Origin of the sequence: Pantoea sp. EKM103V, from assembly GCF_011800365.1 — a bacterium.
Lineage (GTDB): Bacteria > Pseudomonadota > Gammaproteobacteria > Enterobacterales > Enterobacteriaceae > Pantoea > Pantoea anthophila.
In genome coordinates this window covers 440,120-497,550 of record NZ_JAALFQ010000001.1, presented here as the reverse complement: position 1 = coordinate 497,550, position 57,431 = coordinate 440,120, and the positions used below count along the sequence as shown (strand labels likewise).

Here is a 57,431-nt window from a genome sequence, read left to right as displayed (position 1 = left end):
TGCACCCGCAGCACCAGCATGCGACCAAAGCGGTCAGCCAGACGACCGATGGGCCACTGACCCACAATCCCGGCACTGACCAGTAACGCCATCCAGTAGCCCACATGAGCATCACTCATTCCCTGATGCGACAGGTAAAGCGGCATCAGACCGTAAAGTGAACCTAAAACGATACCGGAGATAATGCAGCCATTAATGCCAAGGCGCGAGCTGCGGCGACGAAGCATAGGCCAGATGCGGGCCGGTACGGGCTCCGCCGCGTCTGCGCTGGCGGAGACGCGGGTGAAGACCAGCGGCAGTACCGCGCAGAATACCAGCGACGTGACCCAGGGGATCACACTCAGCAACTCTGTTGAGAGTCTGCTGACCAGCAACTGACCGGCCACCGTGCCCAGGTAGTAGACGATCATATAGGCTGCCAGAAGCTGGCCGCGGTTACGCACCGTTCCGCTGCAGAGTAACGCACTCTCAACCACCACCCACATCAGCGCACAGCCCACGCCCGCAATAAAGCGCAGCGAACTCCATGCCCAGAAGCCTTCCAGAGTCGCAAGGCAAAGCGTGGCGACAGCAAAGAGTCCGGTTGCCAGGTAATAGCTGCGATTAAACCCGTAGTGTCTGATCAACCAGCCAGCCAGCAGCGTGCCTGCGAGATTACCGGTGTAATAAGAGGAGCTTACGATGCCCACCTGCCAGGTTGTCAGTAAGTCATGGGTCAGCCACAGTGGAACCAGCGTATTCAGTACGGCGATGGCTACGGTCATTAACATCAGGCCGCAAAGCAGCAAAATCACAGGGCGTGACCAGGTTGACATAGGGGATCGAAACCAGAACAGATAAAGGGAAATTGCGCGCAGTTTGCCACTGGCTTTTTTAAAGTCAATGGGTGCCATTTATCAGCAGCACATTTTGCTGCTCAACCATTTAATTTACTAATCTTCAGTGGGTTACAATCCGACAGGGCATCAGGACCTCAAATGCTATCTCTATGAAAATACAGATTTTTAAGCATTACGGCCCATCTGCTTTCGATAACGTTTATTTGTGATGCATTTGACGCTAATCAGGCTGGGTAGTGAAAACTGCGGGCATAAAAAAACCCGGCTGGCGCCGGGTTTAGTCCGTCAGGCTTGCTCAGCCAATGATCTCAGCGCCATTCATATACGGGCGTAAAACCTCAGGCACAATAATGCGGCCATCTTCCTGCTGATAGTTTTCCAGCACCGCAACCAGGGTACGGCCTACAGCCAGCCCCGAGCCGTTCAGGGTATGAACCAGCCGTGGTTTCTTATCCTGTTTATTGCGGCAACGCGCCTGCATACGACGCGCCTGGAAATCGCCCATGTTCGAGCAGGAGGAGATTTCACGATAAGTGTTCTGAGCCGGTAACCACACTTCAAGATCGTAGGTTTTGGTCGATCCAAAGCCCATGTCGCCAGTGCAGAGTAAAACCTTACGATAAGGCAGGTTCAGCAACTGCAACACTTTCTCGGCGTGCCCTGTCAGCTCTTCCAGCGCATCCATTGAGTGCTCCGGGCTGACAATCTGAACCATTTCCACTTTGTCGAACTGGTGCATACGGATCAGACCGCGGGTATCACGGCCGTACGAACCCGCTTCAGAACGGAAGCACGGCGTATGCGCGGTCAGTTTGACTGGCAGGCTCTCCTCCTCGAGGATTTCGTCACGCGCCAGGTTAGTCAGCGGCACTTCTGCAGTCGGAATCAAGGCATAGTGGCTGCTGTCTGATTCTTCTTCCAGCGGGCGGGTGTGGAACAGATCTTCGCCAAATTTCGGCAGCTGTCCGGTACCGTAAAGCGTTTCGTGGTTAACCAGATAAGGCACATAGGTTTCCAGGTAGCCATGCTGCTCAGTGTGCAGGTCAATCATAAACTGACTTAGCGCACGGTGCAGGCGGGCAATCTGTCCCTGCATCACGACAAAGCGCGAACCAGTCAGTTTTACGGCGGCCGCAAAATCCAGGCCTTTGGCTGCTTCACCCAGCTCAACGTGATCTTTAACCTGGAAATCAAACTGACGCGGGGTTCCCCAGCGACTGACTTCCTGGTTTTCGCTGTCATCTTTACCCAGCGGCACTTCGTCTGCCGGAATGTTCGGCAGTGCCAGCGCAAAGTCACGGATTTGATTCTGCAGTTCATCCAGTTCTGCTTTTGCGGCATCCAGGCGTTCGCCCAGCGCGTTCACTTCCTGACGCAGCGGCTCGATATCTTCCCCACGGGCTTTGGCCTGACCGATGGATTTGGATCGGGAGTTACGCTCTGCCTGCAAATTCTCTGTTTCTACCTGCAGGACCTTGCGACGCTCTTCCAGCGAACGCAGCGTTTCCACATCCAGTTTATATCCCCGGCGTGCCAGTTTTTCTGCGACTGCGTCTGGCTCGTTACGCAGCAGATTGGGATCGAGCATGCTTATCCTGTGTTTAAAAAGTTGGTTGAAAGAAGGGACGCACTCCGGTGGAATGCGTTGAAAACATTGCCCACATTACCGTAACGTCTGTTTCAGCGGTAGCGTTTTGTCGGGCTATTTTGATCCTGTTCAGCCAGCCAGCTTAGCTTTTCGCCAATCTTGCCCTCAAGCCCGCGCTGGGTGGGACGGTAATAGCGCGCGTCAGCCAGTTCCGGCGGGAAATAGACTTCACCTGCGGCATAGGCGTTGGTTTCATCATGGGCGTAGCGATACTCTTTGCCGAGCCCCATCTCTTTCATCAGCTTCGTTGGCGCGTTGCGCAGGTGTTCCGGCACATCAAAATCCGGATGGTCACGGGCATCCCGCATGGCGGCCTTGAAGGCGGTATAAACGGCATTACTCTTCGGTGCACAGGCCAGATAAACAATCGCCTGTGCAATGGCGCGCTCCCCTTCTGCCGGGCCTACGCGTGTGAAACAGTCCCACGCGGCAATAGCGACCTGCATCCCGCGCGGATCGGCATTGCCGACATCCTCAGAAGCGATAGCCAGTAACCGGCGCGCCACATAGAGCGGATCGCCCCCGGCGGTGATGATACGTGCATACCAGTAGAGCGCCGCATCAGGCGCAGAGCCACGTACGGATTTGTGCAGCGCCGAAATCAGATCGTAAAAGCGGTCACCTTTGTTGTCGAAACGCGCCGAACGCTCGCCAGACACTTCATTAAGCAACTGAGGCGTGAGTTCCCGCTGGCCGGATGCGGTGGTTTCGGCCATATCGGCCATCATCTCCAGCGTGTTCAGTGCCCGACGCGCATCGCCATTTACCAGCTCAGCGATCATTCTGCGCGTGTTGTCCGGCAGGTCAATATCTGTATCGCCGTAGCCGCGCGCCTTGTCCTGCATCGCCTGATCCAGCACCTGCTCGATATCTTCCAGCGTCAGGGATTTCAGCAGATAGACGCGGGCGCGTGACAGCAATGCCGAGTTGAGTTCAAAAGAGGGGTTTTCTGTGGTGGCACCAATAAAAGTAATGGTGCCATCTTCGATGTGGGGTAAAAAAGCATCCTGCTGGCTTTTGTTGAACCGGTGCACCTCGTCCACAAACAGGATCGTCCGCCGCCCGGCCTGCTTATTCTGCCTGGCACGCTCAATGGCCTCCCGGATCTCTTTAACCCCGGAGGTCACGGCTGAGATACGCTCCACATCGGCATTGCCATAGTGCGCAATGATTTCAGCCAGCGTGGTCTTGCCGGTCCCGGGGGGCCCCCAGAGGATCATGGAGTGCAGGTGCCCTGCCTCAATGGCACGCGGCAGCGGTTTACCGGCACCCAGCAGATGTTGCTGACCAATGTACTGTTTCAACGTTTCTGGCCGCATACGCGCGGCCAGAGGTTTGAAATTTTCGGTGGAAAAATCCAGGGACAGGTTACTCACCGTGACCTCACTGACGTTGGTCGTCCACCGTCACGCCTTTTGGCGGTGTGAACGTGAATTTGTCCGGGCTGATTGCACCATTCTGCTGACTTTTCAGCTGATAATCGCTGCGCTGCCCATCCTGTTCGACCGCGCTGAAGCGATTGATGGTTCCGCCAGGCGTTACCTGAATCGTAAACTGTTTCAGATTGCCGTCACTGCTTTTCGGCGTCAGTTCGAAATTGTCGCCCTGCTGTTTGATGTTGTACTGCTTCCAGTCATTGGACTGGTTGCGGGCAATCAGCATAAACGGCGTATTGCTCGTCGCATTCTGCAGCAGGCTGACCGTCGCCTGTTCAACAAACGGGTTGTAGAACCACAGCGATTTGCCGTCAGAGATGATGATGCTTTCGTCCGGGGCGGTCATATGCCAGTTAAACAGGCTGGGACGCTTGACCCACAGCTCGCCTTCACCATCCTGCACGCTGGCGCCACTACTGTCCGTGACTTTTTGTGTGAAGCTGGCGTGGAAGCTGCTGACCTTATTCAGGCGCTGTTGCAGATCACTGGACGCATCAGCCAGCACGCTGGCTGAAGCAAAGGTGGCCAACAGGCCCAGAGCGATTACGCGTAATTTCATCTGCTTCAATTCCTTATTTAAACGTTCCCATCGATGACTGCTTTAAGCCTGGTCGCCGTTCCGCCATCAGGATAGAGGAAAAAACCGAAAGCTGATTCAGATATGGGGGATAAACCGCATAAAAACAATGAGCCAGTCGGAACTGGCTCATTAAGACGTGTTACAACCTGTTAACCGTTACATATCGTGTGGCGGTGGCGACAGCACTTCACGGTTGCCATTGTGTCCGGGTGCAGAGACGATACCCTGCGCTTCCATCTGTTCAATGATCCGTGCCGCGCGGTTATAGCCGATGCGGAACTGACGCTGCACGCCTGAAATCGACGCGCGGCGTTTGTCGATGACAAAGCTGACAGCCTGATCGAACAGCGGATCCAGCTCTTCATCACTCTCCATTCCACCGGCACTTTCGCTCTCTTCGCCCGCCGTAATATTTTCGATATATTGCGGACGGCCACGCGCTTTCCAGTCCTGAACCACTGCGTGCACTTCCTGGTCGCGAACAAACGCGCCATGAACACGAATCGGTATTGAGGAGTTTGGCGGCATGTAGAGCATGTCACCCATACCCAGCAGCGACTCTGCGCCACCCTGATCGAGGATGGTGCGCGAGTCGATTTTGCTGGAAACGGTAAAGGCGATACGTGTCGGGATGTTCGCTTTAATCAGACCGGTAATAACATCGACAGAAGGACGCTGTGTGGCCAGCACCAGGTGAATACCGGCAGCACGGGCTTTCTGTGCCAGGCGCGCAATCAGCTCTTCAACCTTTTTACCGACCGCCATGATCAGGTCAGCAAACTCATCGACCATCACCACGATGTAAGGCAGTTTCTCCAGCACCGGCGGCGTCATATCCATGCTGTCACCCGGCTTCCAGAACGGATCAGGAATCGGCCGTCCCATCGCTTCCGCCTGCTCAACTTTTTCGTTGTAGCCCGCCAGGTTACGCACGCCCAGCGCCGACATCAGCTTGTAGCGACGCTCCATCTCACCCACGCTCCAGCGCAGCGCATTCGCCGCATCCTTCATGTCGGTTACCACTTCCGTCAGCAGGTGCGGAATGCCTTCATAGACCGACAGTTCGAGCATTTTCGGGTCGATCATGATGAAGCGCACTTCTTCCGGCGTCGCCTTGTAAAGCATGCTTATGATCATGGCGTTTACGCCCACCGATTTACCGGAACCGGTCGTACCGGCAACCAGCAGGTGAGGCATTTTCGCCAGATCGGCGACGACTGGCTGACCGGCAATGTCTTTACCCAGCACCACAGCCAGCGGAGAGGTATTGTCACGGAATTTAGGACAATCCAGTACTTCACGCAGATAGACGGTCTGACGATGCTTGTTAGGCAGTTCCAGACCGACATAAGGTTTGCCTGGGATGACTTCCACCACACGCACCGCGACTGTCGACAGTGAGCGAGCCAGGTCGCGTGACAGGTTGGAGATACGTGCCGCTTTCACACCCGGCGCCAGGTCAAGCTCGAAACGGGTAATGACCGGCCCCGGTGAGATGCCGACCACCTCCGCCTTGACGCGATAGTCACCCAGACGCGACTCCACCAGGCGGGCAGTCTGCTCCAGCGAGAACATATCTACCGGCTCTTCCTCTTCCGGCGGTGCGGTCAGCAGATCCAGCGAAGGCAGCGGCGTGGAAGGTTTCTCCAGCGGCTGCTCATGGCGCATCAGGAACGGGTGGATCAGGCTGTCATGCAGTGACGGCTTCGCTTCTTCAACCGGCTGAACCGGTGCTGCTGGCGAACCATAATTGGGCGCAGCATTGTCTGCAGCCGGTGCACTATAAGCAGGAGCCGCGGGCGCAGCGTAGGCTGATGCAGAGGGGGCCGGAGCCTGAGGCGCGGCCGGGGCGCTGTAAGCAGGCGCAGCATAATCCGGCTCAGGCGTTGCCGCTGGCGGAGCATAGGCGGGCTCTGCCGGCGCATAGTGTGGGGGAGCAGGAACCTGAGCCGGAGCCTGCGGTTCTGACACCTCACGCACCTGCTGCCAGGGTTCATGTGAAACCGCCGGCGCTTCCGGTTCCGGCGTAGCGGCAATGGTGAACAGCGGTTCAGACGGGCCTTCATCAACCAGATCTTTCATTGGCGAAAAATCAAAGGCTGACGCGGTATCCAGATTAAAGACCGGTTCTTTTCGCTCTTGCGGTTCATAGCGCTGCTGCTGCTGTTCGGCGAACTGCCGCGCCAGGGCGGCCTGCTGCTGCGCCTCCTGTTCTTCCTCATCATCCTGCTGCCAGCCGGCGCCATACCGCTGCTGCTGTTCAGACTGGAAGGCCTGGCGCAGTTCAGCCTGCTGCTGCGCTTCTTCTGCCTCCTGAGTCGGAAGATCGGATGCAGCCGCAGTCGATTCAGCGCTTTCCGCTTTCGCTTTCTCTTCAGCCATACGCTGAGAAGGTAACTTAATACCATACGAGGCCAGCTCACGGCGGGTAGGCAGTTTTACCGGATTAGGACGCGGCAGTGCCGGGCCAATACCCTGCTTAACCTGCGGATTCAGATTCGTTTCAGGTGCCAGGTCAAAGACCGGGGCCGTGCGCGTCGCGGTTCGGGAGGCGGCGGCAGCGGCGGTGACCGCGGCTGTTGCGGCGGGCACCACAGGGTTGACCGGCGTGTCGCGCCAGTTCCCCATTTTCGGCTCATCATCGTCACAGGCACTGAACGCCGGAACCGCTGGCGCCTCGTCAGGCATTTCAAAGTGATAAAGCGGAGGTGCGGCAGCAGGCGCAGATGCACTCTGCGTTGCCGTCGGCGCAGACGCTGCCGCATAAGCAGTGGCGCTCTGAGCCGGTGCCGGCTGCACAGGCGCAGCTGGCTGCGAGGCCGACAGGCTTTCTGCTGCTGGATGCACCGCTGATGGCGGCACGGCTGCAGGCGCCGCGGACGCAGCAGTTCCTGGCGTTGCCGCTGCAACAGGCGCAGCCGGAGTCAGCAGCACATCGGCTGCTTCTGCGGTAGTGGCGACGGCCGCGCTGGTGGCTGCGGCGGCTTTAGCCAGCAACGGATCCTGCTCAGACGGTGAGGGTTCAGTGGCTTTTCGGGGGGCAGACAGCAGCACATCATCATCCTGATCGCCGGTATGCAGCACAGGTGCGTCATCATACTCACGCGAATCCTGTTCATCCTCTTCCTGCCAGGGTTCATCGTGACGGGAGCGGTTGCTGGCAAAGGTCAGCACGCCCATCACGACCCCACCAATTCTCTCGGCGATAGTGAGCCATGACCAGCCAGTGTACAGCGTGATACCAGCCGCCCAGACGCAGAGCAGCATCAGCGTGCCGCCAGCCGGACTGAACCAGGGAGCGATGGCATTACTCACCAGGCTGCCGATCACCCCGCCTGAGGCAAAGTACCAGATATCATCTGCGTTGAGTGCCGCCATGCCACAGGTGGTGACCACCAGCGCAAGAACGCCGATCAGGCGCAGCCCGACAGCAAAGTAGTCAAAATAGTCCTGATTATCGCGCTGACGGAAGGCAATCCAGCACAGACCCAGGATAACCGGCGGAATGGCGTACGCCATTACACCAAAGATGAAAAGTAAGGTGTCAGCCAGCCAGGCACCGACGCTGCCGCCGATATTGTGGATAGGTTCATGCCAGGCCGTTTGCGACCAGCTCGGGTCGGAAGGGTTAAAACTGACCAGTGAAACCATCAGGTAGATGGCAAACAGCGCCACCAGAATGAGCAACGCTTCCAGCAGACGACGTCCACTGCTCAGCGACTGTAACGTAACGTCTTTATCTTCTGTATATTCCTGGCTCAAGAGGACTCTCCAGGTGCCTGTAAAGTAAGAAGCAACAGCGTCGGGCAAGCCCGACGCTGATCCTGTATGAATTCACAGGAGTGTACCGAAATATCTCAGGTTTTGCACCTGCCCCGCATCAGCGAGTCTTGATCACCAGGCGATTGCTCTGTTTGACCTCTTCCATGACGACATAGGTTCGCGTGTCATTTACGCCCGGCAGGCGCAACAGGGTCTCACCCAGCAACTTACGGTAGGCAGACATGTCAGGAACGCGCGTTTTCAGCAGGTAGTCGAAATCACCGGAAACGAGGTGACACTCTTGAGTTTCCTCAAGTTTTTGCACAGCGGCGTTAAATTGCTCAAACACATCCGGCGCACCACGATTCAGAGTAATCTCAACGAATACCAGCAGAGAAGCATCAAGATAGTGCGGGTTCAGCTGTGCGGTATAGCCAAGAATAAATCCCTGACGTTCGAGACGGCGCACGCGCTCAAGACATGGCGTAGGCGATAATCCTACGCGTTTGGAAAGCTCTACGTTTGAAATACGACCATCTTTCTGAAGTTCGTTCAGAATGTTCCTGTCAATTCTGTCGAGGTCTTTCCCGGGGCGTTTCTTATTATCTACCATTATTATTGTCTCTCTTCATTCCTTCCCTTTACCTGCCACACCCTGAAAACGCTCATTGTTCGGGGCATTTTTGAAGTGAGCTAACAGAGCCTGTGGGTGAGACTTATCGATATGACGCATGCTGTCTGTCCACATCATGCGTCATTATCCATACCAGGCTGCTTTTATTCGGCGTTAAGTGCAAAACAGGCGATGAAAACCTGTTTTGTTCCGATAAATGTTATCCGCTTCTGATAATGTTTTCGCAAAAGCGCAGGCGATTGTCAAAGTAAAATCACCAAATTCAGGACAAGATGCCAGACAGACCGCTGGGTTACTGTTTTTAAATGAGGTTTTTTCAGCTATTGCACCGCTTAAGCGGAGTTTTGCCCCCTTTTGGCGCATTGCAGAGGCAAAGTTGCCATTCATCGTCTACGCCACTTGCAGCTATCGTTAACAAAATTGCCTAAACCTTGTCATTGCTGCCGGATATTCCCTACAATCGCAGGCTATGTCAGCCGAATGAAACTGAGGAACGCATGAGTACGGCCAAACACAGTAAGCTACTCATTCTGGGCTCCGGCCCAGCGGGTTATACCGCAGCGGTTTATGCTGCACGCGCCAACCTGAACCCGGTGCTGATCACCGGTCTGGAAAAAGGCGGACAGCTGACCACGACCACTGAAGTGGAGAACTGGCCGGGCGACCCGCACGATCTGACAGGTCCATCACTGATGGAGCGTATGCATGAGCATGCCGAAAAATTCAATACTGAGATCATTTTCGATCACATCCACACCGTTGATCTGCAGAACCGTCCGTTCCGTCTGACCGGCGACAGCGGCGAATACACGGCTGACGCCCTGATCATTGCGACGGGTGCGTCAGCGCGCTACCTGGGTCTGCCTTCCGAAGAGGCGTTCAAAGGCAAAGGCGTCTCTGCCTGCGCCACCTGCGACGGTTTCTTCTACCGCAACCAGAAAGTGGCCGTGATTGGTGGTGGCAATACGGCCGTTGAAGAGGCACTCTACCTGGCGAACATCGCGTCTGAAGTGCATCTGATCCATCGCCGTGACAGCTTCCGTGCAGAGAAGATCCTGATTGATCGTCTGATGGAGAAAGTGCGCAACGGGAATATCGTGCTGCACACGCATCGCACGCTGGAAGAGGTGGTCGGCGACCAGATGGGCGTCACCGGGCTGACCCTGCGCTCGACGCAGAACGAGGAAACCGAATCGCTGGATGTGGCGGGTCTGTTTGTCGCTATCGGCCACAGCCCGAATACCGCAATTTTCGACGGACAGCTGGCGCTGGAAAATGGCTACATTAAAGTCCAGTCCGGCCTGCACGGAAACGCGACGCAGACCAGCATCCCGGGTGTGTTTGCGGCAGGTGATGTGATGGACCACACATACCGCCAGGCGATTACCTCTGCGGGCACCGGTTGTATGGCGGCGTTAGACGCTGAGCGTTTTCTTGATGGATTAGTTAAAAACGATCAGTAAGTTGTTAACCCGCTGATCTCAAATGTTCCAGGCGACGGTTTTTCAGTCGCCTTTTTTATTGCCCTCATGCTAGATTCTGGCGCCAGAAAGGAGGGAAATGCCTTTCCCTCTCCTCCCCATCATCGACATTTAGCATGGTCTCGCATGGATAAATCGCGGCAGCAGCATCTCACCCGCTGGCTTCGTCAGCAGCGTCATTTCGGCGGTCGCTGGTTGCGCCTGAATACGCTGCTGGGCACCGTCAGTGCCCTGCTGATTATTGCCCAGGCAGGTTTACTGGCCTCACTGCTTCAGACGCTGATCATCGGGCAACAGCCGCGTGAAACCGTGACGGCCAGCCTGCTGCTGCTGTTGCTCTGCTTTGTGCTGCGCGCCCTGATAAATTATGCCCGTGAACGGACCGGCTATCGTGCCGGGCAGGCGATCCGTCAGGCGTTACGCCAGCAGGTGCTGGACCGGCTCGCCGGGCTGGGTCCGGCGTGGATTCAGGGTAAACCGGCCGGTAGCTGGGCGACCCTGCTGCTGGAACAGATTGAAGAGATGCAGGAGTACTATGCACGCTATCTGCCGCAGATGACGCTGGCAGTGCTGATCCCCTGCTGCATTCTGCTGACGATTTTTCCGCTCAACTGGACCGCGGGTCTGATCCTGTTTGCCACCGCCCCTCTGATTCCACTGTTTATGGCGCTGGTGGGGATGGGCGCCGCTGAAGCCAACCGGCGGAACTTCCTGGTGCTGGCGCGTCTGAGCGGTAACTTCCTGGATCGCCTGCGCGGCCGGGAGACGCTGCGACTCTTCTATCGGGGTGCAGCAGAGCAGCAGGCGGTGGCAGACGCCACCACCGATTTTCGCCAGCGCACCATGGAAGTGCTGCGCCTCGCTTTTCTCTCCTCCGCCGTACTGGAATTTTTTGCCTCCCTGGCGATTGCCGTCGTAGCAGTCTATTTTGGCTTCTCCTACCTGGGCGAATTGCATTTCGGCGACTATGGCCGCGGCGTGACGCTGTTCGCCGGTTTTCTGGTACTGATTCTGGCGCCAGAATTTTTTCAGCCACTGCGCGATCTCGGCGCGTTTTATCATGCGAAAGCTCAGGCGGTAGGCGCTGCCGATGCACTCGAAACGTTTATGCAGGCTACGCCAGCCGCCACACCTCAGCAGGGTCAGATCCCCTTCACGGCCGATCGTTCCCTCTCGCTGACCGCCGACCAGCTGGAAGTCTGCGCCCCCGATGGTCAGGTACTGTGTGGCCCGCTCACGTTTACCATCGCCGCCGGTGAGCAGATTGCGCTGGTCGGTCAGAGCGGGGCTGGCAAAACGGCGCTGATGAACGCCCTGCTCGGCTTCCTGCCGTACCGGGGATCGCTCAGGGCTAACGGGGTTGAATTGCGCGATCTGCAGCGGGCGGACTGGCATCAGCAGCTCAGCTGGGTAGGACAGAACCCTCAGCTACCGGCCGCCACGCTCCGTGACAATATTGTGATGAATGCAGCCTGGGAGGCGGAACGATTTGCCGCGCTGCTGGAGGCGTGCGGAATTAATGAGTTCCTGCCGCGTCTGCCCGACGGCATCGAGACCCGGCCCGGCGAGGGTGGTCAGCTGCTCTCTGTGGGTCAGGCGCAGCGGGTCGCCGTCGCGCGCGCGCTCTACAAAAGGTCGCATTTTTTACTGCTTGATGAACCCGCCGCCAGTCTGGACGCACTCAGCGAACGTCATGTAATGGCAGCGCTGAATCAGGCGGCCTCCCGACAGACCACGCTGATGATTACCCATCAGATTGATACGCTGAGCCGCTGGCAGACCCTCTGGGTTATGGAGGCGGGTAAGCTGGTGCAGCAGGGAGAGTGGCAGGCGCTGTCGCAACAGCCCGGTGCTTTTCGTGAGATGCTGCAACATCGTCAACAGGAGATCCGCTGATGTCCGCCCTGCGCCCCTTTCTTCGTCTGTGGCTGCGCCACCCTTTTCGCCTCGCGCTGGGCATCGTGCTGGCGATTGCGACCCTGCTGGCGAGTATCGGCCTGCTGACCCTGTCTGGCTGGTTTCTGGCTGCCTCATCCGTCGCAGGGGTAGCTGGCCTCTACAGCTTTAACTATATGCTGCCTGCGGCCGGTGTGCGGGGCGCCGCCATTATTCGTACGGCGGCGCGCTATGCGGAACGTCTGGTGAGTCACGATGCGACTTTCCGGGTGCTTCAGCATCTGCGTCTCCACACCTTCAGCCGTCTGATGGCACTTTCGCCCGGCCAGCTGTTGCGGTTCCGGCAGGCGGATCTGCTCAACCGCTTTGTGGCCGATGTGGACACGCTGGATCATCTCTATCTGCGCGTCATTTCGCCGCTGACGGGTGCCCTGGTAGTCATCGCGGTGGTCACCACGGGCATGAGTTTCATCGACATCGGGCTGGCCCTGACGCTGGGCGGCATCATGCTGGTCACCCTGATCGTGATGCCCGCGCTCTTTTATCGCCTGGGCCGGCCCGCGGGCGTCGCCATTGCGCGTGGTCGCGCCCGCTGGCGCTTACAGCTGATGCAGTGGCTGACGGCGCAGGCAGAACTGACGTTATACGGTGCGTCGCAGGCGTGGCGTCAGCGACTGGATGAGGATGAACAGCAGTGGCAGCAGTCGCAAAGCCAGCAGCAGCGTCTGCAGGCCCTGGCGCAGAGCCTGCTGCTGCTGATTAGCGGCGTGACGGTTACACTTCTGCTCTGGCTTGGGGCTGCAACAGTCAGTCAGCAGCAACTCCCCGGCTCGCTGATTGCGCTGGTCGTGTTTTGCGCGCTGGCAGCCTTTGAGGCGCTGGCTCCGGTCGCGGGCGCCTTTCTGCCGATGTCTCAGGTGACCACCGCGGCTCAGCGGGTCAGTGACATTATCGATCAGTCACCTGCTATCACCTTTCCGGCCCATTCCGCTGCCCGGCCCGGCAGCCTGACCGTCGATATCGATCGGCTCGACTTCAGCTATCCCGATCGGCCAGACCGGGTGCTTAATCAATTTACGCTTAAGGTGGATACGGGTGAACACATTGCGCTGCTCGGGCCCACCGGCTGCGGAAAATCCACCCTGCTGGCGCTGCTGACCCGCGGCTGGAACAGCCAGCAGGGTGATATCCGCCTGAACGATCTGCCGATCGCCGCCTGGTCAGAATCTGCACTGCGCCAGCGCATCAGTGTGGTTACTCAGCGGGTGCATCTTTTCAGTCAGAGCCTGCGCGATAACTTACTGCTGGCCTCTCCCGGCGCCAGTGATGAGCAACTGAATCACGTACTGAACCAGGTTGGCCTGCAGCGCCTGCTGGAGAATCAGGAAGGCTTAAATGCCTGGATGGGCGAAGGCGGCCGGCCGCTTTCCGGTGGTGAACTGCGTCGGCTGGCGCTGGCGCGCGCATTACTGCACGACGGCGATCTCTGGCTGCTGGATGAACCCACCGAAGGGCTGGATGCCACCACCGAACAGCATATTCTCGCCCTGCTGCAGCAGCTGACCGCCGGAAAAACCGTCATCATGATTACCCATCGCCTGAGCGGTCTGGAAAAGATGGATCGCATCTGTGTGATGGACAACGGGACGATTGTCGAACAGGGCAGCCATTGCGAATTAATCTCAAAAGCGGGTCGCTACTGGCGTTTCCGGCAACGGATTGCGCTATAGTCTTAGCGAAATGCTGATGAGTAACCTATCGCGATGAGACTGATACAACTGTCACGGGAATCTCTGCAATTTCCGCCTCCTGAAATGGCACTGCGTGAGCCGAATGGCCTGCTGGCCATGGGGGGCGACCTCTCCCCTGCCCGGTTACTGAATGCGTATCAACGCGGCATCTTCCCGTGGTTTTCGTCCGGTGATCCTATCCTGTGGTGGTCACCCGATCCCCGTGCGGTTCTTCTGCCCGAGCAGTTTCATCTCAGCCGCAGCATGAAGCGTTTCCATAACCAGTCGCCCTATCGCGTCACGATGAATGAGGCGTTTGCCGAGGTGATCGAGGGCTGCGCCAGCGGACGCGAAGAAGGCACCTGGATCACGTTTGAAATGAAGCGCGCCTGGCGGCGACTCTATGAGCTGGGCCACGCCCACTCCATTGAGGTGTGGGACGCGCATCAGCTGGTGGGGGGCATGTATGGGCTGGCGATGGGGCAGATTTTCTGCGGCGAGTCGATGTTCAGCCGCCAGCAGAATGCCTCGAAAACCGCGCTGTTGGTCTTTTGCCAGCATTTCATCCGCCATCAGGGGCGTCTGGTCGATTGCCAGGTGCTTAACCCGCACACCGCCTCGCTGGGCGCGCAGGAGATCCCCCGCAGTGACTATCTGCACTATGTTCAGAACTTTGCCAGCCAGCCGGTCAGCGAAGGCTGCTGGCAGACCCAGACCCTTTTTTAGTCACGCCGAGATGTTTTGCACACATAAAGACGGTTAAGTGGTATAATAGTCGGGTTTGGTATGTCGTCCGCGCTTCGCAATAACGAGCCGGAATTGCCAGGCTGGGAATCTCAACGCACTCTCGGAACTGTTTTCAATCGTGCGCGTGTAACCGGTTGATACAGATTCTTAGCCCGCTAATCCCCCGCAGACGCCACATAAACACCCTAATTTTACCGGATGCCCGCCACTGACGAGCACCCCCGGCAAAGCGTTGGCAAAATCGCCGACGGTTCTTTACATAAATCGTTGAATTGGGCATTATCTTGCCGGTTCAACTGAAAGGTAGTACACCCAGAGGATTCGATGGCCAAAGAAGACAATATTGAAATGCAAGGTACCGTACTGGATACGTTACCTAACACCATGTTCCGCGTAGAACTTGAGAACGGACACGTGGTTACTGCTCATATCTCCGGTAAAATGCGCAAAAACTACATCCGCATCCTGACGGGCGACAAAGTGACCGTTGAGCTGACCCCGTACGACCTGAGCAAAGGCCGCATTGTCTTCCGTAGTCGCTAACAGACATTAATTTCGCCGCCCTTCAGGTTGCAGCGAAAAAAAAGGCCGGATAATTATCCGGCCTTTTTCACATCTGCAGCAGGCGATTAATGCACTGTGCCTTCAGTTTTCCGTTTTTCCGCACTCAGGAAGTGATAGGTCAGTTCACCTTTCTCACGATCCAGCGCCACGGATACCGAGCCACCATCCACCAGCGAACCAAACAGCAGCTCATTGGCTAATGGTTTTTTCAGGCTGTCCTGCACGGTACGCGCCATCGGACGTGCGCCCATCGCCTTGTCGTAACCCTTCTCCGCCAGCCAGTCGCGGGCTTCATCACTGACTTCCAGCGACACGCCTTTGGCATCCAGCTGCGCCTGCAACTCGACAATAAACTTGTCGACCACCTGATGGATCACTTCTGGTGACAGGTGACTGAACCAGATGATGTTGTCGAGACGGTTACGGAACTCTGGCGTAAAGATCTTTTTGATCTCTTCCATTGCGTCGGTGCTGTTGTCCTGATGAATCAGGCCAATCGACTTACGTTCCGTCTCACGCACACCGGCGTTAGTGGTCATGACCAGCACCACGTTGCGGAAGTCCGCTTTGCGTCCGTTGTTATCGGTCAGCATACCGTTGTCCATCACCTGCAGCAGCAGGTTGAACACATCCGGGTGCGCTTTCTCAATCTCATCCAGCAGCACCACCGCATGAGGATGCTTGATAACGGCATCCGTCAGCAGGCCGCCCTGATCAAAGCCGACGTATCCCGGAGGCGCACCAATCAGACGACTGACGGTGTGACGCTCCATATACTCAGACATATCAAAGCGCAGCAGCTCGATACCCAGCGCTTTCGCCAGCTGCACGGTCACTTCTGTCTTACCGACACCGGTTGGTCCGGCAAACAGGAAGGAACCTACCGGCTTGCGATCCTGACCCAGACCTGCGCGGCTCATTTTGATCGCTTCAGTCAGCGCCTCAATGGCGTTGTCCTGACCAAAGACCAGCATTTTGAGACGGTCGCCCAGATTTTTCAGCGTATCGCGGTCAGTTGCAGAGACGCTTTGCTCCGGAATACGGGCAATACGCGCAACCACGGTTTCAATGTCGGAGACATTGATGGTTTTCTTGCGCTTGCTGGCAGGCATCAGGCGCGCACGCGCACCCGCTTCATCGATGACATCAATCGCCTTGTCAGGCAGATGACGGTCGTTGATATATTTCACCGCCAGCTCCACGGCGGCGCGCACCGCTTTCGCGGTATAACGCACATCGTGATGCGCTTCATACTTGGTTTTCAGGCCATTCAGGATCTGCACGGTCTCATCAACAGACGGCTCCGTGATATCGATCTTCTGGAAACGACGCGCCAGCGCACGATCCTTTTCGAAGATGTTGCTGAACTCCTGATAGGTGGTAGAACCCATCACCCGAATCTTGCCGCTGGAAAGCAGCGGTTTGATCAGGTTGGCCGCATCGACCTGGCCACCGGACGCAGCCCCTGCACCGATGATGGTGTGGATCTCATCGATAAACAGAATGCTGTGTTCGTCCTGCTCCAGCTGCTTCAGCAGCGCTTTGAACCGTTTTTCAAAGTCACCCCGGTATTTGGTGCCAGCTAACAGCGAACCAATATCCAGCGAGTAGATGGTGCACTCTTTCATCACTTCCGGCACGTCGCCCTGCTCGATGCGCCAGGCGAGACCTTCTGCAATGGCGGTTTTACCGACACCGGATTCCCCCACCAGCAGCGGGTTATTTTTACGGCGACGGCACAGCACCTGAATGGTACGTTCCAGCTCTTTATCGCGACCAATCAGTGGATCGATCCCACCGACGCGAGCAAGCTGATTAAGATTGGTGGTGAAGTTTTCCATACGCTCCTCCCCGCCTGCTTGCTCTTCGTTAACCGGATTTTCTGCGCCTGGCGCCTGGCCCGGCTCATCTTTGCGCGTACCGTGAGAGATGAAATTCACCACATCAAGGCGGCTGACTTCATGTTTGCGTAACAGATAGGCCGCTTGCGACTCCTGCTCGCTGAAAATGGCGACCAGCACATTCGCGCCGGAGACTTCGCTGCGACCGGATGACTGGACATGGAAAACCGCACGCTGCAGAACGCGCTGGAAGCTGAGCGTCGGTTGGGTATCACGCTCCTCTTCGCTGGCGGGCAGCACCGGCGTGGTTTGTTCGATGAAGGCTTCGAGTTCCTGCCTTAGAGCCACAAGGTCCACCGTACAGGCTTCCAGTGCCTCTCTGGCCGACGGGTTACTGAGCAATGCCAGTAACAGATGCTCGACGGTCATAAATTCATGACGGTGCTCACGCGCTCTGGCGAAAGCCATATTTAAACTGAGTTCCAGTTCTTGATTGAGCATTAGGCACCTCCCCCAATTATCGCCCTTACCAGTTTCCTATATGGAGACGTGTTCAGGCTTTTTCCAGCGTACACAGCAACGGATGATGATTTTCCCGCGCATAGTTGTTCACCTGGGCCGCTTTTGTTTCGGCGACTTCTGCAGTAAATACACCACAGATCGCCTTGCCGTGATAGTGAACTTTCAACATCAGCTGCGTTGCACGTTCAACATCATAAGAAAAGAACTTTTGTACAACGTCAATAACAAATTCCATAGGTGTATAATCGTCATTATTCAGAATGACTTTATACATTGAAGGCGGCTTTAACCCTTCGCGTACTTTGTCTTCGGCCAGATGTTCAAAATTAAGCCAGTCGTTTGTGTTTGCCATAGTGTTCCGTTGAGATTTCGCTTTGAGCTTTTACGTCGCTACATCCTGAGAGTTTAACATGTCTGTCAAGCCGCTGGCCGCTGCTGAAAATTTATTCAGAAATTTCCTCGCGCGACCTGCATCACAAAATTCGCAATAGCGTTAACTGCCTCAAATTTTGATGATTTTTTCCTCACCTGGCCCGGTGGTTTGCTTGACGCCAGCGGCGCTTTCTCTACATTCTACCTGCACAGGCTGATTGAGTTTTAATCAACTCTGACTCACAGCGTCTGAGACCTCACCTACTTATAAAATGTCTTGCGAGGGAAGTAAAAGCATGGAGACGGGCACCGTTAAATGGTTCAATAATTCCAAAGGCTTTGGCTTTATCTGTCCGATCGGAGGCGGCGACGATATTTTTGCGCACTACTCCACCATTCAGATGGAGGGCTACCGAACGCTAAAGGCAGGCCAGCAGGTTCAGTTCGATGTTCATGAAGGTCCGAAAGGCAATCACGCCAGCCTTATCGTCCCCGTTGAGGTGCAGGTTGTGGCCTGACACTTCTCCCCTTATGAACGGTGGACCCAAATGCCAGCCCGTGCCGCTGGCATTTTCATTTCAGGGCATTCAGTCTGCCTGCCCCTGGGCCAGCCGGATAACCCGGGCAAACATCTGCCGCATCAGTGGCGGAATCGCCTCTGGCCCGCGCTCTGCCGCCGATGAGGCTACCGCAATCGCCAGCTCAGGTTTGGAACTGCGGTGAATCGCTTTGGTAATAATACGCCTGGACCTCATCGGAACGTTTAACGGCAGGTGCGCCATCTGATGATAAACCTCCTGGAAGCCGTGCTGATAAAGAAAATTTTCCATATCCAGCGCCGGTAACTGCGTCAGAAAACGCGGCTCCGCGTCACCCGGCTGCAGCTGACTGCGCGCCGTGGCGGCATACTTATGCCCCGCCTGATCGCCATCGGTCAGCACATGCCAGGCGATGCCCATACGCCGGGCAAACTTCAGCAGGGGCTTGAGACCGGACTGCGCAAACTCAATCACTTTGATCCCTTCAGCCGCAAAGTTGTAGCCACACTGCTGCGCCAGCTCATTCATGATCCAGACTTCGGTCTCCCCCTCCACCAGCAGCCAGCAGCGGGCGAACAGCGCCGCAGGACGGTTGACACGGATATGAAAGCCGATACGCCGACTCTCTTCGGCACTCAGTCCTTCCGGACCGATGCGCCAGGCCGCTACGCGCGACGATTCACGCACCAGACGGCAGACATTTTCCACCGGCACCTGCGACAGCAGCTCAGCGGAATTGGTGGTGGCAATTTTCTGCAGCGGCAGCAGCCTCAGCAGGTTCCACGCTACCGAGAGCATAATCGGGTGCAGCCGGGTTTCCGGGTCTTCAATCAACAGCAGCGGCCGCGCATCGGCGGCAAGAGGCAGATCGCCCCGCGCCGCGATCAGCAGGGTAAAGATCTGCAGCAGGATCAGCTGGCGGCTGCGGGAGTCCGTTCCCGCAATCAGCTGGTTGAGGTGATCCAGCGCCCGCCAGCCCTGCCCGCCGTCGCGCGTCTGCCCATCCCGCGGCCGCGCCGTCTGACCGGTTTCCGGCGTCTGCACCTGAAAGTAGTGCTGCATCAGCTGCTGCATGGTCTTTAGTCCCTGCCGCAGCACCTCATCGCTGAGCTGCTGTGGGTGGCGCGCCAGATCGCGCGCCAGCGACTCCAGTAACGGGGTATGCGCAGAATCCAGCGGCGCACTTCCCCGGGTGCGCTTGCTGAAACGCGCATCGCGCAGTCGCAGAACCGGATGACGTTTCAGCAACCGATCGATGGCCGCGGCACAGCCCGGCTCCGGCAACAGCTGACCGTCAGCGTCTGTAAAACGGCGCTGGGTTTCAATACCGCTATCCCGCCAGATGGCGCTGACGCGGTAAAAGAGTCTGCGCTGTCCCTGAGCGTCACGCTGCCAGAAGGGAGCGAACAGCTCATCGGCGTCGTGCTCATCGTCGCGAAAGTGAAACAGAACCGACAGACGGCGCATCGGATCGTCCGCCTCGCCCGGGGTAAAGTGAAAATCGGCGGGCGTAAAAATGTGCGCCGGTTGATGCGGCGACAGCAACAGGCTCAGGGCATCCAGCAGGCTGGATTTGCCCCAGGCGTTCTCACCAATCAACAGGTTGGTCCGGGTCAAAGGCAGTGAAAGCTTATTGATGCCGCGGAAACCCCGAATATCGATATGTTCCAGAATCACAGGCGTCCATCCTCAGTTTATAAGAAGCATGGTTGCCGTAAGCCAGCCGGTCAAGCCGCGTTTAAGGGGTTTACTCCATCACCCTTTTTCGCTAGCTTGTCGCCTCTTCTCCCAGGGATGGAACCTGCTGTTATGTACTCCGGACTTCTGATTATTCTGCTGCCGCTGATCGCTGGCTGGCTGTTACCCTTCCGACAGACTGCCACCCTGCGCCGGGTCAACCAGCTTCTGGGCTGGATGGTTTACGTCATTCTGTTTTTTATGGGCATCAGCCTGGCCTTTCTCGACAACCTCAGCAGCAACCTGCTGGCGGTGTTTCACACTGCGCTGGTGGCCGCATTCTGCATCCTGATCTGTAACCTGCTGGCACTGCGCGGACTGGAAAAATATGCCCCCTGGCAGCATGCGCATCGCCAGGAGAAGCTGCCGTCGCGGCTGCATATGGCGCTGGACTCGCTGAAGCTCTGCGGCGTGGTGGTGATCGGTTTTCTGCTCGGCCTGACGCAGTGGCCGCTGCTGCATCACGCCTCGACGGCCAGCGAATATGCCCTGATCTTTCTGCTGTTCCTGGTCGGTATTCAGCTGCGCGGCAGTGGGATGACGCTGCGCCAGATTATCCTGAACCGCCGAGGCCTGCTGGTCGCCAGCGTGGTGCTGGTCAGCGCGCTGGCTGGCGGCGTGATCGCCGCGCTGCTGCTTGGCATGCCGCTGAAAACCGGTCTGGCGTTGGCCAGCGGCTTTGGCTGGTACTCCCTCTCCGGGATCCTGATGACCGAAGCCTTTGGCCCGGTCATCGGCAGTGCCGCCTTCTTCAACGACCTGGTCCGTGAACTGGTGGCGATCATGCTGATCCCGGCGCTGATTGGCCGCCATCGCTCGAGCGCGCTGGGCCTGTGCGGCGCCACCTCGATGGACTTTACCCTGCCGGTGCTGCAGCGGGCGGGCGGCAATGAGATTGTCCCGGCGGCCATCGTACACGGCTTTGTGATGAGCCTGCTGGCCCCGATTCTGATCGCCCTTTTCTCTGCCTGAACCCTGTCTGAGATGCGCAGGTCACCATTTACCTGGCCGCGATAAATAAGCGCAACGCGCAGGGAACAGGGTCAGAGGTGAAAAATGGCCCGTCCTCTGCCCGGCCCCCGGCGCTGCCAGCGCATTTTTTCACGCCTGCTTTTCTGCCGTGTCGTCTACGCTTCTTTTTTCAGTTCTGGTCACGTCATACATCAGGGCGAGCCGACAAAGGAGAAGAGCATGAAACAAACCGTGGCGGCGCTGGTCGCCAAAACGCTGGAAAGCGCGGGCGTAAAACGCATCTGGGGCGTCACCGGGGACTCCCTGAACGGCCTGAGTGACAGCCTTAATCGCATGGGCACCATCGAATGGATGCCGACGCGCCATGAAGAGGTGGCGGCGTTTGCGGCGGGCGCAGAAGCGCACATCAGCGGCGAACTGGCGGTCTGCGCCGGCTCCTGCGGGCCAGGCAATTTACATCTCATCAACGGTCTGTTCGATTGCCACCGCAACCGCGTGCCGGTGCTGGCGATTGCCGCGCACATCCCCTCCAGCGAAATCGGCAGCGGCTATTTTCAGGAAACCCATCCGCAGGAGCTGTTCCGCGAATGCAGCCACTACTGCGAGCTGGTCTCCAATCCGGAGCAGTTACCGCAGGTGCTGGGCATCGCGATGCGTAAAGCGATCCTGAACCGGGGGGTTTCGGTGGTGGTCTTACCCGGCGATATCGCGTTGCAGCCAGCGCCGGAGAGCGCCCGCACCGAGTGGTATCCACCGCAGCTGCCGCAGGTTCTGCCGCAGCCTGCCGAACTGGCTCAGCTGGCCAGTACGCTGAACGACGCCAGCGACATTACGCTGCTGTGCGGCAGTGGCTGTGCCGGAGCACATCAGGAAGTGGTCGCGCTGGCCGAAGCGCTGAAAGCCCCTATCGTGCATGCGCTGCGCGGCAAAGAACACCTGGAATATGATAACCCTTATGATGTCGGGATGACCGGTCTGATTGGCTTCTCATCGGGCTTCCACGCCATGATGAACGCCGGGACGCTGGTGCTGCTGGGTACCCAGTTCCCCTATCGCGCTTTCTATCCGGAAAAGGCGCGCATCATCCAGATCGACATCAATCCCGGCAGCCTGGGATCGCATTGTCACGTTGATGAGGCCTATGTCGGTGACGTGAAAACCACCCTGCAGGCGCTGCTGCCGCAGCTGACGCACAAAAACGATCGTACCCATCTCGACAGCGCCGTTAAGCACTATCGTGAGGCGAGGAAAAGTCTGGATGAGCTGGCACAGCCCAATGACAAACAGCCTATCCATCCGCAATATCTGGCGCAGCAGATCAGCCATTACGCCAGCGAGGATGCGATTTTCACCTGTGACGTCGGCACGCCTACCGTCTGGGCGGCGCGCTACCTGAAGATGAACGGCAGACGTCGCCTGCTGGGATCGTTTAACCACGGCTCAATGGCAAACGCCATGCCGCAGGCGCTGGGCGCGCAGTCCATCGACCGGAATCGTCAGGTGGTGGCCCTGTGTGGTGACGGCGGATTCAGCATGCTGATGGGCGATTTTATCTCGCTGGCGCAGCTGAAAATGCCGGTGAAACTGGTGATTTTCAACAACAGCGTGCTGGGCTTTGTGGCGATGGAGATGAAAGCGGGCGGCTACCTGACCGACGGCACCGAACTGGACAATCCCGACTTTGCCGCCATCGCTCAGGCCTGCGGCATCAAAGGGATCCGGGTGGAGAAAGCGTCAGAACTCAATGGCGCGCTGGAGCAGGCATTTGCTCATGACGGGCCGGTGCTGGTCGATGTCATCACCGCCAAAGAGGAGCTGGCGATGCCGCCGCAGATCAAACTGGAGCAGGCCAAAGGCTTCAGCCTCTACATGCTGCGCGCCATTATGAACGGTCGCGGGGATGAAGTGGTAGAACTGGCGAAAACCAACTGGCTGCGGTAAAACAGGGGTTCCATCCAGGCGGGCGCGATGCCCGCCTTTTTTTTGTCTTCCGCTACGTTCAGGAGCATAAGGTGATCGATTTACGCAGTGATACCGTGACCCGGCCCAGCGCCGCCATGCTGAACGCGATGATGTCTGCCGAAACCGGTGATGATGTCTACCGTGACGATCCGACCGTGAATGCGCTGGAGGCGGAGGCGGCACGACTCAGCGGCAAAGCCGCCGCGCTCTTTTTTCCGACCGGTACCCAGGCAAACCTGGTGGCGCTGCTGAGCCACTGTGAACGTGGCGATGAATATATCGTGGGTCAGCAGGCGCACAACTACAAATATGAGGCGGGTGGCGCGGCGGTGCTGGGCAGTATTCAGCCCCAGCCGGTGCTGGCCAGCGAGGACGGTACCCTGCCGCTCGACGTGGTGGCGGCCGCTATCAAGCCGGATGATATTCACTTTGCCCGCACCCGTCTGCTGAGTCTGGAGAACACCCATCACGGTAAAGTGCTGCCGCTGGCTTATCTGGAACAGGCCTGGACTTTTACCCGCGCGCATCAGCTGGCGCTGCACATTGATGGCGCACGGATCTTTAATGCGGTGGTGGCGCAGCAGACCACGCTGGCGGCGATTGCCCGCTACTGCGACAGTCTCACTATCTGTCTCTCGAAAGGTCTGGGGACACCGGTGGGGTCCCTGCTGTGCGGCGACACGGCGCTGATTGAGCGCGCACGTCGCTGGCGGAAAATGACCGGCGGCGGCATGCGCCAGGCGGGCATTCTGGCGGCAGCCGGCCTTTACGCGTTAGAACACAACGTGGCGCGGCTGCAGGAGGATCATGACAATGCCGCCTGGCTGGGTGAGCAGTTGCATGAGCTGGGTATCAACGTCATTGAGCAGCAGACGAACATGCTGTTTGTTGCCGTGCCGGAGGCGCAGGTCAGATCGCTGGGCGAGTGGATGAAAGCGCGTGGGGTATTAATCAGCGCGGGCACCCGTACCCGTCTGGTAACCCATCTGGATACGGATCGTGCCGCGCTGGAACAGGTGGTCGCACACTGGAAGGCGTTTCTGCAGCAGTAACGGCTACTGCGCCGCGCCATAGCGTTCCAGCAGCGCGGCGGCTATCGCAGCCGTCTCAGCATCGGGCAGCCCACGACAATCCGCGGGCCGGAAATGCATCTGGAAGGCGGCAATCACCTTTTGCTGCTCACGCGCGCTCATCCCGTCACTCACCGGATAGCCGTAGCGGCTCAACAGGGTCAGAACCTGCTCTGCGGGCACCGCCGCGTGCGGCGCCTTGCCAGCCAGCCAGAACTGCACCCGACGGCTATCCGGCCAGGCCCCGAGTCCGCGCTGCGCCAGCTGTTGCCAGGGAAAGTACGGCCCCGGATCCTGCTTGCGCTGCGGCGCGATATCACTGTGGCCGACAATATTTTCCGGTGGGATCGCGTAACGCCGGGCAATATCCCGCAGCAGCGCCTCCAGCGCCGTCATCTGTGCAACCGTAAAGGGCTGCCATTCGAGACCGGTCGGCGTGCGGCGATAACCCCGGTTCACCAGTTCAATCCCAATCGAGGTGTCATTGATACGGCTGGCTCCGCGCCAGAAGCTGGGCCCGGCGTGCCAGGCCAGCTGCTGCTCCGGCACCAGCTGCCAGATAATCCCTTTCCCGGCGCGCTGTGGCGGCTGACGGGGGATCAGATAGTGCGCGCTGACCTCCCGATCCGTCAGCGTTGCCAGCGACGACGAAAAGTCTTCGGCGGTGTAGTGGATCACGATCACCTTCACCCGTGGGCGCGCACCCTGTGCCGGATGCCGCAGATCGGCCCAGTAGCCGTCGCGGGATTCTATGCCGGTCTGGCAGCCGGCCAGCAGCAGCGCCGTCAGCAGTAACAGCAGGCGTCTCAACGCAGGATCACCGCCGTGCCGGTGACGCTGACCATCAGCATGCTGCTCTCTTTGCCCACCGTTTCGTAATCAATGTCGATGCCGACCACAGCGTTGGCGCCCAGCGCTTTCGCCTGCGCTTCCAGCTCGTCAAAAGCGATCTCGCGCGCTTTGCGCAGCTCTTTCTCATAAGCACCGGAACGGCCACCGACCACGTCGCGGATCCCGGCAAAAAAATCACGGAAGATGTTGGCACCCAGAATCGCTTCACCGGTGACCACGCCGCAATAGTCGCTGATGCTGTGACCTTCCAGGGTTGGGGTGGTTGAAAATTTCATCGCATTCTCCTTGTTGAAAACCGGACTAAGGCTCTATCGACTAAAAAGCATGGCTATACTCTATGCTAAAAAAGGCACCTTGCCAGAGAACCATAAGGAAATCGAGATGAGAAACAATGCGTTTGCGCTGATGATCCCGGCTGCCCTGTTGCTCAGCGCCTGTACCACCGTGGAGCCCGTGATTAAGGATAATGGGCCGCGAACCGCGCCCTGCATTGAGGGCGGTCCTGACCAGGTCGCTCAGCAGTTTTATGACCTGCGGATCGAACAGCCGGTGCCGGGACTGCCCGACAGCAACACGCTGGCGAAATACCGTCCCTACCTGAGTGACGCGCTTTATCGTGCGTTACAGGCGGCCAGCGGCAGCAACGCCGGTGCGCAGTGGCGCAATGGCGATATCTTCTCCAGCCTCTCGCAGGGTCCGACAGCCGCCAGCGTGGCCGATGCCTCAACGATTCCGAACCGCGATGCGCGCAACATTCCGTTGCGGGTTGACCTGAGCCGTGACAACCGTCAGTGGCAGGATGAAGTGCTGATGATCCATCAGGGCAGCTGCTGGGTGGTGGATGACGTGCGCTACATGGGAAATCCTGCGCATGCCGACGGTGGCAGCCTGAGCCAGATGCTGGAAAAAACGCGAAAATAGATCAGACAGTCATGAGAAGCGCGGCCAGCCTCACTGCCGCGCTTTTTTTATCTCTGCACCCTGCCAGCCCCCCCCGGAGAGGGCATGATTTTGTGCTAAGCTTTTGCTGTTTACCCCCTGTTTTACAAATTTTAACCCGCCTGAATTGCATAACTATTCTGGTGACGTTAAAATCCGCGGCACTAATAGCTATTCAAATCTGGCGCATGAGTATTCAACTAAACGCAATAAACTGCTTCTACGGTGCTCATCAGGCGCTGTTCGACATCAACCTTGAGTGCCCTCAGGGCGAGACCCTGGTGCTGCTGGGCCCCAGCGGCGCGGGCAAGAGTTCCCTGCTGCGGGTCCTCAACCTGCTGGAGCAGCCGCGTTCAGGTCAGTTGCAGATTGCCGGTAATCAGTTCGACTTCAGTCAGAAGCCTTCCGATGCCGCGATTCGGGAGCTGCGTCAGAACGTGGGTATGGTCTTTCAGCAATATAATCTCTGGCCGCATCTCACCGTGCTGCAGAATCTGATGGAAGCGCCCTGCCGGGTGCTGGGGCTCAGCAAGAGCGATGCCCGCGCCCGCGCCGACCGGCTGCTTGACCGGCTGCGTCTGACCCCTTACAGCGACCGCTTTCCGCTCCACCTCTCAGGAGGTCAGCAGCAGCGCGTGGCGATTGCCCGTGCGCTGATGATGGAGCCGCAGGTACTGCTGTTCGATGAGCCAACCGCCGCGCTGGACCCCGAAATTACCGCACAGATTGTCTCAATTATTCGCGAACTGGCGCAGACCCGTATCACTCAGGTGATCGTGACCCATGAAGTGGAAGTGGCACGTAAAACCGCCAGCCGCGTGGTTTACATGGAGAACGGTCATATTGTGGAACAGGGCGATGCCAGCCGCTTTACACAGCCGCAAACCGAGGCGTTTGCTCACTATCTTTCGCACTAAGTCAGGATGCTAAAAATGAAAAAAATGGTACTTGCTGCACTGCTCGCTGGTTTTAGCCTGACCGCTACGGCGGCGCAGACGATTCGTTTTGCGACCGAAGCCTCCTATCCTCCGTTTGAGTTTGTGGATGCGGACAATAAGATTCAGGGCTTTGATGTCGATCTGGCCAATGCGCTCTGTAAAGAGATCGACGCAACCTGCACCTTTACCAATCAGGCGTTCGACAGCCTGATCCCAAGCCTGAAGTTCCGCCGCTTTGATGCGGTGATGGCCGGCATGGATATTACTCCGGAGCGTGAAAAGCAGGTCCTGTTCACCAAGCCTTACTATGACAACTCAGCGCTGTTTGTTGCCCAGAAAGGCAAAGTGGCCAGCGTTGAGGCGCTGAAAGGCAAGCGTGTAGGCGTTCAGAACGGCACCACCCATCAGAAGTACCTGACGGAAAAACACAGCGAAATTACCACTGTGCCTTACGACAGCTATCAGAATGCCGTTCTGGATCTGAAAAATGGCCGTATTGATGCCGTGTTCGGTGATACCGCCGTGGTCAACGAATGGCTCAAGCAGAACCCTGCGCTGGCGGCTGTCGGTGACAAAGTAACGGACAAAGCCTACTTTGGTACCGGCCTGGGCATCGCGGTACGCACCGGTAACACCGAGCTGCAGAGCAAATTCAACGGCGCACTGGATAAGATCAAAGCTGACGGGACGTACAAAACCATCTACAGCAAATGGTTCCAGCAGTAATCTCTGATGAATGAAATGATGACCCTTGCAAGCGCCGCCGGTATGACCGTCGGCCTTGCCGTTTGTGCTCTCATCGCTGGCCTCGTGCTGGCGATGCTGTTTGCTGGCTGGGAGTCACTGCGCCTCAGACCGCTGGCGTGGATCGGCACCGGCCTGGTGACCCTGATTCGCGGCCTGCCGGAAATTCTGGTGGTGCTGTTTATCTATTTCGGTGCCTCTCAGCTGCTCCTGACCCTGTCCGACGGCTTCACGCTTAACTTCGGCCTGTTTCAGCTGCCGGTGCAGATGCAGATTGAGAACTTCGATGTCAGTCCGTTCCTGTGTGGCGTGATTGCGCTGGCGATGCTTTATGCCGCCTACGCCTCACAAACGCTGCGCGGCGCGCTGAAAGCGGTTCCGGTCGGCCAGTGGGAGTCGGGCCAGGCGCTGGGCATGAAAAAATCGGCCATTTTTTTGCGGCTGATTATGCCGCAGATGTGGCGTCACGCCCTGCCCGGTCTGGGTAATCAGTGGCTGGTTCTGCTGAAAGATACCGCCCTGGTTTCGTTGATCAGCGTTAACGATCTGATGCTGCAGACCAAAAGTATCGCTACCCGCACCCAGGAGCCCTTTACCTGGTTCCTTGTGGCGGCGGCAATCTATTTAGTGATTACGCTGTTCAGCCAGGCGGTACTGCGCCGCATCGAACTGCGCACTACCCGCTTTGAACGGGGGAACAGCTAATGCTGGCTTACCTGCCTGAACTTCTGAAAGGGCTGCACACCAGTCTGACGCTCACCGCGGCCTCGCTGATCCTGGCTCTGCTGCTTGCGCTGCTCTTCACCGTGGTGCTGTCACTGAAAACCCCGCTGTTTTCGCCGCTGGTAAAAGGATTTATTACGCTGTTTACCGGCACCCCGCTGCTGGTGCAGATCTTCCTGATCTACTACGGGCCGGGACAGTTTCCCTCGCTTCAGCAGATCCCCTGGCTGTGGCATTTACTCTCACAACCCTGGCTCTGCGCGATGCTGGCCCTGTCGCTGAACAGCGCAGCCTATACCACCCAGCTCTTCTACGGTGCCGTGCGAGCGATCCCTGCCGGGCAGTGGCAGTCGTGTGCGGCGCTCGGCATGCGCCGAAAAGATACCCTGCGTATTCTTCTGCCTTATGCATTTAAACGCGCCCTCTCCTCCTACTCCAATGAGGTGGTGCTGGTCTTCAAGGGCACCTCACTGGCCTACACCATCACCCTGATGGAAGTGATGGGCCACGGTCAGCTGCTCTATGGCCGGACCTATGACGTCACCGTCTATGCCGCAGCCGGCCTGATTTATCTCTGCGTGAACGGTCTGCTGACGCTGATGATGCGACTGATCGAAAGGCGTGCGCTGGCCTTTGAAAGGCGCAACTGATTCCCGGGCGAGCTCGCTCGCCCTTCCCGCCTGGAAAATCACAATAATTGCATAATCATTCAATCTGTGGCAGGGTATCGCCTTCTCTGGCTGACCATAACACAGGATTTTTACAATGAAAAAATGGATTATTGCCGCGGCGCTGGCGTCACTGGCGATCACCGCTCAGGCAGCGGAAAAAATTCGCTTCGCCGCTTCCGCCACCTATCCGCCGTTTGAATCTCTCGACGGGGAAAATAACCTGGTCGGTTTTGATATCGATCTGGCTAAAGCGCTCTGTCAGCAGATGAAAGCGGAGTGTACGTTTACCAATAACGCCTTCGACAGCCTGATCCCTTCCCTGAAGTTCCGCCGCTATGACGCGGTCATCTCAGGCATGGATATCACCGCAGAGCGCAGCAAACAGGTCGATTTTACCCAGCCTTACTATGCGAACTCAGCGATCGTGATCGCCCGGAAAGGCCAGTTCAGTCAATTCAGCGACCTGAAAGGCAAGCGCATCGGCGTGGAAAACGGCACCACGCACCAGAAGTACCTGCAGGAAAAACATCCGGAAGTGAAAGTGGTGGCTTATGACAGCTACCAGAATGCGATTCTCGACATGAAGAGTGGCCGGCTGGATGGGGTATTTGGCGACAGCGCGGTGGTGAATCAGTGGCTGAAGAGCAATCCGGAGCTGGCTACGGTCGGTGAGCATGTGACCGACACGGACTACTTTGGCACCGGCCTTGGCATTGCCGTGCGTAAAGGCAATACGGCGCTACGCGATGAGTTTAATCAGGCGCTCGCCGCGCTGAAAGCCAACGGCAGCTGGCAGCAGCTCAATCAGAAGTGGTTCCCGGAGTAAGTCCCCGATCGCAGCGCCCGCCTCCGCGCTCTACGGCTGCTGGCGGCGGGTTAACAGCGTCAGCACCTCAAAATGGGCGGTATGAGGAAACATATCGAAGAGCTGCACCTTCGTGATCTCATACGCGCTCAGTCGGGCGATATCCTGCGCCATAGTCTGCGGATTACAGCTTGAGTAGAGCAGATAATCGGGTGCCATCTGGCTCAGATAGTCACACAGCGCCTCGCCAATCCCGCGACGGGGCGGATTGACCAGTACCAGCTGCGGCACCGCGTCCCGCCCGGTGGCAAACGCCGTCGAATCCAGCGCCGCAAACTGCACCTTCTCCAGCCGCAGCATCGCGGCGGAGCGCTGAGCGCAGGCAATCGCCTCGGCGCTGATCTCAATCCCGGTCAGCTGCATCGCCGGTGTCGCACAGTGCAGACCGAAACCGCCCACGCCGCAGAAGAGATCCCACATGCTGTTGACCGGCAGTGCGCGGACCCAGTCGCGGGCAGTGGCATAAAGCGTGCTGGCAACCTGCGGGTTGGTCTGAAAGAAACTCTGCGGACGGATCCAGAGCGGCACGCCATTGAAGTTCTCCGCCAGCGACTGATCCGGCGTCAGCGCTATCTCCTCATCGCCCTCCAGAATCGCCATATGTACCGGCTGAATGTTGGCAGAGATGACCGTCAACTGTGGCAGCTGCTGTTGCAGCCACGGCAACGCCGCGCGCAGCTGTTCCAGCTTCGCCGTCGATCGCAGGACAAAGCGCAGCATCATACCGCCCTGCTGACTTTCGGTAATCAGCAGAAACTTCAGTTCTCCACGCTTGCGCGCCACGTTATAGGGCGTCAGCCCGGCACGCGCGATAAAAGGTTTTAGTGCGGCAAAGACGGGCTGAAAACTGTCCGGATAGAGCGGGCACGCGCACAGATCGATCGCCTCCCCCTCCCGGGACAACAGGCCCAGCACCGGACGCTCAACGCTGCCGCTGACGACCATTTTCGCTTTATTACGGAACGCCTGCTGCGGTGATACCACCGGCGGCAACCAGGCCGCGACCGGCTGTTCAGCCAGCAGCTGTTCCAGCAGTGACTGTTTGTCGCTGAGCTGAGTGGAATAGGGTTTGTCGAGCCACTGACAGGAGCGACAACGGTTGGCGTCATAAAGCGCGCAGTGCATGGTAAAGCCTTAACGATCGGGTCGGGCGGAGCGCGATTGTATCACCGCTTTCTGAAAAAAGCGCGGCTGCTGGCAGGCAGAAACAGCAGCATCAGCACCAGCAGATCGGGGATTTTCTGCGTCAGGGTGTGGTGAATAATCTGGACGTTGTTGTCGCCGTCGATACTGAAAATTTCAGGGTAGATCCAGCCCAGCGAGGCCACCAGCATGTAGCCCAGTACGAGCACCTGGGTCGCCACATAGCCCCAGCGTCCGGCATTACTGCCGCGCATCAGAGTAAAGGCGCAGCGCAGCTCAAACAGGAAGATCAGCTGGCTGGCGATAAAGATAAGCGTAGAGTCCCAGGACTGAGCACTGCGGTGAACAAAGTTGGCGATTTCGCTGTAGCCCAGCTCATTGGCCAGCATCAGGACGCTCAGGCAGCGGGTGGCAATGATGGCAATGCCCGCCACACTGACCGGCACCGGCGCATCGGAAAGCGTGGCACTGCTTTTAAAGATTTCTGACATAGTCCGTGGCTCCACCCGATCGAAAAACGGGCCGGTTAAACCGGCCCGTTCATATAGTGGCAAAGGTTAACGATTTCAGCCACGTTTAGCTTTCTGAATATCGCTTAAACGCTGTTTTTCTTCGTTCGCCATTACCCGCCAGGCGATAAAACCCACTAAACCGACCACAAACAGAATCAGCGACGCCAGCGCGTTGATTTCCGGATTCACGCCGCGCCGCACGGTGGCAAAGATCGCCATTGGCAGCGTGGTGGCACCGGGCCCGGTGACAAAGCTGGCGATCACCAGATCGTCGAGTGACAGGGTAAACGCCAGCAGCCAGCCGGTCACGATAGCCGGCGCAATCATCGGCACGGTAATCACGAAGAAGACCTTCAGCGGCGTGGCGCCCAAGTCCATCGCCGCCTCTTCAATCGAGCGGTCCAGTTCACGCAGACGCGAGTTGATCACCACCGCCACATAGGCAGTACAGAAGGTCACGTGTGCCAGCCAGATGGTGAGCATGCCGCGTTCGCTGGGCCAGCCAAAGGCGTTGCCCATCGCCACAAACAGCAGCAGCAGCGACAGTCCGGTGATTACGTCGGGCATTACCAGCGGCGCGGTGAGCATAAAGGCAAACCCGTTATGTCCGCGGAACCGCCCGAAGCGCACGATGATGACCGCCGCCAGCGTGCCCAGCACCACAGCCATGGTGGCGGAAAGCCCGGCAATGCTCAGACTCAGCAGCACCGCATCAATCATCGCGCTGTCCTGGAAGAGCACCTTGTACCAGTGGAAAGAGAAATTCTCCCACACCGTCACCAGCGGTGAGCTGTTAAAGGAGTAAACCACCAGCAGCAGCATCGGCGCATAGAGAAACAGGAAACAGCAGACCAGAATACCGGTTCGCCAGGGTGAGCGAATGGTGGGCAGATTATTCATGCCTTCTCTCCCATTTCACGGTTTTGATGCTTATGGAACCAGATGATCGGCAGAATCAGAATCAGCAGGATAATCACCGCCAGCGCAGAGGCTACCGGCCAGTCACGGTTATTGAAGAACTCCTGCCACAGAATACGGCCAATCATGATGCTGTCCGGCCCGCCCAGCAGTTCAGGAATCACATACTCCCCGACCGCCGGGATAAAGACCAGCATCGATCCGGCGATAATGCCGCCTTTAGTCAGCGGTACGATGACGCTGAAAAAGGTTTTGAGCGGACGCGCCCCCAGATCCAGTGACGCTTCCACCAGCGAGTAGTCGATACGGGTCAGCGCGGTGTAGATCGGCAGCACCATAAACGGCAGATAGCAGTAGACGATACCGATATAGACGGCGGTGTTGGTATAGAGGATCACCAGCGGATGATCGATCACGCCGAGCCACATCAGGAAGCGGTTGAGAATCCCGTTATTGTTCAGCAGCCCCATCCAGGCGTAAACGCGCACCAGAAAGGAGGTCCACGACGGCAGGATCACCAGCAACAGCAGAATCGTGCGCATCGACGGCTTGCTGTGTGCAACAGCCCAGGCGAGCGGATAACCAATCAGCAGACAGATGACCGTCGAAATCGCCGCTACCTTCAGGGACTGCAGATAGGCGTCGATGTAGAGCGGGTCGTCGGTCAGCGTCAGGTAGTTGCCAAAGTTGAGTACAATGCTGAACTGATCGTCCGCCCAGCTCACCAGCTCGGTGTAAGGGGGGATCGCCCGCGCGATATCTGCGAAGCTGATCTTCAGCACCGTCAGAAAGGGCAGCAGAAACAGCAGCACCAGCCACAGGTAAGGCAGCGCAATGACCAGCTTGCGGCCATGCTGCATTTTGACCCGGGTGGCCCAGCGTTGCAGTGGCGTGCCGACCAGCCGGGCGGGCGCTTTGGCGCGTTGGAAAATCTGGCTCATAGCCGCTCCTTAAACCGTCAACACCACGCAGCTGTCGCTTTCCCAGCAGAGGCGGACTTCGTCACCCCAGGTGGGCAGCCCTTTGCGGTAGCGATGCGCGTTCTGCAACTGTGCACTGATCATCTGTCCGCTATGCAGACGGACGTGGAAGATAGAGAGGTCGCCAAGATAGGCGATGTGAACCACCTCACCCACCGCAAAGTTGCAGCCATCGGCAGGCACCTCATCGCACAGCATCACTTTTTCCGGACGCAGCGCGACATGAACCGGGACGTTATCCACCACCGAGACATCGGAGTCGACTTTTAACGGATGCATCAGGCCGGGGCTGTCGATCACCAGGCCGTCCGCCTGACGTTCACGCAGCAAGCCTTCGAAGACGTTAACTGAACCGATAAACTCGGCGCTGTAGCGGCTGGTTGGATGCTCATAGATCTCTTCCGGCTCACCGATCTGCACGAACTTGCCGCGATTCATGATCGCGATACGGCCGGCCATGGTCATCGCCTCTTCCTGGTCGTGCGTCACCATCACGCAGGTCGCACCAACCCGCTCCAGAATATCGACCACCTCCAGCTGCATCCTGTCGCGCAGCTTCTTATCCAGCGCGCCCATCGGCTCATCCAGCAGCAGCAGTTTAGGCCGCTTCGCCAGGCTGCGTGCCAGCGCAACACGCTGACGCTGCCCGCCGGAGAGCTGGTGCGGTTTGCGTCTGGCAAACTCCTGCATGTGCACCAGCGACAGCATCTCGGCGACCCGGCTGGCGATCTCCCCTTTCGGCAGACGATCCTGCTTCAGGCCAAAGGCGATATTCTGCTCCACCGTCATGTGCGGGAACAGCGCATAGGACTGGAACATCATATTGATCGGGCGCTGATAGGGGGCCACGTGCGACAGATCCTGACCATCCAGCACAATCTGGCCGCTGGTCGGTGGCTCAAATCCGGCCAGCATCCGCAGCAGCGTTGATTTGCCGCAGCCTGACGCGCCCAGCAGCGCGAAAATTTCACCTTTGTAAATGGTCAGACTGACATCATCCACGGCGTGCTGGCCGTCAAAGGATTTGGTCAGATTGCGAATCTCCAGCAGCGGCGTTAACGCCTTTGCGGTTTTGTTTTGAGGACGGGGAATGGCATCGTTCACTACTATCTCTCTCCGGAGCCAGGCGGAACATCGCGGCAAAATCCGCCGCTAAAATGGCACAACAGAGGCCGACACTGCGCCTCTGTTGCTGTTACGTGACAGGTCAATCCGTTCGGGACGAACTACTTACCACTTTTTACTTTAGTCCATGCACGCGTACGCACACGATCCAGTTTCGGATCCTGGACTTTCAGCACAAACAATTTCGACATCGCTTCCGGCGTCGGGAAGATACCCGGGTTGTTACGGATGTCGGCATTGATCAGCGGCAGTGACGCTTTGTTGCCGTTGGCATAGTTCATTTTATTGGAGACATCAGCGATCACTTTCGGATCCATGATGTAGTTCAGCCAGGCATAGGCGCCGTCGATGTTTTTCGCATCTTTCGGAATCGCCATCATGTCGAAGAAGGCCAGTGCCCCCTCTTTCGGCACGCTGTAGCCCAGGTGCACACCATTTTTCGCTGCATCCGCACGGTTTTTCGCCTGCAGGATGTCACCTGACCAGCCGATCGCCACGCAGATATTGCCGTTGGCCAGATCGTTGATGTACTGAGACGAGTGGAAATAGCGGATATTCGGACGCAGCTTCAGCAGCAGATCTGTCGCCGCACCGGAATAGTCTTTGGCATCCGAAGAGTTAGGATCCTTGCCCAGATAGTTCAGCACGGTAGCGAAAATCTCTTCCGGCGCATCCAGGAATGAGACACCACAGCTTTTCAGCTTCTCAAGGTTTTCCGGCTTCATCACCAGGTCCCAGCTGTTGAGCGGCGCATCGGTTCCCAGCGCGGCCTTCACCTTGTCGACGTTATAGCCGATGCCGGTGGTGCCCCACAGGTAAGGAATCGCATATTTGTTACCCGGATCGTGCTGCGCCACTTTTTCCATCAGCGCCGGATCGAGGTTTTTGTAGTTTGGCAGTTTGCTCTTATCCAGCGGCTGGAATACCCCGGACTGAAGCTGACGCGCCAGGAAGCTGGAGGATGGCACCACGACATCGTAGCCGGTACTGCCCGCCATCAGTTTGCCTTCCAGCACTTCGTTGGAGTCAAAGACATCGTAGACAACCTTGATGCCGGACTGCTTTTCAAAGTTCGGCACGGTATCTGGCGAAATATAATCGGACCAGTTGTAGACGTGCAGCGTTTTATCTTCCGCCATGCTGCTGGCCGACGCGACCATCAGCGAAGCTGCTACCACAGCTGACAGCCATTTCTGACGTGAGTTGAACATGTTTTCCATCCTCCTGAGCGGGTCATAACAACGCTGCAAACCTGAGATCCCTGCATTGCGTTCTGTACAGGACGTCAGTGACACAATGAATCATTATTCAGCGGGAGTTTAATAGCAAAATCCTATATCTGAAGCGCAGTTACGCGCCTGTTACAGCCCCGCAAGCATAGCCCCCCTGCTCATGCTGCACCAGACCCCAGCGTAAAAAACGCCTGAAACCGATATTTTATGCATGTTTGAGCTATGAGGTTCGGCTTTGATGGCATAAACGACGACAGATATCTGGCATTAAAGGGCAAAATGCAGAATAAAAAAAGGTGGCGGCAGGCGGCGGGTATAAAAAAGCCGTCTCAGGGACGGCTTAGTCTGGAGGGGTCGGGCTAGTGCAGCACCGAATGCAGGCTGGAGACCGCAACGTGCTCTTCTTCCTCGCCGACAATCAGCAGATTGTTGGCAAAGGCTTCCAGGATCACCATCGAGATCTGCTCTTCGCTCTGTTTCATAAAGTGCGAGAATTGACCAAAGGTTAATCCGGCGGTGGTCGTCATTGACTGGCAGACAATCAGCTTCGGCAGATTGTCATCCTGAATGTCGATAAACGCTTTTACCGTCAGCGAGCTGGCGTTGATCTGCGACAGATCGCCGACCAGCGGAATCAGCGCCGTGGGCTTTACTTCAGCCAGCGCCGAGAACAGGATGACGTTGTCGACCAGATCGATTTTGGCGTCAAACACCCCATCAAAGTTTTGCATGTGCGGCAGATGAAGTGCCTGACAGGCATCGCATTCGAACCAGGTGATATTTTGCTGATCCAGCCAGCGACGCAACAGGTCGATATCCGGAACGACAAGAGAATCCATCGTAAAATCCCAGTGGGGTGATAAACAGGCGACTTAGCTTACGGAAAAACGGGCGACGATGCCACGAAAACTGCTGAAAAGCGCGTTTCAGCCTGCGGTTTTAGGACGGAGCCCGGGGATGGTTTGCTGTTCAATCCGCGCGATCATCAGCGCGGCGAGGTTCAGTTCACTGCAGGTTTCAATGCCTTCCAGACCGGGGGAAGCGTTAACCTCCATCACCAGCGGACCGCGATGCGCGCGCAGAATATCGACACCCGCAACCTCCAGCCCAAGCGTAGCGGCGGCTTTCACCGCAATTTCCCGCTCCTGAGGGGTTATCTCCACCGGACAGGCTTTGCCGCCGCGATGCAGATTGGAGCGAAAATCGCCCTCTTTCGCTACCCGCTCAATCGCCGCCACCACCTGATTGCCGATGACCAGACAGCGCACATCGCGCCCCCGGGCCTCTTTGATAAACTCCTGCACCAGGATATGGGCGTTGAGGCCGCGAAAGGCATCGATAACGCTTTCAGCCGCCTGCCGCGTTTCCGCCAGCACCACACCGATACCCTGCGTGCCCTCCACCAGCTTCACCACCAGCGGCGCGCCGCCCACCATGGCGATCAGATCGTCGGTGTCATCGGGTGAGGAGGCAAAGCCGGTAACCGGCATGTCGATGCCCTCCTGCGCCAGCAGCTGGAGCGAGCGTAATTTGTCGCGGGTGCGGGTAATCGCGGCGGAGGCATTGAGCGTGTAACTGCCGCACATCTCAAACTGTCGCAGCACCGCCGTTCCGTAAAAGGTGATGGCGTTGCCGATGCGCGGGATCACCGCATCAAAATGGCCCAGCGGTTCACCGCAATAGTGAACCGCCGGAGAGGCCGGATTGATGTTCATATAGCAGGAGAGCGGATCGATGATTTGCACCTCATGACCGCGAGCTACCGCTTCATCCTGCAGCCGGCGACTGGAGTAAAGCGTGGCATCACGGGACAAAATGGCGATTTTCATCTCTGCTCTCCGCTCCTGGCTTAGCGTGTTGCCCAGCCCTGCTGATGCAGATAATCCAGCATAAACGGGCGTGTCTCTTTGATGATCAGGCGCTGAATCAGCTCACTCCAGGTTTCGCTACGCTGGTTGCTGTCTCGTTGCTGATAATAGAGTTCAGTGCGGCTATCGTATTCGGCCAGCACGTTTTTATCCAGTGGCTGATAGCGGTTTTCATGCACCAGCATGGCGTGTGGCATGCGCGGTTTCACGTCCGGTTTCGACTCCGGATGACCCAGGCAGAAACCAAAGAGCGGCAGCACAAATTTCGGCAGGCCCAGCAGCTCGGTCACCTCGGCGATGTTGTTACGGATCCCGCCAATAAAGACGCCGCCCAGCTCCAGCGACTCTGCGGCCACCATCGCATTCTGCGCCATCAGCGCGGTGTCGACGCAGCCCAGCAGCAGCTGCTCGGCACGACCCAGCTGGGCATCCGGGCAAATCTGCAGATGACGATTGAAGTCAGCGCAGAAGATCCAGAATTCGGCAGCCTCTCCGACCCAGGTTTGTCCGCCCGTCAGCGTGACCAGCTTGTCGCGCAGCGCTTTGTCGGTGATGCGGACAATGGAGGAGCATTGCAGAAAACTGGATGTGGACGCCGATTGCGCCGCAGTAATAATCGCTTCGCGCTGCGCTTCACTGACCGGCTGGTCGGTAAAGGCGCGGATTGAACGGTGGCTGCACAGTAAATCAATGGTCGGTGTCATAAAGTCTCCAGCAACATTATTTTCTTTTATCGGTTTGGTTAAACAGCTGTGGGGCTATCGCTTTTGCGGTGCGCCACATCAACAGCCAGGCGGCGGGCAGCATCAGCACGACCCCGGCGATAAACAGCAGCGTGGCCGGCGTTTTTGGCTCAGCCAGACCTGGCAGAGGCAGCCAGTGGTTTATCAGCAGCAGCGCCCCCAGAATTAACAGGCCGCCAGCCGCCTCCATCACCACCACAAACCGGGGTAATCTGGCTACACTCTGCATCACACTCTCCTGCCTTCACGGGCTACTGAGGGTCAATTATGGTCAACAACCCAAAATTTGCGCGGGCTGTGGCCGCCGCACGGGCAAAAAAGCCTCTGTTTCAGACGCTTCCTGACGCTTAACATAGCGTGCGGGCATCAGACTAACAGGCAAATCCTGCTTTCTTTAAGCGATACGAGCGGGCATCATGGTTGCCATTCTCTGTTTAGTTGTGTGACGTACATCACACAACAGTCGCTGCAAGGAGTTTTCTATGATTGCTGTTATTTTTGGTCGTCCAGGCTGTCCCTACTGTGTTCGCGCTCATGAACTGGCTGATAAGCTGACTGCCGAACGGGATGATTTTAGCTATCAGTATGTCGATATTCAGGCGGAAGGCATCACTAAAGCCGATCTGGAAGCGAGTGCGGGCAAACCGGTTTCTACCGTGCCGCAGATCTTTGTGGATGAAAAACATATCGGTGGTTACACCGAGTTTGCGGCCTGGACCAAAGAGAATCTGGGATTTGCCGCATAAGGGCGGAAAGCCTCGATAAAAAAGGCGAGACACCAGTGTCTCGCCTTTTTACTTTCGGGTGCCAGCAGCACGGCTGAGCTTAGTTGAGTGACGCCATCACGATCTGCATCAGCCGCACCAGCAAGGCGCCGCAGCCTGCCCAGAACAGCGCACTGAGGCTCCAGGCGAGCACAAAAAATCCGTTGCCGTGGATAAAGAGGCTGCTGTTCAGCAGCAGCGCGGCCAGTAACGTCCCCCACAGCCCCATCAGCAGCGTGCTTTTCAACGGGCTCTCCACCTGCAACAGCGCCATCAGAATGCCGGGAAGCATAAAGAGCAGTAATTCGGGCTGACCGCGAAGCGGGCCGGGTCCCACCTGCCAGGCGTGACAGGTAAAAACAAACACCAGACTGTACAACACCACGCCGCACAGGCGGGTCGTCCAGAGATAAGAGCGCTGCGGCATACCACCCCACTGATTAAAAGTAATCCCGACAATAACCTGCTGATAACCCTGCTGCGTTCAGATGGAAATAAAAAGAAACAGTTCGTTGTGACAACGAATGAAAACAGCCAATGGCTGTAGAAGATATTTGTGATTAGAATAGCGCCGCGGAAAAGGTTCCATTTGCAGTACTGATACAACAGCACCTCAACGGCCTGCTCAAGATAGCGAAAAACAGGCCTCTCTTCAACAGGTTACAAGTAAACAAGAAGTTAAACAGTGAATATTAACGTCGCAGGATTGTTAAGCGGAAATGACATTTTGTTATTATTTGTCGTTTTAGCGCTCGGCCTCTGTCTGGGTAAGTTGCGTCTTGGCTCAGTTCAGCTGGGAAATTCGATTGGCGTATTAGTGGTTTCGCTCTTATTAGGGCAGCAGCATTTCACCATCAATACCGATGCATTAAGCCTGGGCTTTATGCTGTTTATTTTTTGTGTCGGCGTCGAAGCCGGCCCTAACTTCTTCTCTATTTTCTTTCGCGACGGCAAAAACTATTTCATGCTCGCCATCGTTATGGTGGTCAGCGCGCTGCTGCTGGCACTGGGACTCGGCAAGCTCTTCGGCTGGGATATTGGGCTCACCGCCGGGATGCTGGCCGGTTCCATGACCTCAACACCGGTGCTGGTGGGCGCAGGCGATACGCTGCGGCAGAGCATCAGCGATCCTAAACAGCTTGGACTGATGCAGGATCAGCTGAGCCTGGGCTATGCCGTAACCTATCTGATTGGCCTGGTCAGTCTGATTTTTGGTGCCCGTTACCTGCCCCGCCTGCAGCATCAGGATCTGCCTACCTGCGCCCAGCAGATCGCCCGCGAGCGCGGTCTGGATGCAGACAGTCAGCGCAAAGTTTTCCTGCCTGTGATCCGCGCCTATCGCGTTGGCCCGGAGCTGGTGGCGTGGAGCGGCGGCAAAAATCTGCGTGAGCTCGGCATCTATCGTCAGACCGGCTGCTACATCGAGCGCATCCGCCGCAACGGTATTCTCGCCAGTCCCGATGGCGATGCGGTGTTACAACTGGGTGATGATATCTCGCTGGTCGGCTATCCCGACGCGCACGCCCGGCTCGATCCCAGCTTCCGTAACGGCAAAGAGGTGTTTGACCGCGACCTGCTGGATATGCGCATTGTCACCGAAGAGATCGTGGTGAAAAACCACAACGCGGTGAACAAACGCCTCAGTAAGCTCAACCTGACCGATCACGGCTGCTTCCTGAACCGGGTCATCCGCAGCCAGATTGAGATGCCGATCGACGACAGCATTATGCTGAACAAAGGCGATGTGCTGCAGGTCAGCGGCGAGGCACGCCGGGTGAAAAGCGTCGCGGATCGCATTGGCTTTATCGCCATTCACAGTCAGATGACCGATCTGCTGGCGTTCTGTGCCTTCTTTATTGTGGGGCTGATGATTGGTCTGATTACCTTTCAGTTCAGCAATTTCAGTTTCGGTATCGGTAACGCCGCCGGCCTGCTGTTCGCCGGGATCATGCTGGGATTCCTGCGCGCCAACCACCCGACCTTTGGCTATATTCCGCAGGGCGCGCTGACGATGGTGAAAGAGTTCGGTCTGATGGTGTTTATGGCGGGAGTGGGGTTGAGTGCCGGCAGCGGCATTAATCACAGCCTGAGCAGCGATGGTGCGCTGATGCTGCTGTGCGGCCTGCTGGTCAGCCTGCTTCCGGTCATCATCTGCTTTCTGTTTGGTGCCTATGTGCTGCGGATGAACCGCGCCCTGCTGTTTGGTGCCATCATGGGCGCACGCACCTGTGCTCCTGCTATGGAGATTATCAGCGATACGGCTCGCAGTAATATCCCGGCGCTGGGCTATGCCGGGACCTACGCCATCGCCAACGTGTTACTGACGCTGGCGGGGACGCTGATTGTAATTGTCTGGCCGATATTGCCCCTATAAAAATTTTTTGGCTACGTCCAGAACTTTTTTGTCAGCGTGCAGTCCTAATAAGTGCCACTGCTTTTCTTTGAAATCCCCAGATTGTGGAGCCCGCTGGTCTTTTTCCTGGCGGGTTTTTTTATGCCCTTTTTTCTTGCGCGCCGCGCTGCCGCGTCTGAATCCCGCCATTCCCCTGCCGAACTTAAACCGTTGCACAACTCAGTAACAGATTAAGAGCGTGATGATGGACGAAACGCCTCGCAATCAGCAGGATAGAGTGCTGTGAAATTAGCTTTTTGTGCTGATTAACTGGGCGAGCGCGCTGGTGCTGACTGTTTTTATTGCCGCTGTTATCAGAAGGCTGACCGGGTAGCGTCAGCCACTGTTAGCCGGGCTGTCTGCTGAGGAATCTATCCCGGAATGGAAGAACTGAACCACTCACTGTTTACTGCCATTAATGCCACACCAGCGTCACCTGCCTGGTTACTGCAACTGGCGACCTTTATTGCCAAAGATCTGATTGCCATCGTGCCGCTGCTCATCGTGGTGATGTGGTTGTGGGGGCCACGCGATCAGCTCTCTTCGCAGCGGGCACTGGTGCTGAAAACCGGCATGGCGCTGATCTATGCGCTGACGATCTCCTGGTGTGTGGGCCAGCTGCTGCCTCATCCGCGTCCGTTCGCCATTGGTTTCGGTTATCAGTTCCTGCATCATGCGGCGGATGACTCCTACCCCAGCGATCACGGCACCACGATTTTCACTTTTGCCCTGGCTTTTATTTTCTGGCATCGCCTCTGGTCGGGGGTGGTTCTGATGGGTGTGGGTTGCGCTATCGCCTGGTCACGGGTCTATCTTGGCGTTCACTGGCCGCTGGATATGCTGGGTGGATTCCTGGTCGGGCTGCTGAGCTGTCTGGCTTCGCATCTGGCATGGCAGTTCTATGGCGAGCGGATGCTGGCTGTTATCCATCCTCTCTATCGGGCGCTGTTTGCGGTGCCGATTCGCAAAGGCTGGACGCAGGACTAAGCTCCCTGTTTATTCAGCTCAGAAACGTCAGACAGCGTAATTTTTGCAGCGATAGATAAACCTGAGGCACAGGGAGCAGGGTCAGAAGAGGAAAGCGTCCCGCGCCAGGGATGGCGCGGGCCGAGCAGTCAGGGATGACGGTTTTGCGTCTTTCCGATCTGACCCTGCTTCCTGTGCAGGCACGATCTTACCGCCAGAGGAATTTCTGTTATCAGGGACGCGTCAGCGTCCCGGATAACTTATGAAAACCATTTCCCAAACCAGCCGTTAAATTTCATCATCACGAAGTCAATCATCCGGCTGAAGAATCCGCCTTCCTGCACATCCTGCATCACCACCAGCGGGCGCTGTTCAATGGTTTTGCCGTCCAGCTGAAAATCGATCGTACCCACCACCTGATTCTTCTTCAGCGGTGCTTCCAGCTGAGGTGTGGTCAGTTTAAAACTCGCCTTCAGGTTCTTCATCTGCCCTTTAGGGATGGTCAGCGCCGCATCTTTGGCGACGCCGAGATTGACCTGGCTGCGATCGCCAAACCAGACCCGCTGCTGAGCAAAAGGCGCATCGGCTTTAATGGGGGTTACCGTTTCAAAGAAGCGGAAGCCCCACGTCAGCAGCTTTTCACTTTCGCGGAAGCGGATCGCATCGCTGGTGGTGCCCAGCACCACGGAGATCAGGCGCATGTCACCTTCGGTCGCAGAGGCAACCAGATTGTTGCCCGCCCCGGAGGTGTGGCCGGTTTTAACGCCATCGACCTTGAGATTGGTGCTCCACAACAGACGGTTACGGTTGATCTGGCGGATATTATTGAAGGTGAACTCTTTCTGTTTGTTCAGCGCATACTCATCGGGGACATCGCGGATCAGCGCCTGCGCAATCAGGGCCATATCCCGTGCGGTACTGTACTGCCCTTCTGCATCCAGGCCGTGAACCGTCATAAAGTGGGTGTTCTGCAGGCCCAGCGCCTTCACGTAGTTATTCATCAGGCCGATAAACGAATCCTGACTGCCCGCCACGTAATCCGCCAGCGCAATACAGGCATCGTTGCCGGACTGGATCACAATGCCTTTGTTCAGCTCATGCACCGGGATGCGGTCACCCGGCTTGAGAAACATCAGGGATGAACCGCGCAGCTTAGGATTGCCGGTCGCCCAGGCATCCTGTCCCACGGTAACCATATCATCCGGTTTAATTTTGCCCGCTTTAATCGCCTGACCCACCACGTAGCTGGTCATCATTTTGGTCAGACTGGCGGGATCGAGACGCTGATCGGCGCTGGATTCAGTTAAGACTTTACCGCTGGCGTAATCCATCAGGATCCACGCTTTTGCGTCAATGCCTGGCGCGGCGGGAGCCTGTTCAGCATAGGCGCTGATCGGGGCGATAATCAGTAATGAGGTAGCAGCGAGAAGCCGCAGGCGTGATGGGAAGCGAGTGTTTGTCATGGGCGTGGCCGGATTGTCCTTGTTAACGCGAAATTCCAGGGGCAGAAAATTCTCACTCAAACGCTAACCGTTGACGGCAGCGAAAAAAACCGCCGAATCGTAAAGTTTTTTAGAGTTTAGTCGATTTACCCTGGCACAACGGCCGCGCGCGTGCCCTTTCGCCTCGCTTCTGTCATTCCCAAAACTGCGTGAAATTCCGATTTTTCGCAGAAGAGTTAAGTCGGTCACAATTATCCGCTAACCTGAAAGCCAGTCAGCCGAGGAGACCGACCATGGACTTAGCCCTTTTTGATCTGGATGAAACACTTATTTGTGAAGACAGCACCAGCCTGTGGCTGCGCTGGCTGGTATCACAGGGGTTCGCCCCCAGCGAACTGATCGATCAGGAACAGGCACTGATGGCCCAGTACTATGCCGGCACGCTCTCAATTGAAGAGTATATGAATAAAACCCTCTCACCGCTGTCGGGTATGGCTACCCTCACGGTAGAAGGCTGGGTGCGCCGCTTTATTCATCGCGACATCATGCCCCGCGTTTTTCCCGCGGCGCGGGAACGCATTGAGTGGCACCGGGCGCGCGGCGACCGCGTCATGATTATCTCTGCCAGCGGTGAGCATCTGGTGGTGCCGATTGCTCAGCAACTGGGGGCCTGCGGTGCGCTGGCGATTGGCGTTGAAATCGTGGACCAGCGTTACAGCGGCAATACCTACGGCACCATGACCTATAAAGAGGGCAAAGTGACCCGGCTGGGTGACTGGAAAGCGCTGCAGGCGGAGGAGACGTTTGACCGCACCTGGGCCTACAGCGATTCGATGAATGACCTGCCCCTGCTGGAGCAGGCCGATCACGCCCATGTCATCAACCCGGACGAAAGACTGCATCAGGAAGCGGTCAGCCGGGGATGGCAGGTTTATCACTGGGCACGCTGAATCAGCCGCGGGACGCGCCAGCGTCCTGCGCTAATCCCACTTTCAGCAGTTTGCCATTGGCCTCATCGGTCAGCACATAGAGCCAGCCATCCGGCCCCTGCCGCACATCGCGAATCCGCGCATTCTGGTCACCCAGCAGACGCTGCTCTTCCACCACTTTTTCACCGTTCACACTCAGCCGAATCAGGTTCTTCTCTTTCAGCGCGCCGATAAACAGCGAATTCTTCCACTGCGGAAAACGAGCGCTGTTGTAAAACGCCATGCCACTGATGGCCGGAGAGACTTTCCAGTGCCAGATCGGCTGCTCGGTGCCTGCAACATGGGTACCCTTTGACTCCGGCACTTTATCGCCGCTGTAGTCAATGCCGTACGTCGCCAGCGGCCAGCCATAGTTTTTGCCACGGCTCATGATATTCACTTCATCGCCGCCGCGCGGGCCATGCTCATTTTCCCATATCATGCCGGTCCAGGGATTCAGGGCCAGCCCCTGCGGATTACGCAGGCCAAGCGCCCAGATCTCGGGCCGCGCGCCGGGCTGTTTCACAAACGGGTTATCATCCGGCACGCTGCCGTCGGCATTCAGCCGCAGCAGTTTGCCCTGCAGTTTATCGAGGTCCTGCGCGGCGCTGCTGACAAAATTATCGCCGAAGGCGATCCAGAGATAGCCCTGAGTATCAAACGCCAGCCGGGTGCCGATGTTATTACCGCTGGAGAGCATCGGCGTCTGCCGGATCACCTCGCGGAAATCGCTGAGCTGGCGATTATCCCTGCTCAGTGTCCCGACACCTACCACCGCCCCCGCTTTGCCCTTGCTGTCAGCCTCGGTGTAACTGAGCCAGACACGACGGCTGCTGGCGAAGTCGGGAGCCAGCACCACATCCAGCAGGCCGCTCTGCCGTTCTGCCCAGACCTCTGGCACGCCCTGAATCGGCTGCGAAAGACCGCTCTCCGGGTTCCAGCTACGCAGCTGCCCGCTCCGTTCGGTTATCAGCAGCGTTTTGTTGTCGGGCAGAAAGGCAACCGACCATGGATGTTGTAACTTATCCTGTAACACCTCAACATGAGGCTCTGCAGCCAGCAGAGGTAAGGAACAGAATAGTGAACCAGAAAATATCAGCGCAGAAGTGAAACGGGCCATTGTCATCTCCAAAATGGAAAAATGATCTCAAGCGTAGTCACTTAAACTCAAGATACCTTAAAGATTTACATAAGCTTAAATAGAGCATTAGAATCTCATATCTGAATGCAAGCGCTTGCGGGCACAGGCGCCTCGATCGAAAGTTAATCATATATGAGAGCCTGCTTTTTTTACCCCTTAAACACTAAGATAGGCTCACCCAGGACATAACAGCATTTTCAAAAGACAAACAGTTTCTTAACTATTTTTTTTCTCGTTAACCAACAGACATGACGGTTTTTAAAAATTTCGAATTTTTTAAGATAATTTATTACTACGCGACCATAGCCAGGCTTACAACAAAAATCGAGAATCCACATATCCCCATCTTCATTCCACTCAGATGAATGCAATCTGAAATAAGGATCATGAATCAAACGCTCAACTGTATCGTTCTTTAAGTAAGCCCATGTCAAATAAGCAACTGGTTCTCCGCTTACATCAAAAACAAATTTTATTTGCCTATGCACTATTGCATGTTCTGTCCAAATTTGGATGCTAACTATTGGGTAAAGGCTATAGTTTTTATTATAAAGCATACACTGAACTGCATAACCTATAAGTGTATATACTGATTGACCCTCAATATCTGTTGTTATTTCTTCTAACTGTAACATCAGAATAAACTCCTTTTAATTATACTAAAATCATTTCCCTTAATGTCGCCGAATAAACTAACAACATAACTCTGGAAATCATAATTTAGATTTGATATGCATAATTGCAACTGATTTACATCAGGATGCTGCTCATCTATCATGCGTGAAATGCGTCTGAACATATCGTTTTTATTTAATACTTTTCTGGGCTGCAAACGATATTGAGCTATATCAGCCATCTCATTTAAGATACTTCTTTTCCTGCCATTAATGTTCGTATAAAGAACGCGCATACTTTCCTTCATAGTATCCAGCATATTCTTGAAACGCGTATCTTTTATTGAAATGCCTAAATGCTCTGAAGGAACTCCTAAGCTAGATTTTATTAAAGTTGCAACAGATTGCGCGGAAGACAAAGCACCCTCCGTCCTTCCAAATTTTATTTCAGAGCCAAAAGGATTAATGCAAAGCTGGAAAATATTTTCCGCGAGTTTTTTTAGCGCCGGAGGAATCGTTCTACAGCCAAGCAATTCTTGTGTAATACCTATCAAATTAAGATAACCTAAAACGCAGTTATTTTCAAATGTTCTATCAAACACTATTTTTATTTCTCGCTGGATCTGGTCACTAAAGTCAGGCATAAATAGATATTTACCTAAATATATACTTACATCTTGCATACCCTCTAATATAACAGCAGGCTCTTTAATCATTTCATTGTATCTAAGCTGATATTCAAAACCTCCTTGATAATCTGCCGGAAACAGACTATTAAGACCATTAAAATCCATCAGTCGTCCATCAATACATATGTTTGATGGTGATGTAGTAAGACGTAAAAATCGAGTTCGGCAGAATGCAAGTTGTGTAGCCAGGCGCCTTGCTAGTTCGCACATTCCTTCAATGCAGTAAAGAGCAGGATCACGCTGAGAGTCTATGCTGTACCCTTCTGGAGGGGTTGGCAAAAAGTTAGGTAGTTTTTTAATAACTCTTTTAACACGCTCTGCATCAGAAATGATTTCAGAAGCATAACGTGATTGTGGAATGAAATAAGGTGCCCGTGCAAAATGTGCAGCCCTCACTACTGGCTCGCGCACAAGCAATGCTCTTTGCGAAAAACTTACAAAATTTTCATGGTTTTGTTTACCTGATTCATTTGTAAGTAGTATTGCAAGCGTTCGCACTGTCCCATAAGGTAAAACCTTTTCCAATGCTTCGCTCCATAACATTTCGTATATGGCATGTACGACGTTTAAAATGCCGTTTGAATGTTGATCGTCAGTTCCCTCACCGACTAAGAGATTTGCGCCTATGCCCTTAATCTGATATTTGCCATCAAACCCGCATCGCGCCCCTCCGCCATTACGCTGAATTCCACTCCCACCATAACGTTCCGCATAAAAGATTTTTTTAGTAGCTTGATAATCAGATGGATTTATATAATAACTGCATTCGTTGTGTAGTTCATTTAAGTCAATGACATTATCAGAGCACCAAAGTATGTTACTACTAACACGGCATGCATAAAATGGAATAAGATTCTCTTTTAGTTCAATAAGAGCATTTTTCTTCATCTTTCAAACCCATACATAACTAGTTAGCCTTCTTTAAGAGAGCGAGATTTAAAGTCAAGACTATAAAGTTAATTAATAAAAGCCACCAAACAAACATTTAAATCCTAAGCAATATTTTCTTTAACCTTTATCATATCGATGTGAAAGCAACGCCCCCTTTAACTTTTAAATTAAGAAAGGTTAATAATTTTTTATTTTAAAATAACAACCGCATTAAATTCAAAATCTAACATCAATTAATTTAAGATTTTTACATAAATACATCGTCACTCTCACTTACTTGCATCAAATTTTTTTATTTTTCCATGGTTTCTATTTTTTTATTGTGATCTTGACCACAATATTTTCAATAATATTTTTTAGTTGATTTAACCATCAAAAGATAAAAATGCAATAATTCATTGAGAAAAATAACATGCAAGTCTATTTTAAATAAACTCGGAGTTATCTTTTAACTTACTAAGCATGATTTTATACAAAAGAGAAAACCCCATAGCAATATAAAACCCAAACATATAAATCAGTAATTGACTCTCACAAATCGTTGCTTAGAATGGCACTTGAAAATTTTAACTAATACAAATCGGTAATTACTCATAAAAAATAAAATAATTCTGATTACTCGATTGATGGCATCAACACTGTATTTCATTACTCTTAACAAACTCATCATAAATAAAAAAACATTAACATTTTAATATTTTTCTCATAACTTTAAAAAGCTAGAAATAATTATTATAAGGATTTATCATGCGAATCTTATTTATCGGACCACCGCTGTACGGGCTACTTTTTCCACTTATTTCACTCGCTCAGGCCTTCCGTACTAATGGGCATGAAGTTGTAGTAGCAAGTGCAGGACATTTCGCAAATAAAACCTCGCAGGCAGGACTAACTGCTTTTGATGCCGCTCCAAGCCTTAACATAGAACTTCAATACTGTGAGCGAGAAAAATATCGTAAAAAAAATAATAAAACTGGAAACTTTTCCTTTTTCAGTGACGAAATGGCTGACAAACTCGTCGAATATACAGAAAAATGGCAACCTGATTTAATAATCTATCCTCCATTAGGAGTAGTCGGCGCGATGCTTGCCGCAAAGTTTTCCATTCCTTCTATTGTGCATACAGTTGGGTTTGCACATACTCCAAAACATTTTGAAATAGTTAAACATTCATTCAGGGACGCTTATATTCGCCATAATGTAAAAAAAAACCATCATGATAAAGCATGGATTGATATTGCCCCTCCAAGTATGAGTATTTTATATAATAGCGGTGAGCCTATACTACCTATGCGCTATATTCCTTACAATGGTGGCGCAGTACATGAAAAATGGTGGGAAAGAAAGTCAAATCGTAAACGCTTACTCGTCAGTCTCGGTACAGTTAAGCCTCTAGTTGATGGTTTGAATATGATCTCTTGGGTTATTACAAATGCAAGTGAAGTTGATGCAGAAATTATCTTACATATACCATCCAATGCACGTTCAGGACTGAACCATCTTCCCAATAATGTTAGACTGGTTGAATGGATACCAACAGGTGTATTTCTAAACGGAGCTGACGGATTCATTCATCATGGAGGCGCAGGCAATACACTTACAGCTTTAAATAATGCAATACCCCAACTTATTTTTGGTGAGGGTGCCGATCGACCTGTTAACGCAAAATTGGTAGCAGAGCGCGGTTGCGGGTTAATTACTGGAGCAAGAGGTTTATCCACAGATCTAGTAAATGCTTTTCTTAATAACACATCAATAAAAAAAGTTGCGAAGCAAGTTTCATTTGAAATGGCACTTCAGCCTAGTCCATCAGATGTTGCTAAAGAAATAATATTAAAACTCCCATCATTCATAAAATAGTTTTACTTTTTAAGCTGAAAACGCATCTGTAGAATTGACTTTTTACATTATGATGACGGCGGAGATAGACAATCAGTAAATTCATTTGAAAAATAAAGAATGATATTGAACAAAAAATTAGAGCAGATTTTAATTATACCTTATCGATTGCACAGATAACCTTTTACATTTTATTATTAAACCTTAATACAAAAAATCCGAATGATGATCATAATAATCTATAAAAATCAAATGAACATCATGATTTGCTATCACACAAAAAAGTGAAAGCCGTCTATATGTTGATTAATTACATCGACCTGGCAAATTTAGCAACTTAAATTCGTCTAATAATTAGCCACATCGTGGCTAATTATTCCAGGAGAAAAATTTTCCAGTTCAACTTCCGTTATTTGCACCTGTATTAGCGCCATACCCTCCCGGTCCTGATGCACCGCCATATCCCATACCAGAATATGAAGAACTATCACCACCATAAAAATTGCCAGGCCATGAACAACTATAGCCCAGACCTCCCATAATTCCAGCCCATATTCCTACAGCACCAGTCTCCCATTGGCCTGAACCTTCGCCCCCTACAATTTCCATTAGTTCTATTTTTTCTGACACTTCTTTTAAGACATTCATGTATTCATTTCTCATTATCTAGCTCCTTAATTTTACTTAGTACAGTCGTAACATTTTTACAAGCGTAATCAAATGTATTTAAATAAATAACTCTTTTTTTATCAAAACCGTTTATATAAAATTGAAAGCGCAATCCAGGAGCGCAAACAATTAACATTACACCTTTTTTGATAATCTCTTCGATATCTCCATCTGTATCATCAGCAATGATATCCCAATTGTATCCATTGGATTCAATTTTTCTTTTCACTTCGTTGATATAATTCACATCATTATAGTAACCAAAGAGTCCTGCCCCAATTCCATGCAAAGGAGAACGACCTATTGTTGGAGATGGCTTCGAGACAAAATATATTTTACAAGCACACATAAGTTTTCTCATGATTGCATTAGAAATCTAAAAGCAATAATTTTAATTTAATGGGGATCTACAACTTAATACTTCTTGCATTAATTTTTCTGATTCGTTTATTAAGCCTATTTCCTTAAGATAAATCGACAAAGCAGTATCAATATGCAAACCCTCTGAGTGGATCATCCCGTCATGATTTAACTGATGTTCGTTTTTAACATCTATAATTTGGCGCACTCTTTTTTTTGCAAGCCTTTTAAAAATAAAAATATCATACATCAATTCATAATAGAGAGAATTACTATTATTAGGAATCAGTTTGTTCATTGCTTCCAAAACTGTTTTGAATTGAATTTCACTTTCTAGAGTTACTAGTTGTGCCTTAGCCAAAAGATCCAGCATTGCAAATGTATACTTTCCAAAATTCATATTATCACATGAAAAATCTTTATCCTTATCTATTTTTAGGATATTAAATATTTCACTAATGATATGATATGCATCATACTTAAAAAAATTATCTCTGATGGAAAAATACTTCCATCGCATATTTTCTGGCTCTATTTCGATGTTTTTCTTATTCATCGCATTATTTCTTTCTATCTTTTTTTTAGCGCAGACAACATCGTTCATGTAACCATCATGATAGACTAGTATATTGACTGCTATGCTAATAACTTCTTTTTTGCTTTTGTACCTTAACTCTTCGTGAACATGACCAAAGTAAAAAAAACTACCATTATTAAAAAATATTCTTTGTATATTCTTTAATTCATTGCCATCATGGTTTTTTATTATAGGGCAATATGCGAATGGAGCGGATAGTTTAGAAGGTTTTTTTTTGTTTAACTCCTCAAGTATTCCCTGTCTACTTGTTGATAAATATTCATCTCCATCAATAAAAAACACATATTCTGAAGTCGATTTGCTGATAGCAAAGTTTCTGGCATCTGAAAAACTTCCCCTCCAAACCAAATTAAATAACTTTATTTTAACGCCATTAAAACCCTCTATCAATTTTAAAGTTTTATCAGTAGATCCAGTATCAACGATGACAATTTCATCGAAAACATTAGAAATACTATCAAGACACCTTTTAATGCAACGTTCTTCATTCTTTAAAATCAAAGCCGCAGTGATTGAAACATCCATGTAGTCACCATTGAAATATTCTCATAGCCTATCAACCTTACAAACACTCTTCCGAAAATTGCAAACTAATTTAATCTGAAAACTACAAATCAAATATAATGTTGTAAGCTATCAAATTTATGTGATAACTAAAATAACATTAAAAAATTTTTTTTAAATGGTATATTTTTATTTTAAAGATAAATTACTATGTTTGTGATTCATCTCACAAAGTATGAATGAAACAAACTAAGAAAAACAAACATTATTTAACAGAAAATTTTCCAGACAACCAAATCTTAAACCTTACCGTTTCTTTTTATTAAAGCATTGTTATACTATCTTCTAATTAAGCCAAGAGCTTTATATCCAAAAAATATAATTGCCTTATAAATAAAAGTTTAGATACAGTATATTCATAAATATTTTTTGCTAAGCAAGACAAGCACATGCCAAACACTGGGGTTTGATTTCTATATCGATATTTCATCTTTAAAACTTTTATATTTTTCAAAACAAACTGCAATCCTATGTAGATATTTAGCTTCAAAACTTCATGCTTTTATTTTATTTAACTTCCCTAAACTTGATTTTACATACCTAATATTGGGATAGACTTGCTATCTTAAGGATTATCGGGGGAATTATTTCCCACGCCTTAAATGGTAAATACTTTACGCCATAATTATTATAGCCTGATGTGGAAAATTTATGCCGTTTAAAAACCAACACCACTGTTTATGTTTAATGATACTGCCTGATGTAAAACTCATTGGTTAGCATGATGATTTTAATACACCATAAGTGTGATTTAAAATAATGGTTTGATTTATAAAATGAAAATTACCATTTTATATAAGAAGAAATAACTCGCAATTTTTTGCCAGGTCTTGATATAGTAAAACGAAATATACTGCTTGCATTAATACAGTTCAATATTACAACTTTTCTTTGTCGATTCAGGGTTACGCATACTTTCGGGCCGTCAAGAGCACTGCGCAACTGAAAACCCGCCGCAGGACGCAGCGGGTGAAAGGCATTACTCGAAGCAGGTGTCCGGATTCTCAGACAGGGTGATGAACTGCTTGCCACCCTGGGTCAGCGCCATAATGGTGCCGCTTTCGATATCGTAAACCCAGCCATGCAGACGCAGTTTGCCGTTACGCAGTGCGACGGAAACCGAAGGGTGGGTTTTCATGTTATTCAGCTGCGCGATCACGTTCTCTTTGACCATCTCATTCAGCTTCTTCTCCGGTGAGTCATACTCACGCTGCTCGACCACCGCTTTTGCCGCATCGGCATAGCGCAGCCAGTGCTCTACTGCGGGCATGGTGTCCATGCAGGCGCAGGAAGCAATGGCGTTCATGGCACCACAGTTGGAGTGACCGCAGATGATGATGTCGGAAACGCCCAGCGCGACCACGGCATATTCGATTGTCGCGGACACACCGCCAGGCTCCGGGCCAAATGAGGGAACGATGTTGCCCGCGTTGCGGATAACGAACAGCTCTCCTGGCTCCTGCTGCGTCACCAGCTCTGGCACCAGACGGCTGTCTGAACAGGAGATGAACAGGGCTTTCGGATTTTGATTTGACGCCAGGCTTTTGAAAAGATCCTTCCTTTCAGGAAACACATTCTGCTGGAAATTCAGAAATCCTTTGATGATCTCTTTCATTATTTAGCTCTCACATTATCCATTTCATTACCTGAGGGGCATAGCCCCCTCAGTGGGGTTAGCGGGTTTATTATTAATGAAAACAAGTGAATATCAACCCGCGTTTTTTATTAAGTGCTGAGGCCACGTTACAGATAGCGCTTCGCTTATCCGCCAGACAGCGGTCCAGGCGGCGATTTCTTTTTATAGCACGGTGAGTTACCACGACGCGCCCGTTTTTCTCTGAGCCTGATGCGGGTCTGCAAAGCGAACAGGCTTTTACGCGTTTTTTCACTACTTTACGTCGTGCGCCAGGCTGAAATCGTTTTCAGTCATTCACGCTCAACGGACGCATCGCATCCGGCGGATTGCTGCGCCGTGAGCGTAATCCGCTGGGTGCAGTCAGTCAGCAGGGTTTTGATGGGAAGAAGCAGGAAAGATGAAATAGCGCGGAAAGCGGAGGCACTGCGGCGTGAAATAAATTTCGCCTCCCCGGCGCTGCAGACGCGCCGGGCAGAAAAGCGGTCATGCTGGTTCAGCGGTTAGCCATAAAGTTGCTGATGCGCCTTTTTCCGTTGCAGATAGTCCTCATCGGCCCGGAGACGGTCCCAGTAAGCTTTGAAAATGGCCGCCGCCGCGGCTTTTTCTTCGTTGACGCCACGCGGCAGCTCCTTGCCTTCAGCGTCATATTTTCGTCCGCCCTTGTGATTGCTGTAGCGGCGGGCACGGGTATAGCCCATCTGGATAAACTTGCGCGCCATATCCATGCCGACAAAGTCATCCTGACGCCGGTAATCTTCAAACAGCGCCATGATCTTTTCTGCCGACTCTTCAGCAATGGGAACGGTGCGAAATCGCCAGTGAGGCAGGATTTCGCTCTTATAAGGCTCGACCATCAGCACACCCTGCTCCCCGCGGCCGACCTGATATCGCTCTGGGTGCTTACGGAAGTCGATAGTGCTGAAGTCCTGATCATAATCGAAAGGTTTCATGTCTTTAGTTTAGGATCAAGTGCGTCGCGCAGCCCGTCTCCGAGTAAATTAAATGCCAGAACAGTGAAGAAGATCGCCAGACTGGGGAAAATCGCCACGTGCGGCGCGATAACCATGTCGGCGCGCGCCTCGTTCAGCATGGCGCCCCACTCCGGCGTGGGCGGTTGTGCCCCTAAACCCAGAAAAGAGAGACTGGCAGCGGTGATGATGGAGGTGCCGACGCGCATGGTAAAATAGACCACAATCGGTGAGACCGTCCCCGGCAGGATATGTCGCATCAGAATGGTCCAGTCAGAGGCGCCGATGCTGCGCGCTGACTCAATAAAGGTCTGATGCTTGAGTACCAGCGTATTGCCGCGCACCAGGCGGGCAAAAGCCGGGATGCTGAAGATGGCTACCGCCACAATCACATTGCTCATGCCGCTGCCCATAATGGCGACGACCGCTATCGCCAGCAGAATGCCGGGAAAGGCAAACAGCACATCACAGATGCGCATGATGATGCGGTCCCACCACCCTTCATAATATCCCGCCAGCAGGCCAGAGAGGGTGCCAATCAGCGCGCCGATCAACACAGAGAAGAAGCCCGCAATCAGGGAAATACGCGTGCCGACCAGCACCCGGCTGAAGATATCGCGCCCCAGCGAGTCCACACCAAACAGGTGCATCAGTGACGGCCCCTCATTGAGCCGGTCATAATCGAAATAGTTCTCCGCATCGAACGGCGCAACCCACGGTGCGATAAATGCCAGTACAATCAGCATCAGCACAAACAGGCCCGCCAGCAGCGCCACCGGCTGCCGTCTGAAACGCCGCCAGAACTCACGCCACGGCGTCCGCACCCGATTCTCCGCGAGCAACGGCATGCTTTTCAGTGCCGCTTCGCGTCGCCAGTTTTTCATCGCGACTCCTTAAAGCGAATAGCGGGATTGATGACCGCATAGAGCATGTCGGTAAACAGATTGATCAGAATAAACTCCAGTGAAAACAGCAGGACCTCTGCCTGAATCACCGGGTAGTCGCGCATCGTCACAGAATCGACCAGCAGACGTCCCAGGCCAGGCCAGTTGAAAACCACTTCAACCACAATCGAGCCACCCAGCAGAAAACCGAACTGCAGGCCCATCATGGTCACGACCGGGATCATGGCATTGCGCAGGCCATGTTTGACCACCACCAGCGACTCGCGTACCCCTTTGGCCCGCGCCGTCCGCATGTAGTCTTCCTGCATGACCTCGACAAAGGAGGCGCGGGTAAAACGGGCCATCACCGCCGCGACCGCGGCACCTAAGGTGATCGAAGGCAGGATGTAGTGTTTCCAGCTCTCTGCACCTACCGTCGGCAGCCATCCCAGCTCAACCGAGAAGACCTGCATCAGCAGCATGCCGAGTGCAAAGGCGGGGAACGAAATGCCCGACACCGCCAGCGTCATGCCCAGCCGATCGGGCCAGCGGTTGCGCCAGACGGCAGAGACAAGGCCAATCGCCATGCCAAAAATCACCGCCCAGACCATGCTGACCAGCGTCAGCCAGAGGGTCGGCATAAAGCGCGTGGCGATCTCTTCGGCGACCGGCCGTTTCGACACCATCGACTGGCCAAAATCGCCCTGCAGCGCATTCAGTAAAAAGTGCCAGAACTGCTGCGGCAGCGGCAGATCCAGCCCCAGCTCCTGCCGCACCAGCGCCACCACGGAGGCATCGGCTTCCGGTCCGGCGATCAGGCGTGCGGGATCGCCCGGCAGCAGGTGCACAAACAGGAACACCAGCACCGCCACAATCAGCAGCGTCGGGATCAGCCCGAAAAGTCGTTTAATGAAATAGTTAAACATGCAACATCCTGCAGCTGCGGCCAGCCCGCGGGCTGGCCGGCTCCGTTACTTCAGAGTCGCCTCATCAAAATTGAATGAGGTATCGGGCATCACATAAAAACCGCTGAGGTTTTTGCTGTTGGCAGAGACCAGCTGCTCAACCACCAGCGGGATCCAGGGGTGATCCTGCCAGATGGTATCCTGCGCATCTTTGTAGAGGCGCGCTTTCTCGGTACGGTCGGTGGTTTTCAGCGCATCGGCCAGATCTTTATCGACCTTTGGATTGCTGTAAAACGCAGTGTTGAAGATGGCCGGTGGCCAGGCTGCAGTGGCGAACAGCGGCGTCAGCGCCCAGTCTGCTTCGCCGGTTGAGGCGGACCAGCCGGTATAGAACATCCGCACGCCGCTCTCTTTCTGCCCTTTGCCCTCCACTTCCGCCGCACGCTGACCGGCATCCATCGCCGTGACCTTAACCTTCACGCCCACCTGTGCCAGCTGCTGCTGGGTGAACTGCAGCACCTTCTGCGCAGTACTGTGGTTGTGCGACGACCAGAGC

Annotated in this window: 56 protein-coding genes (2 of these 56 running past the window's edge); 20 read left to right on the top strand and 36 right to left on the bottom strand. The window is 54.3% G+C overall.

The genetic code is table 11. The annotated features are described in order from the left end of the window. From HFD97_RS02475 to HFD97_RS02445, 7 genes are all read right to left on the bottom strand, one after another. Positions 1-815: the 5' portion of an MFS transporter gene (locus tag HFD97_RS02475; protein WP_058957478.1), read on the bottom strand. 337 nt of this gene lie to the left of the window's left edge; only the first 815 of its 1,152 coding nucleotides appear in the window; it begins with the start codon at positions 813-815; its stop codon lies beyond the left edge, outside the window. Positions 816-1,134: 319 nt separating this feature from the next. Continuing rightward, positions 1,135-2,427: a serine--tRNA ligase gene (gene serS, locus HFD97_RS02470; RefSeq protein WP_046101518.1), complete on the bottom strand. Its 1,293-nt coding sequence runs from the start codon at positions 2,425-2,427 to the stop codon at positions 1,135-1,137. A 92-nt stretch (positions 2,428-2,519) separates the two neighbouring features. Continuing rightward, on the bottom strand, positions 2,520-3,863 hold the full coding sequence (locus HFD97_RS02465) for a replication-associated recombination protein A (RefSeq protein WP_167431055.1): 1,344 nt from the start codon (positions 3,861-3,863) through the stop codon (positions 2,520-2,522). Between the two features lie 7 nt (positions 3,864-3,870). Next, a complete protein-coding gene (gene lolA, locus HFD97_RS02460) occupies positions 3,871-4,482 on the bottom strand; it encodes an outer membrane lipoprotein chaperone LolA (RefSeq protein ID WP_009091130.1) in 612 nt (203 codons plus the stop codon). Positions 4,483-4,659: 177 nt separating this feature from the next. Next, the gene (locus HFD97_RS02455) at positions 4,660-8,265 is read right to left on the bottom strand and encodes a DNA translocase FtsK 4TM domain-containing protein (RefSeq protein ID WP_167431056.1); all 3,606 of its coding nucleotides are present in this window, start codon (positions 8,263-8,265) and stop codon (positions 4,660-4,662) included. 118 nt (positions 8,266-8,383) lie between these two features. Beyond that, the gene (gene lrp / locus HFD97_RS02450; protein ID WP_006118610.1) at positions 8,384-8,878 is read right to left on the bottom strand and encodes a leucine-responsive transcriptional regulator Lrp; all 495 of its coding nucleotides are present in this window, start codon (positions 8,876-8,878) and stop codon (positions 8,384-8,386) included. A gap of 174 nt (positions 8,879-9,052) precedes the next feature. Continuing rightward, a complete protein-coding gene (locus HFD97_RS02445) occupies positions 9,053-9,286 on the bottom strand; it encodes a hypothetical protein (protein WP_140028290.1) in 234 nt (77 codons plus the stop codon). A gap of 110 nt (positions 9,287-9,396) precedes the next feature. On the opposite strand from HFD97_RS02445, the gene trxB reads away from it, so the two are divergent. The 5 genes from trxB to infA all read left to right on the top strand — a co-directional run bounded on the left by trxB (position 9,397) and on the right by infA (position 15,296). Then, the gene (gene trxB, locus HFD97_RS02440) at positions 9,397-10,362 is read left to right on the top strand and encodes a thioredoxin-disulfide reductase (protein ID WP_009091134.1); all 966 of its coding nucleotides are present in this window, start codon (positions 9,397-9,399) and stop codon (positions 10,360-10,362) included. Between the two features lie 144 nt (positions 10,363-10,506). Next, complete coding sequence (cydD, locus tag HFD97_RS02435; RefSeq protein WP_167431057.1) at positions 10,507-12,276, top strand: cysteine/glutathione ABC transporter permease/ATP-binding protein CydD; 1,770 nt, start codon at positions 10,507-10,509, stop codon at positions 12,274-12,276. Beyond that, positions 12,276-14,006 carry a cysteine/glutathione ABC transporter ATP-binding protein/permease CydC gene (gene cydC / locus HFD97_RS02430; protein WP_167431058.1) on the top strand — a complete coding sequence of 577 codons (1,731 nt, stop codon included), beginning with the start codon at positions 12,276-12,278 and terminating at the stop codon, positions 14,004-14,006. The genes cydD and cydC overlap by 1 nt, the downstream gene beginning before the upstream one ends. 33 nt (positions 14,007-14,039) lie before the next feature. Then, complete coding sequence (gene aat, locus HFD97_RS02425) at positions 14,040-14,732, top strand: leucyl/phenylalanyl-tRNA--protein transferase (RefSeq protein ID WP_167431059.1); 693 nt, start codon at positions 14,040-14,042, stop codon at positions 14,730-14,732. 345 nt (positions 14,733-15,077) lie between these two features. Then, positions 15,078-15,296, top strand: coding sequence for a translation initiation factor IF-1 (infA, locus tag HFD97_RS02420; RefSeq protein ID WP_002211347.1), 219 nt, complete (start codon positions 15,078-15,080; stop codon positions 15,294-15,296). A gap of 86 nt (positions 15,297-15,382) precedes the next feature. Here infA and clpA read toward each other — a convergent pair whose 3' ends face one another. Together clpA and clpS are read right to left on the bottom strand one after the other, a co-directional pair. Next, positions 15,383-17,659, bottom strand: a complete 2,277-nt coding sequence (gene clpA, locus HFD97_RS02415; RefSeq protein WP_009091142.1) for an ATP-dependent Clp protease ATP-binding subunit ClpA — start codon at positions 17,657-17,659, stop codon at positions 15,383-15,385. A 52-nt stretch (positions 17,660-17,711) separates the two neighbouring features. Further along, positions 17,712-18,032 carry an ATP-dependent Clp protease adapter ClpS gene (gene clpS / locus HFD97_RS02410; protein WP_003849318.1) on the bottom strand — a complete coding sequence of 107 codons (321 nt, stop codon included), beginning with the start codon at positions 18,030-18,032 and terminating at the stop codon, positions 17,712-17,714. Between the two features lie 316 nt (positions 18,033-18,348). Between clpS and cspD the strand changes: the two genes are divergently transcribed. Then, positions 18,349-18,570 (top strand): cold shock-like protein CspD, encoded by a 222-nt coding sequence (gene cspD, locus HFD97_RS02405; protein WP_009091144.1) that lies wholly within the window; start codon positions 18,349-18,351, stop codon positions 18,568-18,570. A gap of 69 nt (positions 18,571-18,639) precedes the next feature. On the opposite strand, the gene HFD97_RS02400 is transcribed toward cspD, so the two are convergent. Continuing rightward, on the bottom strand, positions 18,640-20,268 hold the full coding sequence (locus tag HFD97_RS02400; protein WP_167431060.1) for an ATP-dependent endonuclease: 1,629 nt from the start codon (positions 20,266-20,268) through the stop codon (positions 18,640-18,642). 132 nt (positions 20,269-20,400) lie between these two features. Between HFD97_RS02400 and HFD97_RS02395 the strand changes: the two genes are divergently transcribed. The 3 genes from HFD97_RS02395 to ltaE all read left to right on the top strand — a co-directional run bounded on the left by HFD97_RS02395 (position 20,401) and on the right by ltaE (position 24,314). After that, complete coding sequence (locus HFD97_RS02395) at positions 20,401-21,300, top strand: lysine exporter LysO family protein (RefSeq protein ID WP_167431061.1); 900 nt, start codon at positions 20,401-20,403, stop codon at positions 21,298-21,300. A 219-nt stretch (positions 21,301-21,519) separates the two neighbouring features. After that, entirely contained in the window at positions 21,520-23,241 is a 1,722-nt protein-coding gene (gene poxB, locus HFD97_RS02390; RefSeq protein ID WP_058957467.1) for a ubiquinone-dependent pyruvate dehydrogenase, read from the top strand. 71 nt (positions 23,242-23,312) lie between these two features. After that, a complete protein-coding gene (ltaE, locus tag HFD97_RS02385) occupies positions 23,313-24,314 on the top strand; it encodes a low-specificity L-threonine aldolase (protein ID WP_167431062.1) in 1,002 nt (333 codons plus the stop codon). A 3-nt stretch (positions 24,315-24,317) separates the two neighbouring features. Here the strand turns inward: ltaE and HFD97_RS02380 are convergent, their stop codons facing one another. After that, complete coding sequence (locus tag HFD97_RS02380) at positions 24,318-25,142, bottom strand: N-acetylmuramoyl-L-alanine amidase (protein WP_167431063.1); 825 nt, start codon at positions 25,140-25,142, stop codon at positions 24,318-24,320. After that, entirely contained in the window at positions 25,139-25,459 is a 321-nt protein-coding gene (locus tag HFD97_RS02375; RefSeq protein WP_009091154.1) for a heavy metal-binding domain-containing protein, read from the bottom strand. Before HFD97_RS02375 ends, HFD97_RS02380 begins: the two co-directional genes overlap by 4 nt. Positions 25,460-25,565: 106 nt before the next feature. On the opposite strand from HFD97_RS02375, the gene HFD97_RS02370 reads away from it, so the two are divergent. The 6 genes from HFD97_RS02370 to HFD97_RS02345 all read left to right on the top strand — a co-directional run bounded on the left by HFD97_RS02370 (position 25,566) and on the right by HFD97_RS02345 (position 30,025). Further along, positions 25,566-26,105, top strand: a complete 540-nt coding sequence (locus HFD97_RS02370; RefSeq protein WP_009091156.1) for a lipoprotein — start codon at positions 25,566-25,568, stop codon at positions 26,103-26,105. A 206-nt stretch (positions 26,106-26,311) separates the two neighbouring features. Then, positions 26,312-27,040: an arginine ABC transporter ATP-binding protein ArtP gene (gene artP / locus HFD97_RS02365; RefSeq protein ID WP_009091158.1), complete on the top strand. Its 729-nt coding sequence runs from the start codon at positions 26,312-26,314 to the stop codon at positions 27,038-27,040. 15 nt (positions 27,041-27,055) lie between these two features. Then, positions 27,056-27,787 (top strand): arginine ABC transporter substrate-binding protein, encoded by a 732-nt coding sequence (gene artJ / locus HFD97_RS02360; RefSeq protein WP_009091160.1) that lies wholly within the window; start codon positions 27,056-27,058, stop codon positions 27,785-27,787. Between the two features lie 6 nt (positions 27,788-27,793). Further along, entirely contained in the window at positions 27,794-28,510 is a 717-nt protein-coding gene (gene artQ / locus HFD97_RS02355) for an arginine ABC transporter permease ArtQ (protein ID WP_009091162.1), read from the top strand. Then, positions 28,510-29,178, top strand: a complete 669-nt coding sequence (gene artM / locus HFD97_RS02350; protein ID WP_009091164.1) for an arginine ABC transporter permease ArtM — start codon at positions 28,510-28,512, stop codon at positions 29,176-29,178. Before artQ ends, artM begins: the two co-directional genes overlap by 1 nt. A gap of 115 nt (positions 29,179-29,293) precedes the next feature. Continuing rightward, positions 29,294-30,025 (top strand): arginine ABC transporter substrate-binding protein, encoded by a 732-nt coding sequence (locus HFD97_RS02345; RefSeq protein ID WP_140028283.1) that lies wholly within the window; start codon positions 29,294-29,296, stop codon positions 30,023-30,025. Positions 30,026-30,055: 30 nt separating this feature from the next. Here HFD97_RS02345 and rlmC read toward each other — a convergent pair whose 3' ends face one another. The 10 genes from rlmC to HFD97_RS02295 all read right to left on the bottom strand — a co-directional run bounded on the left by rlmC (position 30,056) and on the right by HFD97_RS02295 (position 38,814). After that, positions 30,056-31,189, bottom strand: a complete 1,134-nt coding sequence (rlmC, locus tag HFD97_RS02340) for a 23S rRNA (uracil(747)-C(5))-methyltransferase RlmC (RefSeq protein WP_167431064.1) — start codon at positions 31,187-31,189, stop codon at positions 30,056-30,058. A gap of 41 nt (positions 31,190-31,230) precedes the next feature. After that, complete coding sequence (locus HFD97_RS02335; protein WP_009091170.1) at positions 31,231-31,698, bottom strand: YbjO family protein; 468 nt, start codon at positions 31,696-31,698, stop codon at positions 31,231-31,233. 75 nt (positions 31,699-31,773) lie between these two features. Next, positions 31,774-32,619, bottom strand: coding sequence for a putrescine ABC transporter permease PotI (potI, locus tag HFD97_RS02330; RefSeq protein WP_111207963.1), 846 nt, complete (start codon positions 32,617-32,619; stop codon positions 31,774-31,776). Continuing rightward, positions 32,616-33,578 (bottom strand): putrescine ABC transporter permease PotH, encoded by a 963-nt coding sequence (potH, locus tag HFD97_RS02325; protein WP_009091174.1) that lies wholly within the window; start codon positions 33,576-33,578, stop codon positions 32,616-32,618. The genes potI and potH overlap by 4 nt, the downstream gene beginning before the upstream one ends. A gap of 9 nt (positions 33,579-33,587) precedes the next feature. After that, positions 33,588-34,721 carry a putrescine ABC transporter ATP-binding subunit PotG gene (gene potG, locus HFD97_RS02320; protein WP_009091176.1) on the bottom strand — a complete coding sequence of 378 codons (1,134 nt, stop codon included), beginning with the start codon at positions 34,719-34,721 and terminating at the stop codon, positions 33,588-33,590. A gap of 122 nt (positions 34,722-34,843) precedes the next feature. Beyond that, complete coding sequence (gene potF, locus HFD97_RS02315) at positions 34,844-35,953, bottom strand: spermidine/putrescine ABC transporter substrate-binding protein PotF (protein WP_009091178.1); 1,110 nt, start codon at positions 35,951-35,953, stop codon at positions 34,844-34,846. Positions 35,954-36,333: 380 nt separating this feature from the next. Further along, positions 36,334-36,813 (bottom strand): YbjN domain-containing protein, encoded by a 480-nt coding sequence (locus tag HFD97_RS02310; RefSeq protein ID WP_167431065.1) that lies wholly within the window; start codon positions 36,811-36,813, stop codon positions 36,334-36,336. Positions 36,814-36,900: 87 nt separating this feature from the next. Continuing rightward, positions 36,901-37,803 (bottom strand): 30S ribosomal protein S6--L-glutamate ligase, encoded by a 903-nt coding sequence (rimK, locus tag HFD97_RS02305; RefSeq protein ID WP_009091181.1) that lies wholly within the window; start codon positions 37,801-37,803, stop codon positions 36,901-36,903. A gap of 20 nt (positions 37,804-37,823) precedes the next feature. Next, a complete protein-coding gene (gene nfsA / locus HFD97_RS02300) occupies positions 37,824-38,546 on the bottom strand; it encodes an oxygen-insensitive NADPH nitroreductase (protein WP_058957475.1) in 723 nt (240 codons plus the stop codon). 16 nt (positions 38,547-38,562) lie between these two features. Next, positions 38,563-38,814, bottom strand: a complete 252-nt coding sequence (locus HFD97_RS02295; protein ID WP_167431066.1) for a DUF1418 family protein — start codon at positions 38,812-38,814, stop codon at positions 38,563-38,565. 253 nt (positions 38,815-39,067) lie between these two features. On the opposite strand from HFD97_RS02295, the gene HFD97_RS02290 reads away from it, so the two are divergent. After that, entirely contained in the window at positions 39,068-39,331 is a 264-nt protein-coding gene (locus tag HFD97_RS02290) for a GrxA family glutaredoxin (protein ID WP_046101502.1), read from the top strand. Positions 39,332-39,410: 79 nt separating this feature from the next. On the opposite strand, the gene ybjM is transcribed toward HFD97_RS02290, so the two are convergent. Then, positions 39,411-39,776 carry an inner membrane protein YbjM gene (gene ybjM, locus HFD97_RS02285; RefSeq protein ID WP_150029747.1) on the bottom strand — a complete coding sequence of 122 codons (366 nt, stop codon included), beginning with the start codon at positions 39,774-39,776 and terminating at the stop codon, positions 39,411-39,413. A 258-nt stretch (positions 39,777-40,034) separates the two neighbouring features. Here ybjM and HFD97_RS02280 point away from each other — a divergent pair, with 258 nt between their 5' ends. After that, positions 40,035-41,723: an aspartate:alanine antiporter gene (locus HFD97_RS02280; protein WP_009091191.1), complete on the top strand. Its 1,689-nt coding sequence runs from the start codon at positions 40,035-40,037 to the stop codon at positions 41,721-41,723. On the opposite strand, the gene HFD97_RS02275 is transcribed toward HFD97_RS02280, so the two are convergent. After that, on the bottom strand, positions 41,718-41,891 hold the full coding sequence (locus tag HFD97_RS02275) for a hypothetical protein (RefSeq protein WP_167431067.1): 174 nt from the start codon (positions 41,889-41,891) through the stop codon (positions 41,718-41,720). The two genes, HFD97_RS02280 and HFD97_RS02275, sit on opposite strands and share 6 nt — an antisense overlap. A 231-nt stretch (positions 41,892-42,122) precedes the next feature. On the opposite strand from HFD97_RS02275, the gene ybjG reads away from it, so the two are divergent. Beyond that, positions 42,123-42,728: an undecaprenyl-diphosphate phosphatase gene (gene ybjG, locus HFD97_RS02270; RefSeq protein ID WP_046101501.1), complete on the top strand. Its 606-nt coding sequence runs from the start codon at positions 42,123-42,125 to the stop codon at positions 42,726-42,728. Positions 42,729-42,967: 239 nt separating this feature from the next. Here ybjG and HFD97_RS02265 read toward each other — a convergent pair whose 3' ends face one another. Beyond that, entirely contained in the window at positions 42,968-44,170 is a 1,203-nt protein-coding gene (locus tag HFD97_RS02265; RefSeq protein WP_167431068.1) for a serine hydrolase, read from the bottom strand. Between the two features lie 272 nt (positions 44,171-44,442). Between HFD97_RS02265 and HFD97_RS02260 the strand changes: the two genes are divergently transcribed. After that, a complete protein-coding gene (locus HFD97_RS02260; protein ID WP_009091195.1) occupies positions 44,443-45,099 on the top strand; it encodes an HAD family phosphatase in 657 nt (218 codons plus the stop codon). A gap of 1 nt (position 45,100) precedes the next feature. On the opposite strand, the gene HFD97_RS02255 is transcribed toward HFD97_RS02260, so the two are convergent. The 3 genes from HFD97_RS02255 to HFD97_RS22160 form a co-directional block, all read right to left on the bottom strand. Further along, positions 45,101-46,237 (bottom strand): PQQ-dependent sugar dehydrogenase, encoded by a 1,137-nt coding sequence (locus HFD97_RS02255; RefSeq protein ID WP_167431069.1) that lies wholly within the window; start codon positions 46,235-46,237, stop codon positions 45,101-45,103. 218 nt (positions 46,238-46,455) lie between these two features. Next, positions 46,456-46,893: a toxin-activating lysine-acyltransferase gene (locus HFD97_RS02250; RefSeq protein WP_167431070.1), complete on the bottom strand. Its 438-nt coding sequence runs from the start codon at positions 46,891-46,893 to the stop codon at positions 46,456-46,458. Further along, complete coding sequence (locus tag HFD97_RS22160; protein WP_185155334.1) at positions 46,893-48,449, bottom strand: MchC protein; 1,557 nt, start codon at positions 48,447-48,449, stop codon at positions 46,893-46,895. The genes HFD97_RS02250 and HFD97_RS22160 overlap by 1 nt, the downstream gene beginning before the upstream one ends. A gap of 750 nt (positions 48,450-49,199) precedes the next feature. Here HFD97_RS22160 and HFD97_RS02240 point away from each other — a divergent pair. After that, on the top strand, positions 49,200-50,312 hold the full coding sequence (locus HFD97_RS02240) for a nucleotide disphospho-sugar-binding domain-containing protein (protein WP_167431071.1): 1,113 nt from the start codon (positions 49,200-49,202) through the stop codon (positions 50,310-50,312). 378 nt (positions 50,313-50,690) lie between these two features. On the opposite strand, the gene HFD97_RS02235 is transcribed toward HFD97_RS02240, so the two are convergent. The 8 genes from HFD97_RS02235 to gsiB form a co-directional block, all read right to left on the bottom strand. Then, a complete protein-coding gene (locus HFD97_RS02235) occupies positions 50,691-50,954 on the bottom strand; it encodes a hypothetical protein (RefSeq protein ID WP_167431072.1) in 264 nt (87 codons plus the stop codon). After that, positions 50,944-51,309: a hypothetical protein gene (locus HFD97_RS02230; RefSeq protein ID WP_167431073.1), complete on the bottom strand. Its 366-nt coding sequence runs from the start codon at positions 51,307-51,309 to the stop codon at positions 50,944-50,946. Before HFD97_RS02230 ends, HFD97_RS02235 begins: the two co-directional genes overlap by 11 nt. A 42-nt stretch (positions 51,310-51,351) precedes the next feature. Then, complete coding sequence (locus HFD97_RS02225) at positions 51,352-52,443, bottom strand: glycosyltransferase family 2 protein (RefSeq protein ID WP_167431074.1); 1,092 nt, start codon at positions 52,441-52,443, stop codon at positions 51,352-51,354. Positions 52,444-53,461: 1,018 nt separating this feature from the next. Further along, positions 53,462-54,097 (bottom strand): carbonic anhydrase, encoded by a 636-nt coding sequence (locus HFD97_RS02220; RefSeq protein WP_009091197.1) that lies wholly within the window; start codon positions 54,095-54,097, stop codon positions 53,462-53,464. Positions 54,098-54,618: 521 nt separating this feature from the next. Continuing rightward, on the bottom strand, positions 54,619-55,068 hold the full coding sequence (locus HFD97_RS02215; RefSeq protein WP_009091198.1) for a DUF4385 domain-containing protein: 450 nt from the start codon (positions 55,066-55,068) through the stop codon (positions 54,619-54,621). Next, the gene (gsiD, locus tag HFD97_RS02210) at positions 55,065-55,970 is read right to left on the bottom strand and encodes a glutathione ABC transporter permease GsiD (protein WP_009091199.1); all 906 of its coding nucleotides are present in this window, start codon (positions 55,968-55,970) and stop codon (positions 55,065-55,067) included. The genes HFD97_RS02215 and gsiD overlap by 4 nt, the downstream gene beginning before the upstream one ends. Beyond that, positions 55,967-56,896, bottom strand: a complete 930-nt coding sequence (gene gsiC / locus HFD97_RS02205; protein ID WP_009091200.1) for a glutathione ABC transporter permease GsiC — start codon at positions 56,894-56,896, stop codon at positions 55,967-55,969. Before gsiC ends, gsiD begins: the two co-directional genes overlap by 4 nt. A 45-nt stretch (positions 56,897-56,941) precedes the next feature. Further along, on the bottom strand, positions 56,942-57,431 hold the end of the coding sequence (gsiB, locus tag HFD97_RS02200) for a glutathione ABC transporter substrate-binding protein GsiB (RefSeq protein ID WP_167431075.1). The gene runs 1,046 nt beyond the window's last position; 490 of the gene's 1,536 nt are visible here — the last part of the coding sequence; its start codon lies off the right edge, out of view; the stop codon is at positions 56,942-56,944.

Excerpts from the sequence above, each read along its gene's own strand:
- serS (WP_046101518.1), bottom strand. The coding sequence starts at position 2,427 with ATGCTCGATCCCAATCTGCTGCGTAACGAGCCAGACGCAGTCGCAGAA.
- lolA (WP_009091130.1), bottom strand. The coding sequence starts at position 4,482 with ATGAAATTACGCGTAATCGCTCTGGGCCTGTTGGCCACCTTTGCTTCA.
- lrp (WP_006118610.1), bottom strand. The coding sequence starts at position 8,878 with ATGGTAGATAATAAGAAACGCCCCGGGAAAGACCTCGACAGAATTGAC.
- HFD97_RS02445 (WP_140028290.1), bottom strand. The coding sequence starts at position 9,286 with ATGAATGGCAACTTTGCCTCTGCAATGCGCCAAAAGGGGGCAAAACTC.
- trxB (WP_009091134.1), top strand. The coding sequence starts at position 9,397 with ATGAGTACGGCCAAACACAGTAAGCTACTCATTCTGGGCTCCGGCCCA.
- cydD (WP_167431057.1), top strand. The coding sequence starts at position 10,507 with ATGGATAAATCGCGGCAGCAGCATCTCACCCGCTGGCTTCGTCAGCAG.
- cydC (WP_167431058.1), top strand. The coding sequence starts at position 12,276 with ATGTCCGCCCTGCGCCCCTTTCTTCGTCTGTGGCTGCGCCACCCTTTT.
- aat (WP_167431059.1), top strand. The coding sequence starts at position 14,040 with ATGAGACTGATACAACTGTCACGGGAATCTCTGCAATTTCCGCCTCCT.
- infA (WP_002211347.1), top strand. The coding sequence starts at position 15,078 with ATGGCCAAAGAAGACAATATTGAAATGCAAGGTACCGTACTGGATACG.
- clpA (WP_009091142.1), bottom strand. The coding sequence starts at position 17,659 with ATGCTCAATCAAGAACTGGAACTCAGTTTAAATATGGCTTTCGCCAGA.
- clpS (WP_003849318.1), bottom strand. The coding sequence starts at position 18,032 with ATGGCAAACACAAACGACTGGCTTAATTTTGAACATCTGGCCGAAGAC.
- cspD (WP_009091144.1), top strand. The coding sequence starts at position 18,349 with ATGGAGACGGGCACCGTTAAATGGTTCAATAATTCCAAAGGCTTTGGC.
- HFD97_RS02395 (WP_167431061.1), top strand. The coding sequence starts at position 20,401 with ATGTACTCCGGACTTCTGATTATTCTGCTGCCGCTGATCGCTGGCTGG.
- poxB (WP_058957467.1), top strand. The coding sequence starts at position 21,520 with ATGAAACAAACCGTGGCGGCGCTGGTCGCCAAAACGCTGGAAAGCGCG.
- HFD97_RS02375 (WP_009091154.1), bottom strand. The coding sequence starts at position 25,459 with ATGAAATTTTCAACCACCCCAACCCTGGAAGGTCACAGCATCAGCGAC.
- HFD97_RS02370 (WP_009091156.1), top strand. The coding sequence starts at position 25,566 with ATGAGAAACAATGCGTTTGCGCTGATGATCCCGGCTGCCCTGTTGCTC.
- artP (WP_009091158.1), top strand. The coding sequence starts at position 26,312 with ATGAGTATTCAACTAAACGCAATAAACTGCTTCTACGGTGCTCATCAG.
- artJ (WP_009091160.1), top strand. The coding sequence starts at position 27,056 with ATGAAAAAAATGGTACTTGCTGCACTGCTCGCTGGTTTTAGCCTGACC.
- artQ (WP_009091162.1), top strand. The coding sequence starts at position 27,794 with ATGAATGAAATGATGACCCTTGCAAGCGCCGCCGGTATGACCGTCGGC.
- artM (WP_009091164.1), top strand. The coding sequence starts at position 28,510 with ATGCTGGCTTACCTGCCTGAACTTCTGAAAGGGCTGCACACCAGTCTG.
- HFD97_RS02345 (WP_140028283.1), top strand. The coding sequence starts at position 29,294 with ATGAAAAAATGGATTATTGCCGCGGCGCTGGCGTCACTGGCGATCACC.
- rlmC (WP_167431064.1), bottom strand. The coding sequence starts at position 31,189 with ATGCACTGCGCGCTTTATGACGCCAACCGTTGTCGCTCCTGTCAGTGG.
- HFD97_RS02335 (WP_009091170.1), bottom strand. The coding sequence starts at position 31,698 with ATGTCAGAAATCTTTAAAAGCAGTGCCACGCTTTCCGATGCGCCGGTG.
- potI (WP_111207963.1), bottom strand. The coding sequence starts at position 32,619 with ATGAATAATCTGCCCACCATTCGCTCACCCTGGCGAACCGGTATTCTG.
- potH (WP_009091174.1), bottom strand. The coding sequence starts at position 33,578 with ATGAGCCAGATTTTCCAACGCGCCAAAGCGCCCGCCCGGCTGGTCGGC.
- potF (WP_009091178.1), bottom strand. The coding sequence starts at position 35,953 with ATGTTCAACTCACGTCAGAAATGGCTGTCAGCTGTGGTAGCAGCTTCG.
- HFD97_RS02310 (WP_167431065.1), bottom strand. The coding sequence starts at position 36,813 with ATGGATTCTCTTGTCGTTCCGGATATCGACCTGTTGCGTCGCTGGCTG.
- rimK (WP_009091181.1), bottom strand. The coding sequence starts at position 37,803 with ATGAAAATCGCCATTTTGTCCCGTGATGCCACGCTTTACTCCAGTCGC.
- nfsA (WP_058957475.1), bottom strand. The coding sequence starts at position 38,546 with ATGACACCGACCATTGATTTACTGTGCAGCCACCGTTCAATCCGCGCC.
- HFD97_RS02295 (WP_167431066.1), bottom strand. The coding sequence starts at position 38,814 with ATGCAGAGTGTAGCCAGATTACCCCGGTTTGTGGTGGTGATGGAGGCG.
- HFD97_RS02290 (WP_046101502.1), top strand. The coding sequence starts at position 39,068 with ATGATTGCTGTTATTTTTGGTCGTCCAGGCTGTCCCTACTGTGTTCGC.
- ybjM (WP_150029747.1), bottom strand. The coding sequence starts at position 39,776 with ATGCCGCAGCGCTCTTATCTCTGGACGACCCGCCTGTGCGGCGTGGTG.
- HFD97_RS02275 (WP_167431067.1), bottom strand. The coding sequence starts at position 41,891 with ATGGCGGGATTCAGACGCGGCAGCGCGGCGCGCAAGAAAAAAGGGCAT.
- ybjG (WP_046101501.1), top strand. The coding sequence starts at position 42,123 with ATGGAAGAACTGAACCACTCACTGTTTACTGCCATTAATGCCACACCA.
- HFD97_RS02265 (WP_167431068.1), bottom strand. The coding sequence starts at position 44,170 with ATGACAAACACTCGCTTCCCATCACGCCTGCGGCTTCTCGCTGCTACC.
- HFD97_RS02260 (WP_009091195.1), top strand. The coding sequence starts at position 44,443 with ATGGACTTAGCCCTTTTTGATCTGGATGAAACACTTATTTGTGAAGAC.
- HFD97_RS02255 (WP_167431069.1), bottom strand. The coding sequence starts at position 46,237 with ATGGCCCGTTTCACTTCTGCGCTGATATTTTCTGGTTCACTATTCTGT.
- HFD97_RS02250 (WP_167431070.1), bottom strand. The coding sequence starts at position 46,893 with ATGTTACAGTTAGAAGAAATAACAACAGATATTGAGGGTCAATCAGTA.
- HFD97_RS22160 (WP_185155334.1), bottom strand. The coding sequence starts at position 48,449 with ATGAAGAAAAATGCTCTTATTGAACTAAAAGAGAATCTTATTCCATTT.
- HFD97_RS02240 (WP_167431071.1), top strand. The coding sequence starts at position 49,200 with ATGCGAATCTTATTTATCGGACCACCGCTGTACGGGCTACTTTTTCCA.
- HFD97_RS02235 (WP_167431072.1), bottom strand. The coding sequence starts at position 50,954 with ATGAGAAATGAATACATGAATGTCTTAAAAGAAGTGTCAGAAAAAATA.
- HFD97_RS02230 (WP_167431073.1), bottom strand. The coding sequence starts at position 51,309 with ATGTGTGCTTGTAAAATATATTTTGTCTCGAAGCCATCTCCAACAATA.
- HFD97_RS02225 (WP_167431074.1), bottom strand. The coding sequence starts at position 52,443 with ATGGATGTTTCAATCACTGCGGCTTTGATTTTAAAGAATGAAGAACGT.
- HFD97_RS02220 (WP_009091197.1), bottom strand. The coding sequence starts at position 54,097 with ATGAAAGAGATCATCAAAGGATTTCTGAATTTCCAGCAGAATGTGTTT.
- HFD97_RS02215 (WP_009091198.1), bottom strand. The coding sequence starts at position 55,068 with ATGAAACCTTTCGATTATGATCAGGACTTCAGCACTATCGACTTCCGT.
- gsiD (WP_009091199.1), bottom strand. The coding sequence starts at position 55,970 with ATGAAAAACTGGCGACGCGAAGCGGCACTGAAAAGCATGCCGTTGCTC.
- gsiC (WP_009091200.1), bottom strand. The coding sequence starts at position 56,896 with ATGTTTAACTATTTCATTAAACGACTTTTCGGGCTGATCCCGACGCTG.